General features: G+C 61.2%; 52 protein-coding genes, 2 tRNA genes and 5 pseudogenes (1 of these 59 only partly in view). 29 read left to right on the forward strand and 30 right to left on the reverse strand.

The genetic code is table 11. The features are described from left to right. Positions 1-109: 109 nt before the first annotated feature. A complete protein-coding gene (tyrS, locus tag NKI06_RS02275) occupies positions 110-1,363 on the forward strand; it encodes a tyrosine--tRNA ligase (protein ID WP_352983793.1) in 1,254 nt (417 codons plus the stop codon). A gap of 17 nt (positions 1,364-1,380) precedes the next feature. Here the strand turns inward: tyrS and NKI06_RS02280 are convergent, their stop codons facing one another. After that, positions 1,381-4,767, reverse strand: coding sequence for a hypothetical protein (locus NKI06_RS02280; RefSeq protein ID WP_352983796.1), 3,387 nt, complete (start codon positions 4,765-4,767; stop codon positions 1,381-1,383). 184 nt (positions 4,768-4,951) lie between these two features. Between NKI06_RS02280 and NKI06_RS02285 the strand changes: the two genes are divergently transcribed. From NKI06_RS02285 to NKI06_RS02295, 3 genes and pseudogenes are all read left to right on the forward strand, one after another. Continuing rightward, positions 4,952-5,419: a peroxiredoxin gene (locus NKI06_RS02285; protein ID WP_023822410.1), complete on the forward strand. Its 468-nt coding sequence runs from the start codon at positions 4,952-4,954 to the stop codon at positions 5,417-5,419. A gap of 164 nt (positions 5,420-5,583) precedes the next feature. Continuing rightward, a complete protein-coding gene (locus NKI06_RS02290; protein WP_352983799.1) occupies positions 5,584-6,861 on the forward strand; it encodes a M23 family metallopeptidase in 1,278 nt (425 codons plus the stop codon). 162 nt (positions 6,862-7,023) lie between these two features. Then, a pseudogene (locus NKI06_RS02295) lies at positions 7,024-7,283 on the forward strand (ABC transporter permease); the annotation flags it as partial. Positions 7,284-7,330: 47 nt separating this feature from the next. Here the strand turns inward: NKI06_RS02295 and NKI06_RS02300 are convergent. Then, a complete protein-coding gene (locus tag NKI06_RS02300) occupies positions 7,331-8,512 on the reverse strand; it encodes a M24 family metallopeptidase (RefSeq protein ID WP_352983801.1) in 1,182 nt (393 codons plus the stop codon). Between the two features lie 212 nt (positions 8,513-8,724). On the opposite strand from NKI06_RS02300, the gene NKI06_RS02305 reads away from it, so the two are divergent. The 5 genes from NKI06_RS02305 (at position 8,725) to NKI06_RS02325 (ending at position 13,672) form a co-directional block, all read left to right on the forward strand. Further along, on the forward strand, positions 8,725-9,891 hold the full coding sequence (locus NKI06_RS02305; RefSeq protein ID WP_023694099.1) for an ROK family transcriptional regulator: 1,167 nt from the start codon (positions 8,725-8,727) through the stop codon (positions 9,889-9,891). Continuing rightward, positions 9,888-10,652 (forward strand): ATP-binding cassette domain-containing protein, encoded by a 765-nt coding sequence (locus NKI06_RS02310; protein ID WP_023669142.1) that lies wholly within the window; start codon positions 9,888-9,890, stop codon positions 10,650-10,652. Before NKI06_RS02305 ends, NKI06_RS02310 begins: the two co-directional genes overlap by 4 nt. Positions 10,653-10,693: 41 nt before the next feature. After that, positions 10,694-11,734, forward strand: a complete 1,041-nt coding sequence (locus tag NKI06_RS02315) for a sugar ABC transporter substrate-binding protein (protein WP_352624530.1) — start codon at positions 10,694-10,696, stop codon at positions 11,732-11,734. A gap of 158 nt (positions 11,735-11,892) precedes the next feature. Further along, complete coding sequence (locus NKI06_RS02320) at positions 11,893-12,888, forward strand: ABC transporter permease (protein WP_352624528.1); 996 nt, start codon at positions 11,893-11,895, stop codon at positions 12,886-12,888. Positions 12,889-12,901: 13 nt separating this feature from the next. Continuing rightward, complete coding sequence (locus NKI06_RS02325; RefSeq protein ID WP_023690227.1) at positions 12,902-13,672, forward strand: SDR family oxidoreductase; 771 nt, start codon at positions 12,902-12,904, stop codon at positions 13,670-13,672. On the opposite strand, the gene NKI06_RS02330 is transcribed toward NKI06_RS02325, so the two are convergent. After that, entirely contained in the window at positions 13,673-14,494 is an 822-nt protein-coding gene (locus NKI06_RS02330; protein ID WP_352511300.1) for a M15 family metallopeptidase, read from the reverse strand. It lies immediately after the preceding gene. Between the two features lie 87 nt (positions 14,495-14,581). Between NKI06_RS02330 and NKI06_RS02335 the strand changes: the two genes are divergently transcribed. Together NKI06_RS02335 and NKI06_RS02340 are read left to right on the forward strand one after the other, a co-directional pair. Further along, positions 14,582-15,145: a hypothetical protein gene (locus NKI06_RS02335; protein WP_352983806.1), complete on the forward strand. Its 564-nt coding sequence runs from the start codon at positions 14,582-14,584 to the stop codon at positions 15,143-15,145. Between the two features lie 530 nt (positions 15,146-15,675). Further along, on the forward strand, positions 15,676-16,536 hold the full coding sequence (locus NKI06_RS02340) for a toll/interleukin-1 receptor domain-containing protein (RefSeq protein ID WP_023739412.1): 861 nt from the start codon (positions 15,676-15,678) through the stop codon (positions 16,534-16,536). A gap of 42 nt (positions 16,537-16,578) precedes the next feature. Here the strand turns inward: NKI06_RS02340 and NKI06_RS02345 are convergent. Next, positions 16,579-16,654: transfer RNA gene (locus NKI06_RS02345), tRNA-Val, on the reverse strand. A 217-nt stretch (positions 16,655-16,871) separates the two neighbouring features. On the opposite strand from NKI06_RS02345, the gene NKI06_RS02350 reads away from it, so the two are divergent. Next, a tRNA-Asp gene (locus NKI06_RS02350) sits at positions 16,872-16,948 on the forward strand. Positions 16,949-16,993: 45 nt separating this feature from the next. Here NKI06_RS02350 and NKI06_RS02355 read toward each other — a convergent pair. From NKI06_RS02355 to NKI06_RS02365, 3 genes and pseudogenes are all read right to left on the reverse strand, one after another. Next, positions 16,994-17,935 (reverse strand): site-specific integrase, encoded by a 942-nt coding sequence (locus tag NKI06_RS02355; RefSeq protein ID WP_023669149.1) that lies wholly within the window; start codon positions 17,933-17,935, stop codon positions 16,994-16,996. Positions 17,936-18,172: 237 nt separating this feature from the next. Further along, complete coding sequence (locus NKI06_RS02360; RefSeq protein ID WP_023690232.1) at positions 18,173-18,463, reverse strand: hypothetical protein; 291 nt, start codon at positions 18,461-18,463, stop codon at positions 18,173-18,175. Positions 18,464-18,724: 261 nt separating this feature from the next. Continuing rightward, positions 18,725-18,937, reverse strand: a pseudogene (locus NKI06_RS02365) (nucleotidyl cyclase domain-containing protein); the annotation flags it as partial. A gap of 611 nt (positions 18,938-19,548) precedes the next feature. Here NKI06_RS02365 and NKI06_RS02370 point away from each other — a divergent pair. The 4 genes and pseudogenes from NKI06_RS02370 to NKI06_RS02385 all read left to right on the forward strand — a co-directional run. Next, positions 19,549-19,746: pseudogene (locus tag NKI06_RS02370) on the forward strand (DoxX family protein); the annotation flags it as partial. Between the two features lie 341 nt (positions 19,747-20,087). Further along, positions 20,088-20,213: a hypothetical protein gene (locus tag NKI06_RS02375; RefSeq protein ID WP_023690236.1), complete on the forward strand. Its 126-nt coding sequence runs from the start codon at positions 20,088-20,090 to the stop codon at positions 20,211-20,213. Positions 20,214-21,514: 1,301 nt separating this feature from the next. Beyond that, a complete protein-coding gene (locus NKI06_RS02380; protein WP_352983810.1) occupies positions 21,515-21,814 on the forward strand; it encodes a DUF1236 domain-containing protein in 300 nt (99 codons plus the stop codon). Positions 21,815-22,137: 323 nt separating this feature from the next. Beyond that, positions 22,138-22,431, forward strand: coding sequence for a helix-turn-helix domain-containing protein (locus NKI06_RS02385; RefSeq protein WP_352983813.1), 294 nt, complete (start codon positions 22,138-22,140; stop codon positions 22,429-22,431). 1,018 nt (positions 22,432-23,449) lie between these two features. Here the strand turns inward: NKI06_RS02385 and NKI06_RS02390 are convergent. The 6 genes from NKI06_RS02390 to NKI06_RS02415 form a co-directional block, all read right to left on the reverse strand. After that, a complete protein-coding gene (locus NKI06_RS02390; protein WP_023723634.1) occupies positions 23,450-23,695 on the reverse strand; it encodes a hypothetical protein in 246 nt (81 codons plus the stop codon). A gap of 98 nt (positions 23,696-23,793) precedes the next feature. Then, on the reverse strand, positions 23,794-23,982 hold the full coding sequence (locus NKI06_RS02395) for a hypothetical protein (protein WP_023699951.1): 189 nt from the start codon (positions 23,980-23,982) through the stop codon (positions 23,794-23,796). Positions 23,983-24,116: 134 nt separating this feature from the next. Beyond that, complete coding sequence (locus tag NKI06_RS02400) at positions 24,117-24,830, reverse strand: HoxN/HupN/NixA family nickel/cobalt transporter (RefSeq protein WP_023690239.1); 714 nt, start codon at positions 24,828-24,830, stop codon at positions 24,117-24,119. Between the two features lie 39 nt (positions 24,831-24,869). Beyond that, on the reverse strand, positions 24,870-25,901 hold the full coding sequence (locus NKI06_RS02405) for a cation diffusion facilitator family transporter (protein ID WP_023694080.1): 1,032 nt from the start codon (positions 25,899-25,901) through the stop codon (positions 24,870-24,872). After that, entirely contained in the window at positions 25,898-26,158 is a 261-nt protein-coding gene (locus NKI06_RS02410) for a metal-sensing transcriptional repressor (RefSeq protein ID WP_023684828.1), read from the reverse strand. The genes NKI06_RS02405 and NKI06_RS02410 overlap by 4 nt, the downstream gene beginning before the upstream one ends. A gap of 973 nt (positions 26,159-27,131) precedes the next feature. After that, positions 27,132-28,070 carry a LysR family transcriptional regulator gene (locus tag NKI06_RS02415; protein WP_352983817.1) on the reverse strand — a complete coding sequence of 313 codons (939 nt, stop codon included), beginning with the start codon at positions 28,068-28,070 and terminating at the stop codon, positions 27,132-27,134. 269 nt (positions 28,071-28,339) lie between these two features. Here NKI06_RS02415 and NKI06_RS02420 point away from each other — a divergent pair, with 269 nt between their 5' ends. From NKI06_RS02420 to NKI06_RS02435, 4 genes are all read left to right on the forward strand, one after another. Next, the gene (locus tag NKI06_RS02420; protein WP_023683618.1) at positions 28,340-28,999 is read left to right on the forward strand and encodes an ABC transporter permease; all 660 of its coding nucleotides are present in this window, start codon (positions 28,340-28,342) and stop codon (positions 28,997-28,999) included. 12 nt (positions 29,000-29,011) lie between these two features. Beyond that, positions 29,012-29,761, forward strand: coding sequence for an ABC transporter permease (locus tag NKI06_RS02425; protein ID WP_023694078.1), 750 nt, complete (start codon positions 29,012-29,014; stop codon positions 29,759-29,761). A gap of 50 nt (positions 29,762-29,811) precedes the next feature. Next, positions 29,812-30,660: a transporter substrate-binding domain-containing protein gene (locus tag NKI06_RS02430; protein ID WP_023694077.1), complete on the forward strand. Its 849-nt coding sequence runs from the start codon at positions 29,812-29,814 to the stop codon at positions 30,658-30,660. A 79-nt stretch (positions 30,661-30,739) separates the two neighbouring features. Further along, positions 30,740-31,993 carry a CapA family protein gene (locus tag NKI06_RS02435; protein WP_023699947.1) on the forward strand — a complete coding sequence of 418 codons (1,254 nt, stop codon included), beginning with the start codon at positions 30,740-30,742 and terminating at the stop codon, positions 31,991-31,993. A 16-nt stretch (positions 31,994-32,009) separates the two neighbouring features. Here the strand turns inward: NKI06_RS02435 and NKI06_RS02440 are convergent, their stop codons facing one another. After that, the gene (locus NKI06_RS02440) at positions 32,010-32,522 is read right to left on the reverse strand and encodes a helix-turn-helix domain-containing protein (protein WP_245263170.1); all 513 of its coding nucleotides are present in this window, start codon (positions 32,520-32,522) and stop codon (positions 32,010-32,012) included. A gap of 142 nt (positions 32,523-32,664) precedes the next feature. Between NKI06_RS02440 and NKI06_RS02445 the strand changes: the two genes are divergently transcribed. The 4 genes from NKI06_RS02445 to NKI06_RS02460 all read left to right on the forward strand — a co-directional run bounded on the left by NKI06_RS02445 (position 32,665) and on the right by NKI06_RS02460 (position 37,350). Continuing rightward, positions 32,665-32,901: a helix-turn-helix domain-containing protein gene (locus tag NKI06_RS02445; RefSeq protein WP_023694075.1), complete on the forward strand. Its 237-nt coding sequence runs from the start codon at positions 32,665-32,667 to the stop codon at positions 32,899-32,901. A 998-nt stretch (positions 32,902-33,899) separates the two neighbouring features. Next, entirely contained in the window at positions 33,900-35,402 is a 1,503-nt protein-coding gene (locus NKI06_RS02450) for a winged helix-turn-helix domain-containing tetratricopeptide repeat protein (protein WP_352813191.1), read from the forward strand. Between the two features lie 187 nt (positions 35,403-35,589). Then, on the forward strand, positions 35,590-36,423 hold the full coding sequence (locus NKI06_RS02455) for a thermonuclease family protein (RefSeq protein WP_352983820.1): 834 nt from the start codon (positions 35,590-35,592) through the stop codon (positions 36,421-36,423). A 234-nt stretch (positions 36,424-36,657) separates the two neighbouring features. After that, positions 36,658-37,350: an SOS response-associated peptidase gene (locus NKI06_RS02460; RefSeq protein ID WP_352813192.1), complete on the forward strand. Its 693-nt coding sequence runs from the start codon at positions 36,658-36,660 to the stop codon at positions 37,348-37,350. Between the two features lie 202 nt (positions 37,351-37,552). Here the strand turns inward: NKI06_RS02460 and NKI06_RS02465 are convergent, their stop codons facing one another. Together NKI06_RS02465 and NKI06_RS02470 are read right to left on the reverse strand one after the other, a co-directional pair. Continuing rightward, positions 37,553-38,395: a plasmid partitioning protein RepB C-terminal domain-containing protein gene (locus tag NKI06_RS02465; RefSeq protein ID WP_031198691.1), complete on the reverse strand. Its 843-nt coding sequence runs from the start codon at positions 38,393-38,395 to the stop codon at positions 37,553-37,555. Then, complete coding sequence (locus NKI06_RS02470; RefSeq protein ID WP_502900568.1) at positions 38,389-39,993, reverse strand: recombinase family protein; 1,605 nt, start codon at positions 39,991-39,993, stop codon at positions 38,389-38,391. Before NKI06_RS02470 ends, NKI06_RS02465 begins: the two co-directional genes overlap by 7 nt. Before the next feature lie 114 nt (positions 39,994-40,107). On the opposite strand from NKI06_RS02470, the pseudogene NKI06_RS02475 reads away from it, so the two are divergent. The 3 genes and pseudogenes from NKI06_RS02475 to NKI06_RS02485 all read left to right on the forward strand — a co-directional run. Continuing rightward, positions 40,108-40,433: pseudogene (locus NKI06_RS02475) on the forward strand (type II toxin-antitoxin system HicB family antitoxin); the annotation flags it as partial. Positions 40,434-40,617: 184 nt separating this feature from the next. Next, positions 40,618-40,935 (forward strand): YMGG-like glycine zipper-containing protein, encoded by a 318-nt coding sequence (locus tag NKI06_RS02480; RefSeq protein WP_023690487.1) that lies wholly within the window; start codon positions 40,618-40,620, stop codon positions 40,933-40,935. A 260-nt stretch (positions 40,936-41,195) separates the two neighbouring features. Then, on the forward strand, positions 41,196-41,366 hold the full coding sequence (locus tag NKI06_RS02485; RefSeq protein WP_156936058.1) for a hypothetical protein: 171 nt from the start codon (positions 41,196-41,198) through the stop codon (positions 41,364-41,366). 487 nt (positions 41,367-41,853) lie between these two features. Here the strand turns inward: NKI06_RS02485 and NKI06_RS02490 are convergent, their stop codons facing one another. The 6 genes and pseudogenes from NKI06_RS02490 to NKI06_RS02515 all read right to left on the reverse strand — a co-directional run bounded on the left by NKI06_RS02490 (position 41,854) and on the right by NKI06_RS02515 (position 47,711). Then, entirely contained in the window at positions 41,854-42,732 is an 879-nt protein-coding gene (locus NKI06_RS02490) for a YihY/virulence factor BrkB family protein (RefSeq protein ID WP_286456777.1), read from the reverse strand. 125 nt (positions 42,733-42,857) lie between these two features. Beyond that, on the reverse strand, positions 42,858-43,964 hold the full coding sequence (locus tag NKI06_RS02495; protein WP_352983848.1) for an acyltransferase family protein: 1,107 nt from the start codon (positions 43,962-43,964) through the stop codon (positions 42,858-42,860). Continuing rightward, positions 43,892-44,056, reverse strand: a pseudogene (locus tag NKI06_RS02500) (hypothetical protein); the annotation flags it as partial. The pseudogene NKI06_RS02500 and the gene NKI06_RS02495, both read right to left, overlap by 73 nt. A 218-nt stretch (positions 44,057-44,274) precedes the next feature. Then, positions 44,275-45,711, reverse strand: coding sequence for a hypothetical protein (locus NKI06_RS02505; protein WP_352983823.1), 1,437 nt, complete (start codon positions 45,709-45,711; stop codon positions 44,275-44,277). Beyond that, positions 45,677-46,879, reverse strand: coding sequence for an MFS transporter (locus tag NKI06_RS02510; RefSeq protein ID WP_023806978.1), 1,203 nt, complete (start codon positions 46,877-46,879; stop codon positions 45,677-45,679). Before NKI06_RS02510 ends, NKI06_RS02505 begins: the two co-directional genes overlap by 35 nt. Before the next feature lie 106 nt (positions 46,880-46,985). Beyond that, complete coding sequence (locus NKI06_RS02515; RefSeq protein WP_352983826.1) at positions 46,986-47,711, reverse strand: helix-turn-helix transcriptional regulator; 726 nt, start codon at positions 47,709-47,711, stop codon at positions 46,986-46,988. A 440-nt stretch (positions 47,712-48,151) separates the two neighbouring features. On the opposite strand from NKI06_RS02515, the gene NKI06_RS02520 reads away from it, so the two are divergent. Together NKI06_RS02520 and NKI06_RS02525 are read left to right on the forward strand one after the other, a co-directional pair. Further along, a complete protein-coding gene (locus NKI06_RS02520) occupies positions 48,152-49,147 on the forward strand; it encodes a class I SAM-dependent methyltransferase (RefSeq protein WP_352498912.1) in 996 nt (331 codons plus the stop codon). A gap of 11 nt (positions 49,148-49,158) precedes the next feature. After that, on the forward strand, positions 49,159-50,118 hold the full coding sequence (locus NKI06_RS02525) for a LysR family transcriptional regulator (protein WP_084013102.1): 960 nt from the start codon (positions 49,159-49,161) through the stop codon (positions 50,116-50,118). Between the two features lie 44 nt (positions 50,119-50,162). On the opposite strand, the gene NKI06_RS02530 is transcribed toward NKI06_RS02525, so the two are convergent. The 8 genes in view from NKI06_RS02530 to trbE are tightly spaced (at most 10 nt apart) and all read right to left on the reverse strand, a layout consistent with a single transcriptional unit that may run on beyond the window. After that, positions 50,163-50,387 (reverse strand): DUF2274 domain-containing protein, encoded by a 225-nt coding sequence (locus NKI06_RS02530; RefSeq protein ID WP_023673788.1) that lies wholly within the window; start codon positions 50,385-50,387, stop codon positions 50,163-50,165. Further along, positions 50,375-51,643, reverse strand: coding sequence for a TraB/TrbI/VirB10 family type IV secretion system protein (locus NKI06_RS02535; RefSeq protein WP_352983830.1), 1,269 nt, complete (start codon positions 51,641-51,643; stop codon positions 50,375-50,377). The genes NKI06_RS02530 and NKI06_RS02535 overlap by 13 nt, the downstream gene beginning before the upstream one ends. Beyond that, the gene (gene trbG, locus NKI06_RS02540) at positions 51,640-52,779 is read right to left on the reverse strand and encodes a P-type conjugative transfer protein TrbG (protein ID WP_023697519.1); all 1,140 of its coding nucleotides are present in this window, start codon (positions 52,777-52,779) and stop codon (positions 51,640-51,642) included. The genes NKI06_RS02535 and trbG overlap by 4 nt, the downstream gene beginning before the upstream one ends. Continuing rightward, on the reverse strand, positions 52,776-53,459 hold the full coding sequence (trbF, locus tag NKI06_RS02545) for a conjugal transfer protein TrbF (protein ID WP_023673791.1): 684 nt from the start codon (positions 53,457-53,459) through the stop codon (positions 52,776-52,778). The genes trbG and trbF overlap by 4 nt, the downstream gene beginning before the upstream one ends. A gap of 2 nt (positions 53,460-53,461) precedes the next feature. Beyond that, positions 53,462-54,823 (reverse strand): P-type conjugative transfer protein TrbL, encoded by a 1,362-nt coding sequence (gene trbL / locus NKI06_RS02550; protein WP_023690476.1) that lies wholly within the window; start codon positions 54,821-54,823, stop codon positions 53,462-53,464. A 1-nt stretch (position 54,824) separates the two neighbouring features. Further along, positions 54,825-55,220 (reverse strand): putative entry exclusion protein TrbK-alt, encoded by a 396-nt coding sequence (gene trbK-alt, locus NKI06_RS02555; protein WP_031215562.1) that lies wholly within the window; start codon positions 55,218-55,220, stop codon positions 54,825-54,827. A 10-nt stretch (positions 55,221-55,230) separates the two neighbouring features. Beyond that, positions 55,231-55,989 (reverse strand): P-type conjugative transfer protein TrbJ, encoded by a 759-nt coding sequence (trbJ, locus tag NKI06_RS02560; RefSeq protein WP_352983833.1) that lies wholly within the window; start codon positions 55,987-55,989, stop codon positions 55,231-55,233. Next, positions 55,986-57,085: the 3' end of a conjugal transfer protein TrbE gene (gene trbE / locus NKI06_RS02565; protein ID WP_286456769.1), read on the reverse strand. It continues 1,354 nt past the right edge of the window; 1,100 of the gene's 2,454 nt are visible here — the last part of the coding sequence; its start codon lies off the right edge, out of view; the stop codon is at positions 55,986-55,988. Before trbE ends, trbJ begins: the two co-directional genes overlap by 4 nt.

A 57,085-nucleotide genomic window follows, 5' to 3' on the forward strand; every position in this document is an offset into this window, starting at 1 on the left:
CATGCCGGCGCAAAATCGGAAACCACTTTTGCTTGACGCGCTTGGATGCTAAACGCCCGCGTTCAGGCCATGCCGGGCCGTTCGGACCCGGCGCTTTCAGGAAGAAACAATGCCCGCCTTCAAGTCCGATTTCCTGCGCGTCATGAGCGAGCGCGGCTTCATCCACCAGATTTCGGATGAGACCGGGCTGGATCAACTTTTCGCGAAGGAAACCGTGACCGCCTATGTCGGCTACGACGCCACGGCGACCAGCCTGCACATCGGCAATCTGATATCGGCGACCATGCTCTACTGGATGCAGGAGACCGGCCACCGGCCGATCGCACTGATGGGCGGCGGCACCTCGATGATCGGCGACCCGTCCTTCCGTGACGACCAGCGCAGCCTTTTGACGCCCGGGGCGATCGCCACCAACATCGAGGGCATCAAGCGAATTTTTGGCCGCATCCTGCGCTTCGGCGACACTGGCAACGACGCCATCATGGTCAACAATGCCGACTGGCTGATGAAGCTCAACTATGTCGAGTTCCTGCGCGATGTCGGCCGCCACTTTTCGGTCAACCGGATGCTGACCTTCGACAGCGTCAGGCTGCGGCTCGAGCGCGAACAGTCGCTGTCCTTCCTCGAATTCAACTACATGATCCTGCAAGGCTATGATTTCGTCGAGCTCAGCCGCCGCCACGACTGCCGGCTGCAGATGGGCGGTTCGGACCAGTGGGGCAACATCATCAACGGCGTCGATCTCGGCCATCGCATGGGCAGGCCGCAGCTTTATGCGCTGACCACGCCGCTGCTGACGACATCGTCGGGCGCCAAGATGGGCAAATCGGCCAAGGGCGCGGTGTGGCTGAACGGCGACCTCTTCTCGCCCTATGATTTCTGGCAATACTGGCGCAACACCGAGGATGCCGACGTCGAGCGCTTCCTGAAGATCTTCACCCGGCTGCCGCTTTCGGAGATCGCGCGGTTGGCCGCCCTTGGCGGCTCGGAGATCAACGAGGCCAAGAAGGTGCTGGCCACCGAAACCACGGCCATCGTGCACGGCCGCGAGGCGGCGCAACAAGCCGAGGAGACCGCGCGCAAGACCTTCGAGGAAGGCGTGACAGCCGAAACGCTGCCGACCGTGGAAGTGGACGGCGCCGCGCTGGAAGCCGGCATCGGCATCCTGTCGCTGCTGGTCAGCGGGGGCCTTGCCGGGTCCAACGGCGAGGCAAGGCGTCACATACAGGGTGGCGCCGTGCGCCTCAACGACCAGCCGGTGGCGGACGACCGGCGGATGGTGACGCCTCAGGATTTGAGTCCGGAACAGGTCGTAAAGCTTTCAGTGGGCAAGAAAAAGCACGTGCTTGTGCGGCCTGCCTGAGCCGTCTTCTGGGATCCTCAGCGATACTCGAAGATCGACCGGAAAATGCCCGGCGCGATTACCGATAGCGGGTTGATGTCCAGCACCGGCTTGTTGGCGTTGCCCTTAAGCCGGTAGGTGACGCCGATCAGCCCGCGGTCGCGGCCATTGCCGAGCAGCGCGCCGACCAGCGGCAACTCGCCAAAGATGCGGTTGAGGCCATAGGCCGGCATGAAGGTTCCGGTCATGTCCATATTGTTGTTCTGGTCGTAGAGCGTGCCTTGGAAGGTGGTGCCGATGCGCGGGCCGCGCAGCACGCCATTCGCCAATTTCAAATAGCCCGACCCCTTGTCGATCTCGGTAAAGCCGCGCTCGAACTTTACCCGCGAAGTGTCGATCTTGCCCTTGACCGCTTCGTTCAGGCTGCGGCTGTCGCCGGCTGGCGTAGTCGATACTATGGACGCAAGCTTCGGTTCATTGACGATGAAGAAGTTGCTCGAATCGACCTGTCCCCGCATCGGGCCGTCGGCTGCGCCGCTGAGCGCCAGCGTGATCGATCCGCCTTCCATATGCTCGTAGATGTTGAGGAAGCGCAATATGGCGCCTGCGTCGGCCGACTTCATGGTGAGCGCGCGAGCACCATTGCCTGCCGTATTGCTGATGGTGATGGCGGCGCCGGAACTTGCCGCGGCGCTGACCTTGAGCCTGTTCACCCTGGAGCCGGCGGCACTGTAGTCGAGCTTCAAATTGGACAGGACCTCGTCATGGAACCCGCTTAGCGAATTGACGTCGGCGCTAACCGAAACCGCGTCCGTGCCGGTGGTTTTGGTGGCGGTATCGACATCGGAGGTGAACTGCTTGATCAGCGAGCGGGCATCGAGCGCGTTGCCGCTGACATCGACTGCGAAGCCCTTGCCCGACCGCTTCACCGTCACGGCGACATCGTCGCCCCGGTTCAAGGCGACTTTGCTGAAGCGGGCCGAAGACAGCGCGCCCTTGACCAGGACGACATCGCCTTCGACCGAAAAGCTCTTTCCGTCGAGGTCGAAGTCGGACAGCGTCGTGGTATCGCCGGACTTGCTCATGGTAAAAGTGGCATTGGCGGGAATGCCCGGCCCCTTGCTCCAGCCTGCCCAGGGAATGTCCAGCCTGGCGCTCGTCAGGTCAACGTCGACGTTCTGGCTGCCGCCTTCGCCGCTCTTGTCGATTGCCACCTTGATGGTGCCGGAAATCAGCGGCGACAGGCCAGGCATGGCGATGGCGCGCGTCTTGTCGTCGAGCACAAGCGCCACCTTGCGGCTGCGCGGCGGGCCGCCATCCCTGAGCGGCTCGACCAGATCGAGCTGGGCTGGAATGCCGTTCAGCCGCGCCTTGGCAGAGATCACCGCCTTGTCAGGCCCGACTTCGATCGAACCGTCAGCATCGGTCACTATCTGGCCTTCGAACGGCTTGGCGAGCGACAGGTCCTTGTAGTCGAGCGATACCAGCCAATCGAGCTTCGACGTGTCGACGCCGGATTGCAACGGAATGTCGGCCTTGACGTGGCCGGTCACCGTGCCCGACAGGTCGTCCGGCAAGATGCCGACATGGCGCATGGCGTTGATCGGTTCGTAGGAGGCAAGTTCGGCGATGGCCGGCGCCTCGCCGGCGACGTCGATGTCGAGCGCGCCGATCACCGGCGGGTGGTTTGCCGCCTTTACCGACAGTGTGCCATTGCTTGCCGCCACGGTGCGGCCGCTCGGCATATAGACGCTGCCCGACGACAGCGCGACGTCGACATCGTTGCCGTGGAAGGAAACGACGCCGACGGCATCGCGTATCGGCGGGATGCGGCCGGCGGTGTCGAAACGCGAGCCCTCGACCTGGAAGCGGCCGAACACCTCGTCGGCCGAAAGCGGCACGCCGTTGCCGAGACGCCCCGGCACGACCTGGAACTGCAGGCTGGCATCGACGACGCGGCCGCCAAACAGGTTCTGCAGCACCCACAGCCGCGCGTTCTTGGCCGAGAACCAGGGCCACAATTGCTTGACGTGCGAGACCGCCATGTCGTGGACGTTGAGCGACACCGAGATACCCGGCGGTCCGTTGTCGATGAAGGAAACCGCAGCGGTTCCCAGCACTTCGCTCCCCGATCCCGACCTGATGCCGATCTGGTCGGCGACAAGCTTGCGGCTCTTGATCTGATAGACGCCGGCGATGCGGGCGAAGAAATTCAGCGCCGGCTCGGGCGATTCCGAAGGCGCCAGCGTCGAGCCGTCGCTGGTCAGGTCGTAACGATAGGAAGGCTCCTCGCCGGCCGCGCCGGTCGACGGCTTTGGCCCGATCGAGCCGGCGAAATTGAACGCCGAGCGCCCGGTCTTTAGAACCAGCCTGCCGACATCGATCTTGTTGGAGCCGGAGACAAGGGCGGCGTCGACATCGACATCGGCCGGCAACAGCCCGCGTGTGCCGAGGTCGAGCACCGAGCCGGTTAGCGATAGCGAGCCCGTCAGCCGCGAATCGGTCTCGCCCGAGCCTTCGGATCCCGTGAGCTTCAAAGCCATCGCGCCGGTTCGCCCGCCGGCCGCCGGCGTTGTCTCCGCGACGTCCGCCATGTCGATGGCGGCGTTCAAGGCGGTGACGCGCATCGAGCTCGTATCGCGGGTGGCGGTGGCCGTGACGGTGAGCGCGCGGCCATCGACATCCGCCTCGGACGAGAACTCCACGCTGCCGGGGCCCGACTGCAGCACCGTCGCGTTGGCGATCATGACCAGCTTGACCGATCCGGCCTCGGGCAGCTCGAATGCGACATTTTTGAGATCGATGCGGCGCATCGAATCCTCGCGCACGGCATCGAGTGCACGATTGACGTCACTGAAGACGGCGGCGGCCAGTTTTTCCGGATCGATGAGACCGTCTTGATTGCGCAGGCGCGCTGTCCAGTCACCACCCGACGGCATTGCCGCGGTGACGATATGGGCGTCGGAAATCCTGGCGCTGGTCAGCCGAACCTCGCCCGAAAGCAGCGGGATCAGCCGGATGCCGAAGCGGACGCGCCCGGCATCGGCCATCGGCTTGCCGTCCGCCGTCTCGACGCTGACATCCTTGACCTGCAGCGCAATGAAGCTCGATCCGTCAAGTGTCAGGCTGGCAGGACCGACGGCGACTTTGACGTCGAAACCGGCCAGTTTCTCGATCGCCGTTTCGGCTTCCAACCGCAGCCGTTCGTTGCCGATGCCGGTGGCGCCGATGACGTAGACGGCGGCCGCTGCCAGCAGCACAAGGGCTCCAATGCCGGCAAACAGCCGGGCAAGGATGCGAAAGCCGCGGCCGATCCGTGCCTTGCCGAGCGGCGGCACGCGGCAAGCGGACGGGAAAGCCCCCAGGTCGGTGATCTCGTCACGCCTGAACCGGATTTTCTCGTGCTGCGGTTCTTCCTGATCCACGCAATTTTCCGTTGTGCGAATTCGATCGTGGACGAATCCCCGCCCGACACTATAACGACGCAGGCTAGAGCATGATGCCGAAAAGTGTGAGGCGGTTTTCTCGGACAAACGGTTTCCGTTTGTCCAGACATCATGCTCTATCTCTTTGATTTAGGGCCGCGTAACCTCAAACAAGGGCATCGATATGGCTGATCTCGACGTTGGCGACGTTGCGCCGCAATTCGATCTTCCGCGCGACGGCGGCGGCTCGATCAGCCTTGCCTCGATGCGGGGGAAGCCCATTGTACTTTATTTCTATCCGCAGGACGACACCACAAGTTGTACCAATGAGGCGATCAGCTTTTCGCAGCTGAAGCCGGAGTTCGAAAAGGCCGGCGCCGTGGTGATCGGCCTGTCGCCGGACAGCGTGAAGAAGCACGACAAGTTCAAAACCAAATACGATCTCACCGTCGACCTGGTTGCCGACGAGGAGCGCAAGGTGATCGAGGCCTACAATCTGTGGGTCGAGAAGACGATGTATGGCCGCAACTATATGGGCGTCGAGCGGGCGACGTTCCTGATCGGCAAGGACGGGCGGATCGCCGGGATCTGGCGCAAGGTCCGGGTGAAAGGCCATGCCGAAGCAGTGCTGGAGGCGGTCCGCGCGCTCTGAGGCGCCACCGATCTGGCCAACGCCGCGCAGTGCATTAGGGGCATAAGACATATATGCGGTTGGCTGACACCGTTGGTCACTAGCGCGCCCGCGACGGCAAAACTTTGTTAACCCTAATAATGTGTAATCGGGCTTCGTTGGTGTCGTAACGAAAGCTTGGTCCCGTGAACCTAACCGGTCAGTCAGCGGTCTTCGGCAGGCGCAAGGAGCCGCATACGGTCATCATTGCGCGGGGCAATGAAATACGGCATTTCACCATCCGGCCGTGGCTCGTCGCCTTTCTCGGCTCGGCACTGGCGGCGATCGCCATCGGCTATCTCTTGGCGACCTCCTATCTCGTACTGCGCGACGATCTGATCGGCGCCACCACGGCCCGGCAGGCGCGCATGCAGCAGGCCTATGAAGATCGCATTTCCGCATTGCGCGCGCAGGTCGACCGCATCACCAGCCGCCAGCTTCTCGACCAAAAACTGATGGAAACCAAGGTCAGCGAATTGATCGAGCGGCAGAGCCAGCTCAGCCAGCGCCATGGCCGCCTCGGCCCGATTCTCGAGCGGGCCGAAAACGAAGTCGGCACGCCGGCCGCCGCGGATGTGGCGGCAAAACCCGACGAGCATGCCGAATTGACCGGCGGCGAGCCACTCGCCTATTCGGTCGCCAGCCTTGGTTCGGGCGACACGAGGCCATTCTCGCTGTGGTCGACACGTTCCGATCCGCTGCCCAGCGAAACGGCTGCCGACCGTGCCGACAAACTGTTCGTCACAATCAACGAATCGCTGAAGAACATCGAGAGCCAGCAGCTCACCCGCATCGAAACCTTGGCCGACAACGCCTACAAGAACGCCGATGCCATCACCCAGGCGCTGGAAGCCGCCGGTCTGCCGGTCGACAGTGATTTCGGCAAGAACGAAAGCGATGTCGGCGGACCGCTGATCCCGCTTGACAGCTCGATGATGTTCGACAGCAAGGTCAAGGAACTGGACGAGGCGCTGGATACGCTCGACCAGTTGAAGAAAGAGGCGCGGCGGCTGCCGCTCGCCAACCCGGCGCCGGGCCACTCCGTCACCAGCCCGTTCGGCGTGCGCACCGACCCCATCCTCGGCACCGCTGCCCTGCACTCGGGCATGGATTTCCGCGCGCCGGTCGGCATGGCGGCCAAGGTCACCGCGGCCGGAATCGTCACCAAGGCCGGCTGGAACGGCGGATATGGCCGCATGGTCGAGGTCGATCACGGCAACGGCTTTGCCACGCGCTACGGCCATCTGAGCGAGATCGACGTTGCCGTCGGCCAAAAACTCGCGGCCGGCGACATCATCGGCAAGACCGGCAGCAGCGGCCGCTCGACCGGCCCGCACCTGCACTACGAGGTCCGCCACAATGGCGAAGCCATCGACCCGCTGCGCTTCCTGACCGTGGGCAAGAAGGTCGAGCAGTATCTGTAGGGTCAAGCCAGGCGGCTGGTTGCACGCCCCCGCCTCCTTCACCCGTTGTACCATCCTGTTGTTTGGCAATCCGACATCGCGTGCTCCGGCGTCGTGATCGTTGACTCACGCCCTGCGGCGTGAAGTTTCTGCAAGCTGGAAACCCTCTGAGGCACGCGCCCAGAAGTGTTTTGGAGCCTGCGGCTGCCGCGCGCTTTGCCGATGCTGTTCTCATCGCTGAGGATTGCCTCGGCCACCGCCGTGATCGGCGCCGTTGTCGGCGAATGGATCGGCTCCGACCAAGGACTTGGCGCGCTGATCATCCAGGCGTCCTTCAACTACCAGTCGGACCGCCTCTACGCGGCGATGTGCTGTCATCGGGCCTGTCGATCGTCCTGTTTTGTCTTGTGGTGCTGATCGAGCGCCGGACGATCCAATATTGAGCAGATGCGTCAGGCGGGTCGCGGTGGCGTCCGTCGTGGCTGACCGGTCACGATTTGACGTGGATGTCTCGCGGGAATTTGGTCAGCGTCTCATGGCCGGTCTCGGTCACCAGAATGGTCTCGCTGATCTCGATGCCCCAGCCATCCATCCACATGCCAAGAATGGAGTGCACGACATTGCCGGGTTGCAGCGCGGTCTTGTCGCCGGGCCGCAGGCTGATCGTGTGCTCGCCCCAATCCGGGGGATAGGCGACGCCGATGGAATAGCCGATGCGCGATTCCTTCTTCAGTCCGTAGCGTTGGATAACCTTGCGCCAAGCGGCCTCGACCGCTTCGGCTGTGGTCCCCGGTCTGACCGCGTCGAGCACCGCATCCATGCCGTCGATCACCGCCTTTGCGGTGTCGGCGACACGGGCCGGCGTCTTGCCGAGCTGCATCGTTCGGGCGAGCCCGGCGGCATAGCGGCGGCAGACGCCGGCAAGTTCGAGCGCAATCGTCTCGTCCTTTCCGAACCGCCGGTCACTCCACATGATGTGCGGAGCCGATGCATTCTCGCCGCCGAGGATGGTCGGCGGAAGCGCCGTGATGTCGCCGGCGAAGTCCGGACTGCCGGCAATCTGCGCCGCCTGGATCGCGGCAATCGCATCGCATTCGCGCACGCCTGGCGCGATGACTTCGAAGGCCCGCGAAACCGCCGATTCGGCAAGTGTCGACGCCTTGCGCAGATAAGCAATTTCGGGCGCGGATTTGACGGCGCGGATCCAGTTCACCAGCAGATCGGCGTCGTGCCATTTCGCATTGGGCAGGCCGGCGACGAGCCGGGCATGCGCCTTCGGCGAGAAATAATAGGCTTCGAGCTCGATGCCGATATGTCTCGCGCCCCAGCCCTTGGCGACGATCCAGGCCGCTATCCAGTCCATCGGATGGCGATCGGCGCGCTGCACGTGGTCCTCGGGGAAGCCGACCACATTCTCCGGCTTCATCCAGGCCGTCAGCAAGCCGCCTGCCGCATCCATAATGCGGCCGATCCAGACCGGCTCGGCCTCGTTTTCGATCGGGACAAGCACGACCTGCGGCGTGTAGAACGACCAGCCGTCATAGCCGGTGATGTAATGCTGGTTGGCGACATCGTTGACGACCAGCAGTTCCAGCCCACGCGCCGCCATCTCGGCGCGGATCTTCTTGAGCCGCCGCTGGTACTCATCGCGCGCAAAAGGCAATTCGATCATCGGTTTTCCTGCTGGATCACTGGTCGGGCGAGCCCCGCGCCCGCCTGACGTCATTCACCATTGCGGTGGTTTCAGCCCGGCTGCAATCGGCCAGCGCGGCGCATGGGACAGGTCCTGCACCGCGTCTGGGAACCATTCCGAATTATTTTTGAATTCCATTTGACTGAATAAATTGCCTGTGCAAGTCTTAGCCTTCCTAAAGGGCGCGGGACATGGCACTGCGGGGAACCAATCAGGAGTTCGGGCGGCCTTACAACCGGCGCATCGTGCTGGAGTCCATCCGCCTTCACGGTCCCATAGCTCGCGGCGACATTGCCGGCCGCGTTGGCCTCACCGTCCAGACCGTATCGACCATCGTTCGCGAACTCGAAGAGCATGGCTATGTGCTGTCGCTGCGCGAAGAGCCGCGCGGACGCGGGTTGCCGCCGGCGACGCTCAGGATCAACCCCGAGGGCGGCTATGCCGTCGGCGTCCACCTCACCCCGCTGGGGATCGACGCGGCGCTCATCAATCTCAGCGGCGATGTCATCGAGAGCATGCATCGCGAGGCGCCGCATGCGACGCCCGACCATGCCTTCGAGCTGATCGGCGCGATGGTGCCCGAGCTGACCGCGCTGCGGCCCGGCGGACGCGTGCTCGGCATCGGCATGGCGCTGCCTGGACCGTTCGGCGTGGAGTCGATGAGCTTCGTCGGCCCGACGACCATGGCCGGCTGGAAGGATGTCGCGCTGCCGGAACGGCTGGCGGCGTCGACCGGGCTGCCGGCCTTCTTCGAAACCGACATGGCGGCGGCGGCCATGGGCGAACGGCTTTACGGTCTCGGCTCCGGTTATTCCGAATACTACTACCTCTATTTCGGCGTCGGCCTCGGCGGCGTCATCGTGCATGACGGCGCGGTGATGCGCGGCGCCTGGGGCAATGCCGGCGAAATCGGACACATCCCTGCCGTTCCCGGCGGCGAGCCTTGCCCATGCGGCAACAGCGGCTGCCTCGAACGGTATCTCTCGCTCGAAGCACGTCGCCGCCGCAACATCAGCGACGCCGCCTGGGTGGCCGAGATCGCGCCGATCTTCCGCAACGCCATCGTCACCATCGAGAATGTGTTCGACCCGGAAACCGTCATCCTCGGCGGGCTTGCGCCCACCGACCTGCTCGAAAAGCTGGTCGGCGCGGCGGGACAGCTTCCCAATTCGGTCTCGGCGCGGCGCGACCGCAAGACACCGCGCGTGACGGTGGCGACCGGCGGCAAGCATTCGGTGCTGCGCGGCGCTGCCGCATTGGCCGTTTCGGGCGTGCTGTCGCCGCGCTTCGGCCAGATGTTCATTGCCGAGCGCGAGCGCCGGTCCGACCTCATGCACAGCAAGGGAGTGGCGGCATGACCGAACCGCTGCTGGTACTCGAAAACGTCACCAAGAATTACGGCGCCATCCATGCGCTGAGGGGCATCAGCTTCTCGATCGGCAAGGGCGAAGTCGTGGCGCTGCTCGGTGACAACGGCGCCGGCAAGTCGACGCTGGTCAAGATCATTGCCGGCGGCCTCGAGCCGAGCTCCGGCCGCATGCTGTTCGAGGGCAAGGAGTTTCTGGCGAAGACGCCGGCCGAGGCCAAGGCTGCCGGCATAGAGACCGTCTACCAGGACCTGTCGCTCTGCACCAATGTCGACGTCGTCGCCAATTTCTTCATGGGCCGCGAAATCACCCGCAAGGTTCTCGGTGTCCCCATCCTCGACGAGCGCGCCATGGAGGCCGTCGTCGGCAAGGCGCTGGCAAGTGCCGGCACCCGCATCCCGTCGCTGCGCACCAATGTCGAGCATCTCTCGGGCGGCCAACGCCAGGCCATCGAGCTCAACCGCTTCGTGCACTGGGGCGGCAAGCTGGTGCTGCTTGACGAGCCGTTCGCCGCCCTCGGCGTCGAGCAGACCAGGCGCGGCCTCGAGATGATCCGCCAGGTGGCCAACCAGGGCATCGGCGTCGTCATCATCACCCACATCATGCAACAGGCTTTTCAGGTAGCCGACCGGATCGTGGTGATCCGGCAAGGCGTCGTGGCCGGCGATGTCGCGCGCAACAAAACAAGTCCCGATGCGGTGATCAACATGATCACCGGTGAGACGCTTGCCGGTGCCGGACCGGCAGGTTGAGGGACAAAAGAGGGGTCCGGTATAAAAGAGGAGCGAACGACATGAAGCGAATACTGGTTCTTGTCTTCGGTATCCTGGCACTGGCTCTTGCCTCGCTCACGCCGGCAATGTCCCAGACCAAGGGCACCGTCTATTATATGGTCCCGACCCTGCTCGATGAATTCCAGACCGGCTCGGTGAGCGCGCTGGAGCTGTTCCTCAAGCAGGTCGGCTATGAGGTGAAAACACTCAACGCCGACAACAAGACCGACGCGCAGCAATCGCAGATGAACGACGTCATTGCGCTGAAGCCGGCGGCGATCATCCTGGCCGCCGTCGATTTCAACGCGCTGAAGCCGTCCATCGAAGCGGCGCGTGCAGCCGGCATCCCGGTGGTCGAGTTCGACCGCCAGATCACCTCGACCCCGTCCGATTTCACCTCGGTGGCGGGCACGGTCGAGATCGGCTACGTCGCCGCCGAGCAGGCGCAAAAGCTTCTGACCGCCAAGAACGGTTCGGTGAAGGGCAAGATCCTGCAGGTGCTCGGCGATCCCGGCGATCCCTACACGCTCGACATCCAGAAGGGTTTCGAGGAGAAGTTGAAGGCGTTTCCTGACGTCAAGATCATCTCGCTGCCGGCCATGCAATGGGAAGCCAGCAACGCCGGCACGATCGTTGCCGACCAGATGCTCGCCAACCCCGACATCGACCTGATCTTCAGCCATGCCGCGCACCTGTCGGTCGCAGCCGTCGCCTCGCTCGAGGCCGCCGGCAAGAAGCCGGGCGACGTTCTGCTGATGAGCTCGAACGGCGCTCCGGTCGGTCTCGACCTGATCCGCAAGGGCTGGCTCAATGTCGAAGTCGAGCAGCCGCTCTATGCGCAGGCCGCGGCCGTGGCGATGTTCATGGACAAGATCGCCGGCAAGCAGGAAATCAAGCCTGGCGAGTATGACGTGCTCGGCTTGAAGTCGACCGTGACCAAGGAGAGCTGGGGCCCCAACATCAAGATCCCGGGCGCCGCCATCACCAAGGAAAACGTCGACAATCCGGCCTTCTGGGGCAACCAGAAGCCGCCGACGGACACGATCAAGTCTGTCGAATAGTCGCCTAGCGAAGCGCTCCGGGCCATTGCGGCCCGGAGCCTGCCCATTCACGACGCCGCGTCCCAGGACACCGTGGCGAACCTAAACCCGCGCCTGAACCCGACGAAATCGAGTTGATTTCAGCCTGATTTTCTCGGGGGCGCCAACCGGATCAGCCCATGAACCCGCGCAGCCGCAAAGCCCTGGAGTTCGTCCTCGACAACCTCGTCTGGTTCATGCTGATCTTTGTGCTGGTTGTCTTTTCCATCTTCGTCCCGAACTACTTCCAGCTCGGCATCTTCGCCAACATCATCGAGGCCTCGAGCGTTCTCGGCGTGATGTCGATCGGCCTGTCGCTGGTCATCATTGCCGGCCATATGGACCTGTCGGTGGAATCGGTGGCCGCGCTCAGCGCCATGGCGGTCGGCATCCTGTTCTGCTCATCGGGCATCGGCATGGGCATACAGCTCAATCCGCAATGGCTGATGGTTCCCGTTTCGCTGCTCGTTGCGCTGGCCGTCGGTGGCCTCATCGGCGTCTTCAACGGCTATCTCGTGGTCAAGGTGAAGATGAGCGCCTTCATCATCACGCTGGCGTCCTACATCTGGGTGCGCGGCCTGGTTCTGGTGATTTCCGGCGGCCGCTCGGCACAGGATCTGGCGCCGGCCATCCGCTGGTTCGGCATCCAGCGGCTGGCGGGCCTGCCGCTGACCGCCTGGATCGCCGTCGCCTGTTTCGTCCTGTTCTCGCTGATCATGGCCAAGACGCCGTTCGGCCGCCACCTCGTGATGATCGGCGGCAACGAGACCGCGACCTTCCGCGCCGGCATCCGCGTCAACCGCAATCTGATCATCGCCTTCGTACTTGCCGGCGCCATTGCCGGCCTCGCCGGCTGGCTGCTCGCCATCCGCACCTCGGGCGCCACCGCCAATCTCGGCACCGGGCTGTTGTTCAACGCCTTTGCCGCGGTCGTCATCGGCGGCGTCAGCCTGAAAGGCGGTGTCGGCACCTTGCCCGGCGTCTATGCCGGCGTGCTGCTGCTCTCCTCCATCAACACGGCAATCAACCTGATGGGCCTGCCGGCCAATTTCACCCAGGTGATCCATGGCCTGCTGGTGCTCGCCGCCGTGCTGCTCGACGCCTTCAAGCAAACCATTCGCCAAAGACTCGCATGACAGGACAGCTCACATGACCGGACGGCTGCAAGACAAGGTCGCGCTTATCGTCGGCAGCGCGCGCGGCATCGGCAAGGGCATTGCGCTGCGCTTTGCCGAGGAAGGCGCAAGGCTGGTCCTGGCCGACAGCGAGGCCGAAGCCGGCCAGGCGACCGCGGACGAGCTCGGCGCGGATTTCATTCGCACCGACATCTCGCAAATGGCCGATGCAGAAGCTGCGGTGGCGCTGGCGCTGAGCCGCCATGGCCGCCTCGACATCGTCGTGCAGAATGCCGGCATCTATCCCTGGCAGCTGATCGAAAACACCAGCCCGGACGACTGGGACCGGGTGATGGCGGTCAATCTGCGCGGCACGTTCAACGCCACGCTGGCGGCGCTGGCGCCGATGAAGGTGCAAGGTTACGGGCGCATGCTCTACACCTCGTCGATCACCGGTCCGCACGTCACCAGCCCCGGCCACGGCCACTATGCCGCCAGCAAGGCCGGCATCAACGGCTTCATCCGCTCGGCGGCGCTGGAATTTTCGGGCTACGGCATCACCGTCAACGGCGTCGAGCCCGGCAACATCCTGACCGAAGCGATCGAGCTGCATCGCGGCGCCGCCTACATCAAGAACATGGAGGATTCGATCCCGCTCGGACGCCTCGGCAGTCCGCGCGACGTCGCCAACGCCTTCCTGTTCCTCGCCTCCGACGATGCCAGCTACATCACCGGCACCACCATCGTCGTCGACGGCGGCCAGTTGCTGCCCGAAGGCAAGGATTTCCGGCTGCTGCCGCCGTGATCAGCCGGATTTCTTGTACAGCAGCAACTCAGGCCGGTACTCGAAGTGCATGGTGTCGTAGTGATACCAGCGCCCGCCCCAGATGAAGCCGTTTTTCTCGAACAATTCCACGATTTCCAGCGGAATCCGGTTCTTGAAGGGAATGTGGGCCTTCGGGTTGGTTTTGTTCCTGTTGTTGTACCAATAGTCGGAGAAGCCGACATTGATATCGAAGGCCGCTCCGAACGAGTGAACGCTCAACCGGTCGGTGCCGGCGATCGGCCGCCAGACAAAGCCGCCGCCGGGCTTGAGCCCGTAACGGCTCAGCTCCGCGGGCATCGCCTCAAGCGCAGCGGAGACCTTGCCCAGCCGGTCGTTGATGCCGAAAATCCTGGTGACCTGCACGGTCTTCTTGCCGAGCTTCGGCAACCATTTGACGTTGGCGATGTGCTTGCCCACCTCGGCGGCACTTGCCCCGTAGAGCTTCTCGAAGAAAGGTTCATTGCGGATACGGCCGGGATCGAAATCCTCCGCCGGGACCAGCGCGCCCTCGGCTGCTCCGGGATAGACATAGCGAAACATGTCTTCGATGTCAGGGCTCTCCAGCAGCGCGTCGGCTTCGCGCGCCTTGCCGTCGTCCCACACCATCGTGGTGCCGTCGGTCCAGGTCAGTACATTGCCCGAAATGGTGAACAATCCGGGATAGACCTTGAGCAAGGCGGCCTTGGCCGCCGGCTGGTCGACGCCGTCGCCCGCATTCCCTGCATAGGCGAAGCGCCCAATACCAGAGATTGCCAATGCCAATAGCAGTTGTAACATCAGCCGCCGTGGATGGTCGATCATTGTGCTGCCTCCGCGAGGGCTTTCATTCATCGTGCATTTAACAAGGCAGCTGTACCATGCTGGTCGAATCGAACGGGAGACAAAATCATGTCAAAAACCTTCACTGCTTTGATCCGGATGACGTTTACATTCATTTGCCTGGTCGGCCTGGCCTCGTTCGTTTCTATCCTTTTCCCCGCCACCGCGTCGGCCCAGCGCATGCAGAAATGCGCCGATGAAGGCGGCACGTGCCGCCTGCCCTACCCCTCGGAAGTGGTCTACGGCGCGCGCGGCCAGACCACCTCCCGCTTCTTCGATCGTCGTTCCGTGCCTTGCTCGAATCGCGTCTTCGGCGACCCGGCGCCCGGCCGCGACAAGGCCTGCTATATTGCGAGGCGCGATAGCGGTAATGATTATGGTGACAACGACGACGACAATTACGGCAATGATGACAATTACGGCGATAATGATTACGGCCAGGGCCGCGGCAGATGGGTGGCTTGCGCCTCGGAGGGGCGGTTCTGCGAGTTCCGTGGCCGCAAAGTGGTGAGATACGGGGCGCGTGGCCAGTACGTCCAGGGTGTATTCAGGAACGGCGTCACATGCAGCGTCGACGCCTTTGGCGAGGATCCCATCCGCCGCGTGAAGAAGAACTGCTACGTCAAGCGATAGGCTAGCGCGCCGGGAAAGAACGGCGGGTGCGGCTCATTGCGGCCGCGCCCGGCATTCGGGATATGCGGGCCGGGATACGGTGGGCGATGACGGGCTCGAACGCCGACATCTTCGCTGAGAACGCTATCGTCAACTCGACCGCTGTGAACCCTTATCGCGGCACGGTGACACGGCACCTACGCCGATATCGAAGCCGTATGCGAACAACGTCGACAAGTACACGCTTGCCCGCATCGGCGAGCCGAAACAGGAAGAAGTGGCGGAGCCGATCGTCGCGGGCGTGGGTCGAACTTGCTCTGCAGCTGCCGTCCAGACGGAAGACATTTGTGTATATTCCGCTTTGGCGACGCGCCGTAATGGCCTCTTGTACTTAGTCCACCGTGCGACGCGAAGGGCCGGTGCATTTGTCCTCTGGCGAGACATGAAACGGACTGCACCCGCAGTAATGGCCAGTCTATCGCCAGACTAGCTGCGAGGTCACCGCTCATGCTATTTTGGGGCCTTCTCGTTCATGTGGGAAGAGGCAGGCCTTGCTTGGCGACGTATTCATCAACTACCGACGGCAGACCGATTCCGGCGTGGCGGGCCGCGTCTACGATAATCTGAACCGCGCGCTTCCTGATGCATCCATCTTCATGGACGTCGACAAGCTCAACCCCGGCGATGACTTTGAGGTGGCGCTTGCCCGCAGTTTGGCCAGCTGCAAAATCATGCTGGCGATCGTGGGGCCGCAGTGGGCCGCGCTTACCGATGAGCAGGGCCAGGTTCGGCTGGAGTCCCCCGACGACTTCGTGCGCAAGGAGATCCGTACGGCACTCCAGGCTGGGGTGCGCGTCATCCCCGTGCTCGTCAACGGCGCCAGCATGCCAAAGAAAAGCGCCTTGCCACCCGATCTGCAGGACCTGGCCAAGCGTCAAGCCATGGAGGTCCGCCACGAGCGCTTCAACGACGATATGGCGGCGATTGCGTCGGCGATAGCGAAGCCAGCCGCGCGGCGGCCGAGGCTCTGGCTGCTGTACGGGCTGGCCGCGATGATCGCGCTCGGCATCGGCGGGACAACGGTGGCGTTGTGGCCGAGGCCCTCCCCTTTGCCGTCGCCTATCGAGCCCGCAGCGATCGAGGCCAAAGGATGCAAGGAAGGATTCGTCTGGCGATCGGCGATCTTCGGCGACAGCGTGTGCGTGAGTCCTGCCGACTACGGCGAGGTGCAGGCCCAGAATGCAAATGCCCGCAACAACCGTTCGCCGACCGGCGGACCTTACGGCGACAGCACCTGCCGCGACGGCTACGTCTGGCGTGAAGCGTTCGAGAGCGACTTGGTCTGCGTCACCCCTTTCGAACGCGACAAGGCCAGGAAGCAGAATGCCGACAACGCGTACAACCGGATATGAGACCGTAACTCCGGGCAAGCACCGATTTATCAAGAGCTTGAGTGGTGGGCGATGACGGGCTCGAACCGCCGACATCTTCGGTGTAAACGAAGCGCTCTACCAACTGAGCTAATCGCCCGCTCCGGCCGGACCTTTAAGCGGTCGCAACCGGCTTCGCAAGGCCAAATGAACAGCTGCGAGCTTAGCCGCACAGTGGTTTTCGCGGGCAAAGTGCGCCCGTCAAAAAACCTTCTCCTGTTTGCGTTTATGCTGTCCAGCTGCGCTTGACACCCGGTGGCGAACCCCTTATCCACCGCCCCAACGACGAACACGGCTGACACGTGCTCGTCCAATGCGCGGGTGTAGCTCAGTTGGTTAGAGTGCCGGCCTGTCACGCCGGAGGTCGCGGGTTCGAGCCCCGTCACTCGCGCCATTAATTTCAAGGGGTTAGCTACCGCCCCTTGAAAAGTTTCAACTCTCATTCTGCGGAGAGTTTCAACTTTCTGTATTCGTTCCGTTCCAGGCCAAGCAGCTTTCTGCCCTTGCGGCGGCTGGCGTCAGCTGAGCGGACGGCGGCCAGATTGACCGGCATATAGGTCTTCTGCAGCGCCTTGTTCCCGTCGATCGAATTGCCCATCTTGGCCGAGATTGCCTCGACCGACGCGCCTCCGGCATTTGCCTCGACCGCGCCGGAACGCCGCATGTCCATCAGCCGCCGCTTCTCCGATGTCCCGAACACCAGCGTGCGCAGATCGGCAAAGTCGTCGACCAGAGAATCCTTGGTGTAAGGCACGCCGGCGCGCGGCCGGCCGCCCTTCGGGCCCGGCGCGAAACCGCGCGAGCGAAAGATCGGCGCATCGTCAAGCAGGGTGACGCCTAGTGATTCGACATAGGCCAGCACCAGGCGCTGCGTGCGTGACGACAGCGTGCCGAAAGCCGCCTCGCCACTCTTGCTGCGTGCAATCAGAAAACCCCATTCCTGTGCTGTCTGCATTGCCTGCGCCGGTGTGAGCGTGCGCACGTCGACGGGTGAGAAGCTCGTGTCCCACGCAACGGCGATGACGCAGGCCAGTCCGCGGTAGCCGGCGCGCCAGGCGCCCTTGACCATGCGCACCGCCTCGCCTGCCGTCCAGGTCTGGTGGCGCGGTGGTGGCGTCTGGCGGCGGATCGCCTGCGATGGGTCGGAGCCGGGCGGGCATAGCTTCATGCCGGCCATGACATTATAGAGCGAACGCCACGTCTTTACGGCACGGTAGGCGATGTCGACACCTTTGACCCGGAGCAGACGGCCATACCAGTCGTCGAGCAGCTCGAGGGTGATGTCGGCTGGCGGCAGGTCGGCGAAGTACGGCTCGATGAAGGTCCAGCCGCGTTCCCAATCCTCGCGGGTGCGCGGTGGCTTGCGCTTCCATGCATCCATGCGGCGATAGCGTGCAAAGGCGTCTCCGATGGAATCCTTTGGCCATACATGCAGGCGCGACGGCTCCCTGCCCTTGCGGAGTTCCTGCCAGCGGTCTTCCCACTCCCTGGCTATCGTCCAGCCTCAGGCCCGTCGATTCCACAGGAAATGCATCTGAAGCCAGCTTCGACCATCTTCGGCGTCGGCAGCCAGTAGCCGTACCTGCCCTTACGGATGACGTAGTGCTTCAACTTGATCTTACCCAAGGGTCGCCAGCCTCGCTCTTGCAATGTCAATGCTAGACTGCCCGCCGGATCCCGATCCTGCAAGACCCGAGCGTCGATCGAGCCAGGAGTCGATCGCAACCATGTCGTAGTTGCCGGTGATTGGGCAGGCCTTGGGAAAGCCTTGATCCTGCAACGCGGGCAGCAATTCCATGAATTCCCGCAGCGTCAGGTGGAGATAACGCGCCGCCTTGACCGCCGGCACGAGCCGCGGCTGTACCGGGAAGCGGATAGATGACGGTTGTAATGTGTGGGTTTGGCTCATGGCACCAAAACTCTATCCACCGTCCATCGGGACAGCGGATGGGCGCTTGTCGTTGAGCGGGTGTGAATTTCGCCCGTGTCAGCACCTCCGCCGCACAGCATGCGATTTTCCTACTCCGTGATCTCGTTATTCCTGCATCGAGGGTGAATGAGGCTTAGAATAACGGCCTTTTTCCCCCATGCCTATTCGTCCAATCCTTAATTCGCAGAATCGGCGGCCACAGGGCGAGAATACTTATAATCGGCGGCTTCAAAGCCGCTACGCCCGGGCAACCCGGATACCCTCGGCGATGTTGACGCCACTACCTATCAGGTCGCCATCGTGCTCCTGCACGACGTCACCCAGGTGAATGCCAATCCGGAACTCAATGCGACGATCATCGGGCACCCCGGCATTGTGCTTAGCAATAGCGTTTTGACGCGCGCAGCGGACTGCTTCCACAACGCTGCTGAACTCGACGAGGCTCCCATCGCCGCGATAGACAGACGCGAGTGTTGCCTGCCGGTCGCCTGGACTGCCCCCCGCGCTCCCGCCCCACACAGGATGCCGGCAAGCAGACGCTGAGCCAGGCGCCTCCTCTCGGCTCGGGTGGAAATTGGCTACAGTGACAGGACACAAGCCTGCTCCGCCACTTACTCGACGCTGCTGAGGAAGGCAGCTTTGCCGCTGTCGCACGAGACTGCGAAGTTGTTTCCCCCTTCGTCGCCCGACGCGTCGCTGCTCTCATAATATCCTCTTGAAAGGCCCCGATATTCCCGAACTGGACGGCCGATGTTGCGGGCCAAAGAGCGTTAAAAAAACGAGGCGCCCGGACCAATCACATTGCCGAGACAGAAATTGCGCTGTCCGGGAATAAAACGCCGCTTGCCGTGGTCCTCCATGCATAAGCTGCTGATTGACCTTGAAGGAACACCACACTGCAAACCTACACATTGACGAGCACGACGGGGTCGGTCGGCGCATTCCAGGACCTCTGGAAGGCGAGCGGTCGGCCGCCTGCGGCCGGCTGACTCACCTGTCTACCGCAAGGTGCTGCCGCGGTCGGGATCGAGAAACTCATGCGCTGCGGATGCGATATGGTCGTGAAATTGCTGCATTTCGAAAAGGATCTCGCCAAAGCGGGCGACATGTTCGTCCTGGCCCTAGCCGGCGCCGGCGCGATATCTCTCGACAGGGTGCTGAACGGCCTCGTGAAGCGCCGGCAACAGGACAGAGAGACGGTTGCGGCGCTCATAGCGGCCGGTAGGCCTCTCTCGGTCGGCGAAATCAAGCTTCCATTCTAAACCGGCCAATACGCCGGGCATCATACAACCCGCCCGCCCAATCGGCACCCAGCACACTGCCTTGTGACCTCACCTCAGGGCATACCTTGATGTTATCAGCGATTACCCGTCGGCCAAGGCACCGGTTTTGAAATTCGCTTGATGGCGTCCCTGCCCTTGCCGTTCGACTCCGTCGAGTCCTTGTGTGTCAATTTGTTGCGACGAGAGCTAGTCCCTGTCGTGCTGGTCCGTCTCGTCTCATCCCGTGGCTCTGCAAAAACCGTAGCAGCATGTTCGCAACCTGTTCACCCATGTTGATTTCACGAGTTTCCGACTGTCGGCATATAAGAGGGAGAGGTCCGATGGATTTCATGTTGATGGTGAACATTGCCGGCGGCATCCTTCTGGCCATCGCAATCCTCTCGGTGTGTCTCGTCGGATGGCTGTTTTACCGTTCGGGATCGACAATTGAGAGGCGAAAGCTGTGACAATGAAAAGTCCGCCACCGTGAGCCAGACCAGAAAACTCATATTTTAGCACCTGCGAAACAAAGCTCGCTATTCCACGTTGAGGCTCGTCGAACAACGGAGCTTCACGAATGGATCCGGCAACTGCAGCTGTGATGATTTTGCTTTCTTGCAGTCCCGCCCAGGGAGTCTGCAAGCCACTCGATACATCACCGTCCATGTTCGGATCCCTTGAGACATGCCAGTTAGCGTTAGCCGTGAGGCTCGAGGGCGCTCCCAACGGGGAGATCGTGGGGCGATGCAGTTCGATTGATCCCTCCGCTACAGGTTCCCTTCCAGCCGGGTATAGCACGATTGTCGTCACGCGGGGCACAGGGGCGGGTGCGGTGAGCAGTCGCTACATCGTGCCACACAAAAACTGAAGCCAGCCACCGTGAGGCAGCACCGGCCCGTTCTCAGCACGTCAGCCGGAACGGGCCATGAGCAGAAGCAGCCGACTAGCTAAAATCGCAAGACGACCGAAGGACCACGTCGGCGATAGCACCGGACCCGACGGCGCCCGTGTCGCCAGTAACTACGGCAGACTCTTCTCCAGCCGCGCCGGCGGCGGCGGCGCCGGTGGTAGTAATCTGGGTCGTAGTCTGGGTCGTAATCTTGGTCGTAGTAGCGCCGATGGTTGACCGGCTCCACTTCCGCGTGAGTACCTTCGTTGTCGAAGGCGTCTGGCGCGTCGAGTTCTTCGAGAATGCCGCTTTTTGCCGCTGGAACACCGGCCAATGCGTTGATAGGCCGGACCGCGCTTGCAAAGGCTGCTGCCCCTGCAACGCCAAATATCGCTGTCAAAAAGGATCGCCGATCCATAGTAAACCTCCCAAGTTACATGAGCTGAACGAAGCGCCCCGCCTGCTGAAGGAGCAGGCCCAGCGCACGGTAAAATAGAGGATTTGCCAGCCGCTCAAGCAACTCGCGAATCCTATCAGCGCAGGAAGGGACCTGGCTGCGCCGATCCAAGACATGTCAGCTAAGGACGACCGCCATTACCAGAAAGGTAACGGCTGTTGCAAAAATCGGTGCGAGCAACCATCGCGCCTGGCCAACACTTTGATCCATTTGTTCTCTCCCGTTGTGGAGAAACAACAAGCTGAAGCCCTAATCCGTTCCGCCTAGTCCAAAGGTAAGACCATTGCGTTGTACGGTCGGACTTTAGACCAATCGGATTAGACAAAGGTGCGTAGGCGGGAACGTTTACCCCGGTTCAAAGTTGGTTGCCGGGCAGTGCGGGACGATGGTCGTCGTGTGCCGGTCCTTGCAGGAGAGAAGATATGAAGATGCACTTTGTGAACACCGCCGCAGCCACGTTGCTCTTGGCGGGGATCGGCTCCGCCGCCGCTGACGACATTATCATCCAGCCGGAACAGGACACGGTCATCCGTGAGTATGTTAAGAAGCAGCCCATGGCTTCGGTGAACCTTCCCGGCGTGGAATTGAACGTCGGGACAGCTCTGCCGGAAACTGTGGAGATCCACGAGGTCCCGAACGTCAAATACCGTTACGTGGTGGTCGACAACCGCACGGTCCTGGTCGATCCGGGTACCCGCAAGATCGTGAAAGTTTACGACTGAGATTTCGAACGAACCCACGCTCGCCACCCTTGGGTGGCGAGTGTGTGCATTCAAACGATACTCAGCCGGACAAATCGAATTGCCACTCAGCTGGACAATGAACATGACGAACCCTGAACTCGAGAGGATGCAAGCCCTGGTTGCCCGCTTGGCTGATCTCCAAGCAAGAATGCAGGCAGCACGTCTTGTTGGTGCCGAGGTAACAACCGTCCGAAAGGTTGCAGCCACAATCGATGACGGCTTGCGACAGGCCGGCCTCACACCGTTAGAAATCGCAGAAGGTCAAGGGGAACAGTTTAGCGATACTAAATGTTCGACTGGCTATGGACAGCCGAACCGTACTCTCAGCAGATCAAGTCAGAGCAGCACGAGCCCTACTGAACTGGCCGCGTGTGCGACTTGCCGCCAAGGCCAATCTTAGAGAGATGGTGATCAGCGCTTTTGAGAACGGATACAGGAAACCGCGTCCCCACAACATCGCCGCCATCCGCAAAGCGTTTGAGGATGCCGGAATCGTTTTCACCGTCCAAGGCACTCCATCGCTAGCCCGCTCAGAAGGTGATAGCGGCCTAGCCGCCGATAATAGACGGTGGCGGGGCCGGGAGAAAAAAGGATAGCGGGGAAAAGCCCGTGTACCCACTGCACCCGATCTCTAAAGCGGTCGCTAACAAGGGCGGTTGTTCACTGACTTTGTGCTGGCGCTCACCTTTCTAAGGTGCCGCTCGAATATGGCCAGCTTCTCTTCGTAGCCGATCCGCACTCTGGACCTGCAACTATCGCATTTGAAACCGGCAATCGTTTTCAGCCAGGATCCCCTTCTCACCATACGGCGTGAACAGGAGGGGCATTGGAATTCTAAAGGTACGTCGCGCAGTTCATCCAGTGGAATGGGACAGGACCGGCAAAGCCTCGCGACCGAACTTCTCGAGATTAGACGGATCCGTTGGCCTTCCGCAGAGGCCATGGCATAAGATTCGAGCTCGATCAGCTGTCTTCCTTGCCCTTCTCTATAACGCGGACCAGCCGTTCTCAGCAGGCTTCGGCCACTCCACACTGTCTGAGTTTGTGTTCTGAACTGTGCCGCCCATCGCAGTTCCCTCCACCTCCAACAGGCTAATTACGGATTATAAGACCTGGGGAATCGATCTTTCAAGGTGGAATCCGCATTAGCGCTGGATGTTGCATCGCGGCGCGGAGGGGTTTTATTAGCTCCCCCTCATCTTGACGCTGGCGCCGGCTGCTCCAAAGTCTTGGGCATGGCTCGGGGAACTATCAAAGTTGGCGACGAGGTCGCAGTCACGGCGATTGTGCGCGGCCGCGTGACGCCCGATCGCATAAGCGTGACGATCCCCTCCTACGACTTCCCGCATTCTGTTGTCGATTCGACTTCGAAGGCTGTAATTGGCCAGCATATGGAATTGATCGGCCCTGTCACACGCATCGACGGGGACAAGGTAACCGTCAGCCTCCGGCCATTGGTGACTGTCGACGCCGAGCACGTGCGCCTGGTCGAAAGCCACGTGGCGCTTCCGCGAGCGCGAAAAAGGCCGCTCGTTGACAAAGTTTAACTTGCCTGCCCACCCAAGGAACGGCCAGTGAAACTTTACCCATCACATCGGCTCTGGTCGCCTCCCGCTAGCTGCCGGCGCGTTGCGATATCGGCGCAGTAGACGGGTTGGCATTTTCCGAACTTTCCGCCATGTCGTCGCGATGACGTTGGCGAAGGCGCTTCAGCAGATCGCGTGAGGCTTGTATCGCCCTGCGCGATTGATCCATGTTCTGGCGAAACGTGGCGCGTTCCTCCATGGACTTCTGCCACTTCAGCAAGGTGGCCGTAGTCGCAGTAGCGGCTTGAGCGATTTCTATGGGCGTTGCAACCATCGCATCCTCCCAAAAAGGCAATGGTAAACGCAATCTCTATAGGCCCAACGAAGCCCTTTCTTCAATCAAAAACGACCATACAGCATACGGCAAAATGGCTATTCGGCGGGCCGCTCGACGGCGGCTTCGTCGACCTCGGCTTCCATCTCGTCTTTGACGGTCTTGGTCTTACCAAAACCAGCCATCGCCACACCGTCAAAGCCCTGCAGCCACGCATCGGCATGTTCCTGCCAGTAAGCTGGCGCCTCACGCTCCTTGCCATCCTTGCGCGCTTGGGCGCCGTACATCCAGGCGTAGGTGGCGCGCTATTTCTTAGGCACGGCCATTTCCATCATCCTCCCAGAATTCCAGCAGCCTTGCGTGCCGCAGCTTCTCATCGCCTTTTCCTAAGAAAGGAGAGGGTCTGTGGACAGCTGTGGCTCTATCCGGCTGTAAGTTGCCAGACCGCTACGCTGGCGAGGGCAAGGCCCGCTGCGCCTTCGATTGCTCGCGATATGGTATCGAACAGCCGTGGCCTGCTGTCGAAAAAATGCACCAGGTGCTCCCGAAACAAGATCGACAGTACCGCCACGCTGGACAGCGTTAGGGCCACGCCCACCATCATGGTGATTGCGAACAGAATTCCAGCTCCCGGCACCCCTCTGGAAATCGCGAAGGTCATGACAAAAAGGGTCAGCGGGCACGGAATCAAACCGGCCATGACTCCAACGGCCTCGCCCTCATGCTTGTGATGGTGGCCGTGGCTCACCGAACGCCAAAGCATCCAGACGCCGATCAGCCCGAGCAGACCGCGACTCACACCCTCAAGCAGTGGTGCGCGTCCAACGCTGCCCAATGCAATCGAGACGAGCGGCAGGGAGAATACGGCGATCAGCACCGCTGTCGCCACGTGAGTGAAGGACAGCGTAATCGACACCAGGAGGCCGCGCGAAACCTTCGCATCCGAACCTGCAAGGTAAGTCGCCAAGACAGCCTTACTGTGGCCGGGCGTCAGAGCATGTGCCGCACCGAACAGGAGGCCCATCGGCAGAAAGGCAAGGAACGCAAGCCAATCACCGCCAACTGACAGCAGCTTTATCTGATCTGCGAGCGCCAGGTATATGGAGCGCTGAAATTCGACAAGCGCCTGGAACATCAGCCGAGACCGGCAAAAGCGAGTGGTTTCCGGCAGTTGTCAGTGCTGGTGGCCGTGATGTTCGCCCTGATCATGAGAGTGCGGATGCTCGTGCTCACCTTGGTCGGTCGAAAACCGGATGTTGGCAGCTGCGAGCGCCGGCATGTGTTCGAACAGTTCGTTCTCCAGCGCCGCCGTGATCTTGTTTGCCTCTGAGAGAGGCAAGGTTCCGTCGGCTGCAATAGCGATGTCGGCATGCAACTTGTGGCCAATCCAGCGGGCCTTGGCGTCGACAACGCGAGCACCCTGCACATGCGCAGCGGCATGCTGAATTTCGGCCATCACGCCCGGCTCGACGCCGTCGAGCATGCGGGTGAGCACTGAGCGCGCCGATTGCCAGACGATACCGAATATAGCGACCGTGATGAGAAGCCCGATGATCGGATCGGCCAGTGGAAATCCGAGCCAGACGCCCATGGCGCCGATGACCACTGCAAGGCTGGTAAGCCCGTCGGTGCGGGCATGGTAGCCGTCGGCGACGAGCGCCGCACTGTTGATTTCCCTGCCGATACGGATGCGAAACACCGCGACGGCCTCATTCCCGAGGAAGCCGACAATGCCCGCCGCGGTCAGCCAACCGAGATGAGTCACTGCCTGCGGACTGACCAGGCGCTCGATAGCCTGGTACCCGGCGACGATGGCGCTGAACAGAATGATCAGCACGATAATGATACCGGCCAGATCCTCTACCCTGCCAAGGCCGTAGCTGAAGGTCCGTGACGGCTTGCGTCGTGCCAGCATGAATGCGATCCAGAGCGGAATGGCGGTTGTGGCGTCGCCTATGTTGTGGATCGTATCGGCCAACAGCGCCACGCTGCGTGACACCAACACCACGGCCATCTGCAATGCCGCCGTCATGGCCAAGATGACGAACGACCATTTGATGGCCCAGATGCCGCGGTCAGTGGTTGCAATCGTTGCGTCGATGACCCCGTGCGTATGGCCGTGCGAGCCATCGTCATGAGCATGCGCGTCATGATCATGTGACCCGAAGCCGAACCAATCCAAGACGCGTGCGCCGATACTGGTCATAGGTATTTCGCCAGTTGCTTGAGCTCTGCCAGCGAGTTGCCTCCCGCTTCCGTGTCGATCAGACAATGTTCGATATGATCGTGGATCAGTTCTCGCTTTGCGCTGCTGATGGCGCTCTCCACTGCATGGAGTTGCTGCGCCAGGTCCAGGCAGGATCGCTGCGCCTCGAACATGCCAAGCACGGATGCAAGATGCCCCTGTGCGCGCTTTAAGCGCTTCACGATAGCCGGATGAGAACTATGGATGCCTTCGGACATGCCCACCGGTATCCCCCCGGGGAGGATGCGTCAAGTATGATGTGAGCGCAGATCGGCTCTTGATCAGCCACCCCGCAGAGCGTGTATCCATGGCGCTGAATGGTTCCGGAAATTGGAATCTAGGCTTGAAAGGGCTGGCCCCTGTGCAATACAGGAACCAGCCATTAAACCTACCAACTCAATGAACCGTCCAACTTTATGGGGTCAGTTCACGACCGGGCCTTTCTTTGCGTGGTGAAACTGAAGAAGCCCGTCGGTCGGATCAGCGGGCTTTGTGATGGATGGCCCGCGCCTGCTTCCGAGGCTGCGCGGGCCGACCATGACGAGTGAGGGACGCATCTTGGTCACCGGCCGGACCGCTGAAGAACGAGCCGGGTGTGACCGAACTGCCTTGGAGCGGGAATGTTCCCGGCTGACGCAAAAAGCCCGCCACCATGAGCCGGCGGGCAATCGATCTGGAGTAGCTGGACTCATCCAGCATAGTTCAACGACGGCGGAAGGTTCGGTAGCAACCCGCGCTCGTCGCTCCCCAAGGATCCAGGGAGCGGCGAGTTGTTGCCCAGCGAGCGCGACACAGAAACTTCGCCGCGCCATGAAAGGACGGCGTGGAGCGCGCAAGCTCTGCAACAAGCTGCCGGCGCTCTGGGAGGTCTGTCCGCTTTTCGGATTGCCAGTGCCAGTCCAGACGAGCACCCTGCCTGGTGAGAGTAATCCCGCAATTGCCTGCGCTTAAGGCGGCGTAGGGCCGCCCATTGGGCGAGACTGGACTTCTAGACTGGAAGCCACCAATTCCTGCACCGCTTCGGGAACGGCCAACGGCACCATCTGCGCCGGATAGGGGCCGTCGATCCAGCCGTTCGCGGAGCGCTCGCTATCAGTTTGGCCGTTCAGGCTAGCCATTCGCGCCACTTCGCAGAAAGCCTCCCGGTTGGGCCTTATGCGGCACGTCCCAACCGAAATAAACCATGGCCGGCTAGGACGACGTCTGGAGAAACTGTTGCTCTCTCGTCGGCGTCTTCGAAAACGCTGTGATTATCGCCTCGAGCGATACATTCAAGGCGTTGGAAAAGGTCCTGCCCCTCTGCCAAATCGCCACGTAGTGATAGAGCGCGGACGGTTCCACTGGCCTTACTCCCAACTGAAACGCCGCGTACTCACGTGCGATGATCTCGTTTGTGATCGAAATGCCCAGGCCAGCCGAAACGTATCCGGCTTCGTGACCGTTGCAATCGAATTCCACCAGTATGTCCGGCTCAACGCCGGCGAAGCGCAAGGCATTGAAGTTCATCTGGTGGGCGGCAAACTGGGGATCGATATCGACGATCGTTTCGCCTGCCAGGTCTTGCGCCTCGATGCAGGTCTGTTTTGAAAAGCGGTGGTAGGGATGAAAAATGCATACGTTTCGTGCCGACCCAAGCGGCGCCCATTCAAACAAGCCTGGATCCAGAGGCAGTCTCGAAATTCCAAGATCGGCGCGGCCGGCCAGGATGTGTTCGCCGATCTGCTCGTAGCTTCCAGAAATCGACCGGACATTCGAAGCGGTCTGTGAGCGGATAATCGCCACGACCTTGGGCAAGGTCACGAAACCGAAAACAGAAGGCGCGGCAATCGCGATCCGCTGCTTTTCCTCGTTCTTCATCGCGAAGATCGACGCTTCCAGCCGATCCAGGGACGTCAGGGCAAGTTCTACGTTTCGCAGAAGCTCCCAAGCTTCCTGCAAGGGGACGATGCGGTTGGCTGATCGCTTGAACAGTGTGACGCCGAGCGTGGTCTCGAGTTGCTTCACATGTTGACTGACGGCCGGCTGGCTTATCCCGAGCGCTGCCGCCGCCCGCCTTGTCGAACCGGCCCGCAACACTTCCCGGAAGACCTTCAGTTGACGGAGCTTGAGGTCGCTCTGCAACAACTCCATTCCCTGCGCGCCTTTCCCTGATAACCACCCGGCGGCAGACAACGCCAACCTGGGGAGCAACGAACTGCCTCAGTATATAACGACGCGTTATAGATAAAATAATAAAAGTTATAGATTGAGTGTGTAATTTCAAGCGTTAGAATTGGCCAGTATCTCAAGTTAACTCCACATTAGAAATATAACAACTCGCAACCTTGGGTTATATGGTTTGGTCTCGGCAATAAAGACCGACATATCCTGCGGCAATTGCGAGCCGAGGAAAGCGCCCCATGGGTGGTTTTACTACTCAGTTTGTTGTCGCACTTACCGTGACCATAAGCCTGGCTCTTGTCAGCGGCTGCCTGGGTACGGCATTCGGGCTGTTTTTGGCGATTTCGAAGGGCACGGCAAAGCCGCGCCTCAACGCGGTCGTGGCCGCCTACACCACAGTCGTCCGTGGTGTACCAGAACTTCTCGTTATCCTGCTCATCTACTTCGGCGGAACCACGCTCGCCAGCAAGATCGCCGGCCGGTATGTCGAGGTGAACGCATTCACCGCAGGGGTTATCGCGCTCTCGGTCATTTTCAGCGGTTATGCGACCGAAGTGTTTCGCGGCGCGATTGCGGCAGTGCCAGCGGGCCAAACCGAAGCGGCAAAGTCGCTTGGGCTGAACGCCTGGCAGCGCTGGATGTTCGTCATCGGTCCGCAGATGCTGCGGCTGGCGCTGCCTGCCTATGGCAATCTCTGGATTTCGCTCTTCAAGGATACCGCACTGGTCTCGATCGTCGGCCTGACCGACATCATGCGCGTTGCGTATGTGGGGGCCGGATCCTTGCGCGCACCATTGACTTTCTACCTTGCGGCCTCCGCTCTCTATCTCTCGCTGACCACCGTCACGTTGCTGTCGATCCGGCTGACTGAGCGGCGCTATCCGGCTCTCGGCCGGTAGGAGGGAAGGCCCATGAACCTCGGCTTGATATTTGACGCACTGGTTGTCTTGCCTTCGGGCGTTGGTCTCACTTTGACCCTGACGGTCTTGTCGCTGACGGCCGGATTTCTTCTTTCCGTGCCGCTGGCCTTCATCCGCGCGTTCGGACGTCCCGGCTTCTCGCTCGCGGTGCTCGCATACACCTATGTGATCCGCGGAACGCCGATGCTGGTTCAGCTCTTTCTGCTCTACTACGGCCTCGCTCAGATCGAGGCGGTGCGAACAAGCATCTTCTGGGTGATCCTGCGCGACCCCTTCTGGTGTGCCCTTCTGACATTTTCGCTGAACAGCGCGGCACACACCACCGAGATCCTGTGCCGCGGTCTCCAGTCCGTGCCGAAGGGTGTCACCGAGGCGGCCACATCTCTCGGCTTGAAACGCTTCCAGATCGCTCGCCTGGTCACCTTCCCGATCGCTTTCAGGATATCGCTCCCGGCCTACGGCAACGAGATCGTCGGGATGATCAAGGGCTCGTCGCTCGCGAGCACCGTGACGCTGCTTGAGATCACCGGCATGGCGAGACAGATGGTGTCGACCACGTTCGCGCCGTACGAAATCTTCATCGTCGCCGGAGCGATCTACCTATCACTCACCTCGATCGCGGTGAAAGCGATCCAGTTGCTGGAGCGATGGCTGTCGACCGACGGCCATCCGGTTCGCCGACGAAAGGCGCGATTGCGCCCCGCCCTACCTGACCCAGAGATCACGACGCCCCTGCCCTGACGCCTAGGTTCTGGGCTCCCCTTTCCATCCAACCAACGAAGAGGTGCATCATGCGCATACCCCTGGCTATTGCTGTTTCTATCGTATCCCTGATGTCGGCAGTCCCGGCGAGCGCGCAAAGCGAGCGCGTCATATCGATTGCCGCTGAAGGCGCCTCGCCGCCCTGGGACGGCACCGACGCGAACGGTCAACTCTATGGCTACGATATCGATGTTGGGCAGGAGCTGTGCCGTCGGATCGAGATCAAATGTACCTTCGTCCCGCAGGATTGGGACGGGATCATCCCGGCACTGCTTGTCGGCAAGTTCGACGTGATCATGTCTGGCATGGCGATCACGGAAAAACGCAAGCAGTCGATCGCGTTCTCGATCCCCTACGCCACCGGCTTCAACCAGTTCGTGGTGCGCAAGGACCTGGGTCTCGACGCCGGCGACACCAAGGAAAAGGTCAACCTTTCGACCATCGGCGACAAAGAGAAGGCAACCATCGAGCGCCTCAGATCGACACTCGCCGGCAAGGCGATCGGAGCCTTGCGCTCGTCCAATTCGGAAGCAGTCGTGAAGGAAATGCTGGGCGATGTCGTGACCATTCGCAGTTATGACAGCCAGGACAACATGAAGCTCGATCTTGCCGCGGGTCGCATCGACGGCGGCCTCGCCGACTATTTCACCTGGCGCGATTTTCTGGAGACGCCTTCCGGCTCGGATGTGGTGTTTTTCGGCCCTGAACTGAATGGCGGGCTCTGGGGGCCGGGCGTCGGCGCAGGTCTGCGCAAAGACGATACGGAGTTGCTCGCCAGGTTCAACGCGGCCATCGACGCGGCCACCAAGGATGGGACGATCAAGGCGCTGAGCCTGAAATGGTTCAAGAGCGATATCTCGCCAGCCATCTCGCAATAGAGGCAACCGACTTCGACATTGACGTGGCGCTGGCCGGAACGCCGGCGCCTGCGCCCTACCCTCCTTCAAGGCGAGTTCCATGAAAGACCAGTTCTGCGCGGTCGTCACCGGCCAATCCCTGATCAAGCACGACATACGTGACGTCAAAAACGAACGCTTCATCGCGGTTACGGATTTCCTGCGCCAAGGCGACGTCGTCTTCACCAACTTCGAGTCGACGATCCTGGGTAAGCACGGCGGGTGGCCGACCAAGGGCAAATACTTCGGATATTCCAGGGCTGAAGTGCTCGACGCATTGCAGGCCATCGGTTTCAACGCGCTTGCTCTGGCAAACAACCACGCCTTCGATCTCGGCGCTGGCGGCATCCTCTCGACCCTGGAGGAAGTGGAAGCGCGCGGTCTCCTGCATGCCGGCATCGGGGCCGACGAGACTGACGCGAGGAAACCGGGCCGCCGCCGGCTGGGCGCGCGCGAGGTCGCGCTTCTTGCGATGGATGCAGGCCCCGGCCCGACCAACATGTATGCCGAAGACCGCACGGCCTTCCGGCCGGCTCGGCCCGGCGTCAATCGTCTGAACACCTGTCGCAAGATCGGGGTACCGGACGGACATTTCAGCAGACTGGCAAGGCTGGGCGCTCATTTGCAAAGCTCCCCCTTTGAACTGGCCAACTATGCGCAACCGGAGGACCCGGTAGAGGTGTCGGCCGGCACGGAGATCAATTTCTACGGCACCGTGTTCACGCAAGCCGCAGACTTCGGCCGTATGATCGAAGTCGATCAGCAGAGTGCAAGTGTCCATCTGGCCGCCATCCGGCACGCGGCGGCACAGGGCGATTTCGTCATTGCCTATCTGCATCACCATCATTGGGAACCAGGCTGGCAGGACGTGCCGCGCTGGGTGCAGACCTTTGCTAGGATGTGTATTGACGCCGGCGCCAACCTCTTCGTCAGCCACGGCGCTCCGGTGCTGCAGGCGGTGGAAATCTACAATGGCGCGCCGATCTTCTATGGCCTCGGAAATTTTCTCTTCCACGTCCACGCCGACGAAACCGAATGGGATCCACCGGAAGTCTGGCAAAGCATCGTCGCCGCTTGCCGCTATGACGCCGGCGGAAGCCTCACAGAAATAGACCTCCTGCCCGTCGCGATCGGGGCGGAAACTCAGTCTCCCGGATCCGCAACGGGCAGACTGGTGCCCGTCGCCATCACTGGAAGCGAGGCGCGAGACATGCTTGAGGAATTCGCGACGCGCTCTCGGGCGTTCGGCGTCGAGATCAAAGTATCCTCGGCTTGCGGCCGCATCACCGTGCCCGCTGCCCGAAAATTCGGCTGACTACCGCGATCGACCGTCAGACGGTCTTGCATTCGGCCGGCGCGGACTCGCCGGCCGTCTCGCTCTCTGCCTTCGTGTCTAGCAGGACCAGTTCTTCCCCTAGCGCTGAGACCAGGGACGAGATGCGACCACGCAGACGCGGTGGAAGGTTCACTAGCCCCTCAATCAGGCGCCGACCCTCCGCGCTGGCGATGAAATCCAGGCGCTCATCGACCGGCAGGGGCCGCGCCTCGACGCGGGTCTCATCGTTTCCCGGCAGACCTTCGAAGAAGCGGCTGACAGGAACGCCGAGCGACCTGGCGATTTCGTAGAGCATCGAAGCGCTCACGCGATTCCGCGCGTTCTCGTATTTCTGGAGCTGCTGGAAGCTGATGCCTATGGATCGGGCAAGTTGGGCCTGCGATACGTCCGACTGGACGCGGACGGTCGCAATCTGCCTGCCGACATGCTGATCGGCGGGATGAGGGTCACTGTCGATCTTTGGCTTCGGCTCCGTCCGAAGGAGGACGAAGCGCTGCGGTTTCAACAAGGCTTTTCGATGCTCCATTAGCCAGCCGACAGAGAGTCTGTCGGTACGTTATCTGAAAGCCGAATCGCCATTTCGTATACCTTATAGGGTGTAAAAGAACCCTATCGGTAGCAAAGAAAATCTGCCTGCCAATTGTGGACCCATGGTCAGTCCACGACAGATTCGAGCCGCACGAGCTTTGCTGGGTTGGTCTCAGCAGGAACTCGCTGACAAGGCTATTGTTTCGCTTAACGCGCTGGTCCGGTTGGAAAACGGCAAGGTGGATTCCCGGATTAGCACTTTGCAGGCCATTGAAGCGGCCCTGACAAAAGCGGGGGTCGAATTCTTGTCTGTAGGGCAGAGAGGTGAAGGTGTCCGGCTCTTAAATCCTCGGGCTTGATAGTGAGTTTGGCGGTCTGGTTTCTGTTCAGGTCCTGCTGCTGAAGGCACACCCATTCAGTCTGTTCATGAGCCTGCCGACATCCGCACCGCGCGCTACTGCAGGACTAATTGATCGGCTCGCGCCCGGATCGCTGTAAGCAAATGCGCTTAGGCTGAGTCTCGCAGCTGCATTTGTCGTTCCCACAATTGCTCTCCTGCGGGTGACGAGAGACAAAGTCGTGGTATTGTCGGAGTCAGCCACGATCCGAACTCCACACAGCTTGGGTTGTGGCTAGGCCGAACGACGTGTTGTTGCACGACGTTCGGTCACGAAGAGTGAACCACATTACGTACATACCGTACATTACGGACACCGCTATTGTCAAACGTTCCTGATCCTGTCGACAACAAAACTGAACGCTTCGAGTTGCGGCTCTCGACCGACCTACTTGCTCGCGTAGACGAATGGCGTCGCACTCAGCCAGATCTTCCCACCAGATCGGAAGCGTTCCGGCGATTGGTGGAGGCTGGTCTAGCTTTGAAATAGGTTGCGGCTTGGTAGAAATCATCTCGAGTGCGCTTGGCGAGCAGAATATAACTCGCCTGGCCATTTTGCTAAGCTAGTACCCGTTGAACGCGGGTGCGGTGGCCAAACGGCACCTGCGACGAGTGAAACTACCGAAAACGGGGCGGAGTCATGACCGAACCAGGTCGCGATATTTCGTCGTCCAGTCGCTTCGCCGCCCGCTGTCCTGGCCGTCTCGCGTACTGGCGCCTGGCACCCAGCCGCATGCATAGCTCGGCCATGCTGCTGAAAAGGCACCCTTGCTTCTCCACCCATGGCCCGAAATGGCCGCGCGGCAATGCCGCCTTGTTGCGCAGCGGCCAGCGCCCGATCGCTATCTTCTGATCGATGGACAGGTGGCCGCGTTCTGGGCATAGGCCTCGAAAGCGCCCCGGGGATTAAAGCGGTGCCGACACTGTTCCGAAATCCGCCGGAACGTCTAATATGCCCAGATGCAGGGGACACGCATCGCTTTTGGTCCGTTCGTACTCGATCCCGACATCGGGACGCTCCTGAAAGAGCAGATCCCGATCGTTGTTGGGCATCGTGGGCTGACGCTGCTTGCTGCGCTCACGGCCCGGCCCGGCGAGATCCTGACCAAGGCCGAACTGATGGACGCTGCCTGGCCGGGAACCGCCGTTGAGGAAGGCAACCTTACGGTCCAAATAGCGACACTGAGAAAGGCACTCGGTCCGGCTGACAACGGCGGCGAGTGGATCGCCACGGTGCCTCGCGTCGGCTACCGCTTCACCGGGACTGTCGAGCCGGTGGCGAGCGCATCCCGCAGAGCGATACCAGAGTCCGGCAAGCCGTCGATTGCGGTCCTGCCTTTTGCCAATTTGAGCGGCGATCAGGACCAGCAGTATCTCAGCGATGGCATAACCGAGGACATAATTACGGAGCTGGCCAGGTTCCGCTCCCTCCTTGTCATCGCGCGCAATTCATCTTTTCAGTTTCGCCATCCGGCATTGGACATTGCCGAAGCCCATCGCAAACTCGGAGTTCGCTACCTCGTCGAAGGCAGCATGCGAAAGCTCGGTGATCGCATTCGGATCACCACACAATTGATTGACGCCGCCACCGGCACCCACCTGTGGGCCCAACGGTACGACAGGGCCCTCGACGACATCTTCGCATTGCAAGACGAGGTTGCGGCTCTCATCGCCTCGATGGTCGAAGGCCGGGCGGAGGCCGATTCGACGAGCCGGACAAGACGCAAGCCTCCCGCCGATTGGGATGCATACGACTATTACCTGCAGGGGCGCGCGCAGTTCTACCGGTATGAACTGGACATGGCCGAGCCCCTATTCGTCCGGTGTGTCGAGCTCGATTCGACGTTCGCTCAAGGCCACGGCTTCCTCGCGCAGGCCCTCGTCGGCAGATTTTGGTACGACAACGATCCGCGGACGCTACAGAAGGCCTGGGAGTCGGCACGAACGGCGCTCGCTCTCGACAGGAGCGATGGCGTCTGTCACCAGAGCATGGGGCTGGTGCTTACGCACATGCGCCAGCACAGCGATGCGGGAGTGCATTTCGAGCAAGCGCGCTCGTTGAACCCGCTAGACATGAACATAGCGGGGGACTATGCAAGCTGGCTCAACTACGGCGGACGGGCCGAGATGGCGCTGAACGTGCTCGAAACTGCGCTCCTGCGCGACCCGTTACCTCCAATTTGGTTCTGGGAGGTGAAGGGCAGCTCCCTCTTCCTGCTTGGAAGGTACGTGGAGGCCATCAGTTCGTACCAGAAGGCCGGCGACCAATTCTTCATTCATGCGTTCCTCGCAGCGGCGTACGCACATTTGGGCGAGACGCAGAAGGCGCGCGTTGAAGTCGAGGAAGCACTGACGAGGAAACACGACCTGACTGTCCGGTTGTTTTCAGGTTTCCCGTTCGCCGACCAGGTTGCCCTCGAGCTTTTTATGTCAGGCTTCAGAAAGGCGGGTTTTCCCGCGTGAATGCACCTTCGGGAGCGCGCCGGTCAGGCCCGACAGCCGAATGCACCCCAACAGGCCATCGAACCCGCTTAACCGAGATCGAAGTCGAGGGCGTCGGCACGCATCGGCTTCCGCGCTAGCATTCCGCGCGTCTCGTCTTCTGGACTCTTTGTTGAAACAGTCGCATCCTCCCTGCGGGGAAGAGGGCGTGGACAAATACCGATACGACAATCGATCTGATCGCTGGCGAAAGCGAGCCGGTGCCAAGCATAGCCGTGCGCACCGATGGGCGAATGTGCCGCGGCGCCTGATTTTGGTGACTGCGGTAGCGGCTGGCGCTCTGGTCGCGCAAACCGCCATCCAGCACAGCGAAAGTTTGCCAGAGATCAATGCATCGAACTGGTTCGGCTCGAAGCCGGCGCCGATCGCCGGTGTCGCGTCTGTGATCGACGGCGACACGATCGAGATCCACGGACAGCGCATCCGCTTGAACGGCATCGATGCGCCCGAGAGTAAGCAATATTGCGACGACGGTAAGGGCTTCGAATACGCCTGCGGGCGCCATGCTGCCCAAGCCTTGCACGAGTTCCTGGCTGCATCGCGTCCGTTGCACTGCAGCTTTGTTAACCGAGACCGGTACGGCCGGCTTGTTGGGGATTGCGATCGCGCCGACGGTCGCAACGTCCAGAGCTGGCTTGTCGAGCGGGGCTTGGCACTAGATTGGCCGCGCTACAGCCACGGAGCCTACGCAGGACAGCAGGCGAAGGCCCAGGCAGCGAAGGTCGGTCTGTGGGCTGGGGCGTTTCAGGCGCCATGGGATTGGCGCGTAGAGCATGCGAACGGCACCACCAAGCCGTCTGCAAAACAACCACTCGGCATGATGAGCAATGGGCAGGTGGCGCAGAGCTATTCTTGTCAGCCGCGGCGAACTTGTCCCCAGATCAGTTCGTGCGATGAGGCTAATTGGTACTTGGCCAACTGCTCTTGGGGCGGCAAGCTCGACCGCGACAAGGACGGCGTTCCTTGCGAGAGCCTTTGCTAAGTCGGCAGTGAGAGGGACATGGCATGATCGTTGTCGGCTTTGCCTTTTTGCCTCCACAGCGCACACCAAGGCGAACTCTGCGGTCGCCCAGAGCCTTCCGCAAGGCTACTAAGGCAATCAATCGGCCACCGCCGCCGAGAAACGCAGCGTCTGGCGCCGCAGCGACGAGTATAGGAGAATTCCGACCTTGGCCCGCTCAGCGTGCCTGAACTCCTGCGCAACTGAGGCAGAGCGATGTGCGGACGTTACACCAAATATCTGTCGTGGTCGGAAATCCACCGGCTCTACCGCCTGACTGCGCCGGCGGAGACGGGCCGCAACGACGAGCCCCGGTACAACATCGCGCCGACTCAGGATGTCCCATTCGTCACTGCCGGTGAGGGTGGCAACCACCGGCTGCGTGAAGGGCGCTGGTGGCTGGTCCCTTTCTGGGCAAAGGAAATGCCCAAGGCGGCTATGTTCAATGCCAGGATTGAGGGCATCGATACAGCGCCCGCCTTCCGCGACGCCTACAAGTCCAAGCGCTGCCTGATCCCTGCCGATGGCTTCTACGAGTGGACGATATCGCCTGCCGACGGCAAGAAAGACCCTTGGCACATCTACCAGCCAGGCCACGCGCCTTTCTCGTTCGCCGGGCTTTGGGCTTACAATTCCAATCTCGACATAACCAGCTGCACCATCATCACCGAGCCTGCCGCAGAACCGATGAAGCAGTTGCACGATCGGCAGCCTCTCATTCTCGACCCGGCCTACTATGACGCCTGGCTGGACCCGGCGACGCCCAAGGACAGCCTCAAGGACATTCTCAGCCACGACATCGACGGTCAGCTGCAGTTCAACCGCGTTGGACGTGAGGTGAACACGAGCGCCGTCAACAAGTTGCCCAACGACCATCCCGGCCTGGTCGGGCCGATCAACCCGTTATGAGCGACGAACCGAGCCGGCTTGCCGAAGGGATGACAGCGATTCCGCGCGGCCGAGAGCCGATCGAAAATCGCTTTGCGAGCATTCTGGCTGCGGCAAGCTCGGCGGGTTTGGGTTTTCGAGGCCTGGACAGAAGTCACATTGGTTCTGTTGTTTGCATCCCGGCGACGGCGATCGGTTTGTATAGGAGTTGACGTCCGACCATCTAGCGCCCCTGTTCGAGGCATGGCATCGAGAAGCTGTGAAACTCTTCAAAATGCCCCGGAAAGGTCCGGGCGAGATACCGCACCACTCTGGAATTATCCATCAACCGGTCGAAAAAGCGGTTGGCTGCGACAAGCTCCAGGCCCACCTGGCCATGACGTTCCGCGGCGCTGAGAACCGCAAGGCTTAGCGCGCCGACATCGAGCACCATCGCGCCGCGCTGGTCTTCCGCCTGTGTGGTGATCGTTGAGAGATTAAAACCCTCGACCAGCAGGGCTTGCGGTGTCAGAGCGACGAGTAGTCTCGCGTAGGTGATCCTGACCCGGTCCATCGCCACCATCAGCCGGGCAATCTCCAATTGCCTGGCTGGCAGCACCTTCTGGAGCAACCCGAAGATTTTTGTTTTCACCGGCGCGTCCCGAAGCAGGTCGAGGACATCAGGGCAAATTCCGTTAACGGCTTTCCGGTTCTCGCCTGTCTCGGAAGCGGGTTTTCCGGGAGAGCAGAACATTTGCGGCTCGCGGGTCGCGCCACGCAACCTATGTGCCAGTAGGCTTGGCATTGTCCTGAAGCCCTCGGACACCAGCGTGGCGCAGAATTGCTTGTCGCGCATCATCAGGTGGAGCGCCGCTACTATCCGGTCTAGGCTCTGTTCAGACTTAGCCGCTTGCGTGACGAAATCGCGCATGCGTTTGCATTCCGTATCGTAGGTCGCCAAAAATTCGTGTGAACGAAGCCTCTTCTTGGACCCTAATGCGCCAGCAACAATATTGCTCGCATGTCTGTCGCCACCCTTTTCCAACGCACGGTAGGCGGCGTCCTTGGGTAAGCGCTTGACTACCAAGCCACGCCCCCCACAGGCTCTCGCTCTGCCAGCCTGACAATGGGATTGAGCGTGGGAAAAATATAGCTGTCCAGCGGTATCCCATTGATGGCATGCAGTTCCGATTTGCCAGCGATCTCATGCGCAGGCGCAATCAAATAGTCCCGGACGGTCAGGTCGCCGGGATTCATACGGATCAGGACGAAAATGTCGGGTAGTGGCCGTTTATCGGCCTTGGAAAACCAGCGTGGATAGCCGAAGCCGGAAACCCTGCATCGGCCCATTGTAATCGCCACCGTGATCTCCTCGTTTATCCGCAGGAGGTCCATCGCCATGTCATGGGCAGCAACCCCGCCCTGCTTATCAATCGCGCCCACAAGATCCCGGATAATCTGCAGCCTCATTGATTCCAGGTGCCGGTTCACGCCGATGAAGCGGTAGTTTTTGGATGGCTCGTATCCGATCAGTTCATAGGCTTTGACAATGGTTCCAAAACGCCACTGGTAGCGTTGGGCCGGCGGGCACCCCGGATCGGCGTCGATCATGGCCAACGACAAGGCGCCACGGCGAGCCAGAAGTGCCCTAAGAGCAGCCAGCATCTCGTCGTTGGTCATGTGGCGATAGATGGTCTTGAGCACGATCTGCGCCCGGTCGAACAGTTTGCGGTCGACGATCGGCTCCAGGACGTTTTCCACCCGCACCCACTGTTCGGGGGGATTACGGACTTGATGGCTTCTCAGCCGGGCCGAATGCTTGTTCCAGACGCTGTTGCCAATGTAATTTTCGTTGGTCAGCACCGAGTGGACGGATTCCCGCGTCCATGGTCGCCGCAAATCGCTGAGCACGCCGCGCTTGTTCAGCAGTCTTGCCATCTCCAGCTCTGTCTTGCGTGTTCTGACAAAGTGACTGAAGATCCACTTCACTGTCGCAATCTCGTCAGGTGGGCCGAGCACCAGAACTATTCGATCCGTCTGCTGGCTCTTGTATTCGTGGGATGAAAGGATGCCTTTTGAACGGCCGTGTTGATCGACAAGCAGGCGCCGCAGGCCAAAGGCGGCCTTCCCGCCCTGCCGGAAGCCCAGCCGGATCAACCTCGCCTGGCCGATGAAGACTTTTTGCGAGAGCATTCTGCTCTGCTCGGCAGCCATGCTCCGTTTGATTGCTTTGAGGACGTCTGACCCGATGCTGCCGTCGTTTGCGAATTGCTCGGCGCAAAATTCGATACGGACGCCGGCCATCTGGCATCGGTATTCGTAGGCTGCGCTTTCATCAATGTTCTGAAAACGCCCCCACCGGCTTACATCATAGACCACAACCGTCTCAAAATCGGCTCGCCCACTTTCGACATCGGCCAACAGCTTCTGAAGACCGGGGCGCCCTCCAAGGTTTAAACCGCTGCGACCGAGGTCCTCGTAAGTGGCGACAATGTCGTAAGCCATGATATCGGCATAGTCGCGAATGGCATCCGCTTGGTTGTCGATCGAGTAGGTCTGGTGTTCCGTCGACATGCGCACGTACTGCGCGGCGCGAACTCTAGGCACAGTCTGGTGCCCGCCATCTAACTTTGGCACTTTCCCCACACTCTCGACCGTTGCCCAGGCAATGTCTGCCTGGGGCATGCCCAACCTACTAGGCAGCTTCCTACGGTCCCATTAGGAATACCTCGACAGTTTGTGTCGAATGGCTCGATAGTCTGATCGAGCCTCGAAGCCGCTCCTTGGGGGAACCGACCCGTGCGTCACTATATCGGATTGATCCACAAGCAAGCGGACAGCGACTTCGGCGTATCCTTTCCCGATTTTCCGGGCGTGGTCACCGCCGGCACCAGCCTCGACGACGCCCGCGCCATGGCCGAAGAGGCCCTGGCCTTCCATCTCGAAGGCCTTGTCGAGGATGGCGAAGCCATTCCCGAGCCATCATCCCTGGAAGATGTCATGTCGAACAATGACAATCTCAGCCGGGTCGCCGTCCTGGTAGCGCTCAAAGCCGAACCACAAAGGTGGTGCGCGTCAACGTCACCATTCCCGAAGATGTCCTCGACCAGATAGATCGATATGCGATTCAAACCGAGGCGCTACCGACCTGTTCGCGAAAGCCGTTTCCGCTTTGGCAACCATTGTCTTCAAGGCCCGAGAAACCACGTCTCATTTCGTGAGCGGGCGTGCCGCCGTTTGGCCGCAATGCGCCAGCAACTGGCAACCATTCGCCCCGATCCGCGTTTGGGGCTCCAAAGGAGTTCCAAGATGATCATCAGACAAACCATTGCCGCCGTGCTCATGACTGCAGCACTTGCAGGCTGCGCGACCCAGACCGAACAGCAGCAGAGGGCAACCACAGGCGCACTCATTGGCGGCGGTGTCGGCGCCCTCGCCGGCCAGGCACTGGGCGGCAACACCGAAAGCACGGTCGTGGGTGCCGCCGGCGGCGCCTTGCTCGGCGCCGTCATCGGCCAGTCGACCACGCCGCAGCGCCGCGGCGAACAGCTTTGCCGTTACCAGGACCGCCGCGGCCGGATCTACACGGCGCCTTGCGATGATCGCTATTACAACAACGACTATTGATCCAGCCTCCCTGGAAGTGCGGCTCTCTGACGTTTGCTGCCGCTCTTCCAGGGACCCGGGATCCGTTCGGCGTTTCACAATATGAGAACGCCCGCTCAGTCCATTACACCCTCTGGCTGATGAGCTTGCGCTTGGTGCTTGCAAGGATCCCATTTCGCGGAAGCGACGTGAAGCGCTGGTTTCATGGCGCCAACAATGACATCGCATTGCCGCAGCTGAAAGTGCCGACAGCGACCATCGGCTGCGGCTGAAGAGCGGGGGTGACGGTCACGGTGCCAAACATCAAGGTCGCCAAGCGCGCCTTGGCCAAGCCGAATGGCTTGCGCTGCATGCATAAAATGTGGGATAATTTGTTTGGTGGAGATTCTCGCTCACACCATCCAAAGGCCTCCTTCGGAGGCCTTTTTCATGTCATGGTGGCTGGCAACTGAGTGCCACAACGATTAGGTGGCACTCCCTGCCTAGGCGAAGAGTTGCACTGCCGCCAAGGTCCTTCGACCGCTTTCACGTCGTAAGCTTGGAGAACAATCCCGATGCTCAACAGCATTGCGGGCTGGCTCGATGCTGCAACTGCAATTGCCATTGTTCGGCTCCTGATTGACCTCATGAACCTATACCGCTCCGCTGCCGCCAAGAAGGCGCCGGACGGCAGGCGCGCGAGATCAAAGCCGATACGCAAGCGCCGTCCGCGTCGCCGCTGAACCGCGTCTTCCCAACCAACTCAAACTGTGACCGCGATGGTTTGACCCACCAGCGACCCGTGCACTCATCATATGGCGTCGACCGTATCCAGCTCGCGTGCCCTGCTCGGTGATGCGGTCGGCGCCGACGGGTGATGATGCGGGTGGCGTCGCGAAGGCAGCCAGCCGGCGCGCCGCGCGCCTAGTCGATTTCATCGTTAGTGGCGTATGTTGCAAGTCAAGCACTGTGAAGCACAGCGTCCAGATCGGACCTGCTGCCGTGTCGAATGGAATAGGCGCGAGTGATTTCCGCACCAAAAAGAAAAATTTCCGCCGAGTAGTAAGCCCACAGCAGGATGACAAGCAGCCCACCGGCGGCCCCATATGAGGCCGCGACCGCGCTGGAGCCTATATACCAACCGATAAGCGATTTCCCGAGCGTGAACAGGGCAGCGGTTACAACCGCGCCAATCCAGACATCCCGCCATTCCAGGGTTCGATCAGGCAAGATCTTGAAGATAGCGGCGAAAATAGCTGCTAGGAGGACAAAAGAAACGACCGCGTTGATAACGGCCAGGACAAGTGTCCCGAACGGCAGCTGTGCGTTGATGAGGTTGCCTAGGGCCGAAATCGCCGCGCTCGCGACTAGAGAGACGAGCAACATGAAGCCAAGTGCGGTGACCAGTCCCAGACTTACCGCACGTGCGCGCACCAGGCGCGACAACGAACTGCCCTGCGCTTCGACCTTCCATATCATGTTCAAGGACTGCTGTATTTCGCCGAAGACCCCGGAAGCGCTCACAAGCAAGGTGATGATGCCAATCACCGCCGCCCAGGTGCCGCCGGATGGCTTTTCGGATGCGCTCTTCAGTGCGGTTTGCAGGATATTTGCGCTTTCTGTACCCATCATCCCTGTGATTTGGGCGGACAATGCCGCTTGGGCTGCCTCGTGACCGAATGCGAGACCCGCAATTGCAACCACGATGAGCAGAATTGGCGCCAACGATGTTGTGGCATAAAAAGCGATTGCCGCGCCATGGCTGAGAGCATTGTCGTTGACGAACCCAACGACGGCTTCTCGCACCATTGCCCATGCATTTGTGATCCCGCGATGCATTTTTCGCCCCAGTCGAATTGGCGTTCACTAGCAATGCACCAGCACATGTGATGTTCCGGTTGCGGGCTACTAACGCCCTCAGGGGGAGCAGGCAACGTCAGTGGTTATGCGCCGCGCTTGGCGCCCTACTCCGCCGGGGTCTTCTCGAGCACCGGCGCAATTTTCCGGCCAAAGCGCTGGACAACGAAGCGGCCCGCCTTCTGGCCGGGGACCTCGATCAGAGTGTAGGTGATCCAGGACAGCAACGTCACGGTCGGCAGCACAACGGCAACGACGATGGCGAAGCGCAGCGGCGCCGACAGTTCGTGGCCGAACTCACTGATGACGAACGCCGCGACGGGCTGCAGCACCAGCAGATGGCTCAGGTAGATGCTGAAGGAAAGCTCGCCCATCAGGTGGAAGAACCGGTTGCTGAGCGTCACGGCGATCGCTCGCGCCAACATTCCCGCCCTTCCAGGCAGCATGCGGTAGAGAACCAGCGCAAAGAAGCCCGCCACAAGCGCTTCACGCACCAGAAGCTTGCCCAGCCCCTGGTCGCCGCCAAAGGGCAGCGCCGCCAAAAGCATGGCCAATGCCAGATAGAGGAACGGCCTCGGTCGGCTCTGATGCACGACTCCGGCCAGCAGCATCCCGCACAGGAATATCTGTATCTTCAGCGGCAGAAAGGACGGCATCGGAAAATGGATCGACAACAGCCGCATCGCAAACACGATGACGCAGCCGGCCGCCGCGACCACAAGGGCGCTCCTGATCCAGTCCAGCCTGCGCACCAGCAGCATGACGGCCGGGAACACGGCATAGAACTGCATCTCCAGCCCCAGGCTCCAGTCAGGCAGCGGCGTGCGATAGGCGAGGTCCGGCACCAGCCCAAACAGGAACGTGAGATGGGCAACGATGTTTTTCAGGCTGCCGTCGAGGTAGCGTTCCGGCGCCTGGTGCGATCTGGAGAGGAAATCGTCGATGATGATCCTGCAATCGTAGAGATAGGGGCCAAGCGCCAGCGCCAGGAAAAGCATGACATAGAACAGCGGCGCGATCCTGAAATAGCGGCGCGTCCAGAATTTGAGCCAGGTTGCCGATCTTTGCCAAGGCTCCTTTCCTGGCGCAGCTGATAGTGGAACACCATCAGGAAGCCGGACAGCATGATGAACAGGTCGACGCCGAGATCCGGCTCGCCGACGATCGGAATTTGCCAGCCGGTCAAAAGCAGGCAGTGCCCGACCAGCACCCAGATCGCCGCAAGCGCGCGAAGCCCGTCCAGGCATACGATGCGCGACGACTTGATGATGCTGGTTTCGTAGCTAGCCATGTTGCACTGCAGCATGGCGCCTGAGGAGCGATTGTCAACCCGGTGAGAGATGACGAATTACGGCTACGATGGCGGATGCCGAATTGTGCCGATCTCCTCGCCAGACAATAGGCTGAACGGACAGGCACCTTTTCAGGAAACCGTCAGCGCGTCCCGAACGACCGAAATCAGGCGCGAAGCAACCGTTCGCAAACCGGCACACGCATGCCAGTTGCGGAAGCGCATAAAACATTTCAGGAAAAGGCCCATTCCGCATCGGACGGCGTGACGAACCCCTGCCGCAGTCGGCTGTGAAGTTCATTCCACGACGGGTCTGTCACGAAGCCTTTCATGCTTCCACAAGCCTCGGCGAAGGAAATGTCGCCCAAACGGCCGATGAGATCACTCATCGCGCCGTTCCTGCCCTTCAGGAATACCTCGAGCGGATCATCATCACACTCAATTACCCGATGTCCCCAAGCACCCGGTACGTCGTCGCTTGCGAGAGCCTGCTGAAGATCTTCATCCACGCCTGTGGCCTCGAGCGCCCGGGAGACGACATAGCGCATCAGGGGGTAATAGATCGGCTGATAGCTGCCTCCAAGCGCGCGCACGCCGGGCAGGATCGACAAAACCAGAAACATCAGCAGGAGATTCGGGACAAGGCTGCGATTTGCCAGCCGCTCAAGGATATCGGGGGCTGTGAAGCACGCCACCTTCATACCGGTCGCGGGATCGATGAGTTCTCCGGCGACCAGACGCAGCGGAAGGCGTTTGCCATTTTCATAGAACCAGAAGAAATCGGTACCGCGCGCGAGCCAGCCACTCCAGGGGCCGGACGCGATCGCGTCGAGGCCGGCAAGGATATTGGAGGCGAACTTCGGGTCTTCCAGCAGTCTCATGTGTAGCCAGGAATTTTCGTCCGACAGATGGTCGGCCACCAGGTCGGCGATGTCCTCGTCGTCGATCTGCAGGAAGGAAAAGTGGCCTCCGAACATTTTTGGCCAAAGCGTAAGATTGGCTGCCTTGATGGCATGCGCGGGCCGCTCGAATTGCGTCTTCGGCAGAAGGGCACGAAGCAGCGTGAGCGCGTCGCCCCCAGTGTTTGGTTCCGTCGGTAACAACTCGAACTTATAGGGTCCCCGCCCGGCTAGCAGGCTGTACCCGATCATCCGGCTTCGGCTCAGGCCAAAGACGTTGACCGGCTTCCCGTCAACGGTGAGCCAGCCTGGCCCCTTGCGTGGCTTTTCGACGAGATTCACCGTCGAAACGGCGTAGGAAACGTAGGTCGAACACCCGTGCGCCGAGAGACCAAGGAGGCTGAAGATATGCGTGTAATAGGCTTCTGGCTCCATGAGGAGAAACAAATGAGGGCCTGTCTGCAACACGCGGCGCCTTTCGAAATCCCTGCAGATTTCTGAGGCGGTATCGGCAGACAACCCGTTTCGTGTCGCTGCCTTCCTGATGATGTCGAGTAGTTTGGTGAAGGCTCGGAGCCGGATTTCTGGCATGGGAACCGAAGCCGGCGCCGTAAACAGGCGAAACGCATAATCGCGGATCGGCCGGGAATGGTATGGGCTCATCCAGGGGTAGAGTGCCGTCAGCGACCCCAGGACTGCCTGTTTCGCATCTACGCCTGCTGTTAGCTCTTCCACCTCACGATTCACCTTTTTCTTGCGTCTGAACGACACTGACGCTCAAACACGAAACACTGATGAGGAGCGCTACGCCAAAGCTGAAGAAAATCGTCGAAGGAAATGCTCGATTTCCTACTGCGGCGGCGATGCCGAACACGAGTAATCCGAGCACCACGGCCACACTATGCATGATGCCTTTTGCCCGGCCCAACAGATAATCCGACACACGCGTCTGCAATGTGACTTCAACGCTGACGCGTCCAAGATTGTATATAAATCCGAGCGCGGCAAAAAGGATCACTGTCCAGGGCGTGGGCAGAAATGCCAGCGCCATGAGTACCAGCGCCGTTAAGCCCAAAAGCATGAGATGGAGCGCATGAGTGCTCATCGATCTTTCAATCCGGAATAGAGAGACCGCACCGATCAGTGAGCCCGCCGACCATGCAGCCTCGAGGTAGCCGAAATCCACGGCAGTACCCTTCTGCTCCTGGACGAAGCTAGATCCCACGACGCTGACAAGCACCGCGCTTGTATAGAGAAGCGCGTAGACGACAATGAGACGACGCAGGCTCAGATCGATTTGGGCTGCCGAGATTTTGGCGGTGCGGACATCGAGCGAAACCGGTTGCAGCCGCATCAAGGCTAGGCAACCCGCTGAAAACAGGAAGAAAGCAGCAAGAACGGTGAATGGTAGGGCTGGGGAGCGCTCATGCAGCAAAGCCCCTGCAAGCAGAGCTGCGCCGAGATTGCCGACCTGCATGACGAAGAAGACGGCGGAATTCGAGGCTACAAGATCGCGGCCGTCAGCTATCACGGGGATCATTGATTGAGAGCTCGTAAGGGCGACACGGTCGCAAAACGAAAAGAGGGCCGCTGACAGACAGATGATCAGAAACACGTCCATGTAGAGGAGCGCGCAAGCGGTAGCCAGCATAACGAGAAAGCGGCTGAGGTCTGCCGCAACGTTCAAGCACCGCCTGTCAAATCGATCCGCCGCTACGCCGGCCAAAGGGCTCGCGATGAATTCGACAACGCTGACGATCGCAAGGAACGTCGCGACGCCGGCGGTTCCGTATCCGCGCTCGACGACAATCCAGGCGGAGGCGATGTAGAAGCCGTTTCGGGCAACGGCCGCCGATAGCGTGCTGGCCAGGAATCCGAGGCACGGATTGGACCGGCCGGCCCGCCCTTTGGCATGATGATTTCGAACCAGGTTTGACATGAGCGGCGTATCCGAGCTGACCGCCGATGGATACCTTCTTCCGCCAAGCCTGCTTTACTGTGATGTTGGGGTTTTCCGATACTTGCTGAGAACAACAAGCGGCGACCTAGATTCGCCACTTACGACGAAATTCCGTCGGGCCCGCACCGAAAGCCCGCTTAAAGGCGGTCGCGAAATGGCTGGAGCTGCCGAAACCACATTCCATCGCGATTTCCGTCGCCGACAGATTGGTCGATCGCAGCATGTCCGCGGACTGCTCCAACCGTCGCTGCGCAATGAATGCGTGCGGCGTCATGCCTGTCGACTGCTTGAAGGCCCTCCAGAAATGGAACCGGCTAACCCCAATTTCTTTTGCCAGATCGGCCAGCGTAGGTCTGCCGTCCGACAACGTCTCGATCATGTCCACTGCCCGCTTGAGATCGAACGATGACAAACCGCCTTTTGCCGGCTCCTGATGGACGCCGTTCAACCTTAACATTTGGCCGAGCAATTGCGTGGCCTGGCACTCCACCATGGTTGCGCTGATGGGGTCAGGCTGCTTGAGCTCCAAAGCAATCCTCTGCAACGCCAACTCTGCAGTGCCGTCCCGAAACCCGATCGAAGGCGGCAGCACTGCCGGGCGATGGCGAGCCATTCCCGCAAACACCTCGTTGGCGAACCCTTTTTCAATCGAGACCAGGAGATAGGAAGCGGTCGCTTCCCCCTCGTCCCATCCATTCCAATCACTGCCGGCCGGCATGAAGATTATCGAACCGGCCCGGCGCGGCAAAAAGGCAATCCGGCGCCCATCCACAATGTCTTCTCCGCGGGACGCCGTGCCCTTCAGGTTCATCAAGAACACATGGTTTGGCTGGAGGAGCCTTGTCTCCTGACGCTCAAGCCCGGTTCTTTTGACTACGTCCGCCCGCACGCTCCCCCAACTCTCATACTTGTGGGCAAGGGATTGGTGCCGTGAGCGGCGATTCTCGGTCGGGTCGAGGGCAAGAGTATTCACGTATCCACAGCCTCCTTACTGGCGAGTGGCCAGTCGTCGCATGATGTGGCGAACCATGGGTTGCTGAACAACGCGCAAATAACTCTGGATTGGTAGAAGATGTGACTTTAGCGAAAAAATGGCAAACGAGCGAAAGCCGTCTGTATCCGGCAGGCCTACGAGTTGGCTCAGCCAATACTTGAGCCAGGCGAAATATTAGACCCCACTTATCTTAGTGGCATTTCCCCTATCGACGTATCGGCATCTCACCAACGGAACGGTGCTGGAGGCATACTGCGATGCGTGGACTCGACGACTTTCTGGCTGAGTGCGACGCTGGCCCACGGATCAACCGACTAGCCGGCTTTTTCGCCGCGACCGCCGCTGGCAAGAGCGGGATGCCAATCCGCAAGCCCGTCGCGGACGCCCGCCTTCTGCCGAGCGATGAACTGCTGCACGGCTTGGTCAGCCTGCATGCGGCACGACAAGGTTTTTTCGACCAGCACTACCACGGCAGCATTCCCTACAGATTAGAGGAAGAGTGCCGGATGGCCTACGCAGTGCTGAAATACGCACGGCATCGTGGTGGTCCGCTTTCGCTATATAGCCTTGGAACAGCGGAAGGCACGATGGCGAGGACACTGTCGGAACTGTCCGATGGGCAGGTACGCTCACTGTCGTGCAGCCCGAACGCGGAGAATTACAAATGCTTCATGGCTTATGGCCAACCACCGCACGCCGACTTTTTCATTGGTCCCTTCCATCATTTGACAAAGGACGTCCTGGGCTCGGATCCGCGACTGGCAAATTTCGCCCACGGTTTCGATATCATTCTGGAAGATACGACCTTTCAGATGTACTCGCCGAACAGAGTGGGACAGATCGAGTTCGTGACACAGCACCTCAAGCCGGACGGAATCTTCGTCTTCGTCGAGAAGTTCCGGGCAACCGAGGAGCCGGACTACAGGCGTCGCGAATACCAGAAGGATTTCGGCTTCAAGGCGCGCTATTTTCCCCCAGACGAAATCGAGAAAAAGCAAACCCTCGTTCTGAATACGATGTTCGGCAATGAGGTGACTTTGGCAAAGATGGCTGACGCCATACGCGCGCATTTCAGCTACTGCGCCCTGACCTGGAACAGCGGAAATTTCTGTAGTCTCGCGGCGAGCAATAGCGAGGAAAACCTGAACCGATACCTTTCCCAGATGGCCGCTCCGGCCATTCCGCACGAGTACGTCTACGAAACCAGCTTGTATCCGACCCTGCCGGTTAGCGTCGCCGCCGCGCAGGAATAGGCTCCTGTGCCTTGAGACAGGTCAACAACACGTTGCGTCGTTTGGACCATGTCTTCGCGGCTGTCGACCATGGCAGCCTCAGGCAGGCCGCAAGAGTTCTCAGGGTGAGGGAATCCTGTGTCAGCCGCAACATCGTTGCTCTCGAACAATTGCTGGACATGCAGTTGTTTGACCGCGACGTCCATGGCGTTCGGCTGACCGAAGCAGGCCGGGCCTGGACTAACCTCGTCCGGGCTCATTATGAAGGGTTGCAAGATGCCATGGCCGGAGGTGGTCCTGGCGACCAGGATGCCAAAACAGTCAAGATAGGGTTGTGCGGTCAGATAGGACGGGCGTTCGTGGCGCGGCTTGTCGATCGATTTCGCGGCTTGCATCCGGACGTGAGCATCGCCATCGAGGACGTTCCCCATGATCAGTGTCTGGCGGCAATACGTCGCCGGCGCCTTGACATCGTGTTCACGCACGGGCTCGAGAACGGCGCCTTATGCCGCAGCGAGCTATTTGGACACGAGCGCTTGTTCATTCTCCTGCCCTGTTACCATCCGCTTGCTGAAAGGTCTGCGGTCACATGGGCAGATCTTGCAGATACCTGCCTGCTGGTTTCGGTCGGATCGCCGCTGGATCCGGTTTTGTTGGAAAAGATTGCCGCAGGTGGTGGCCCCGCTATTCAAATATGTCGCGCGAGCGAAGCGACGGTCATCCTCAAGGTGCAACTCGGTCAAGGCGTTACTCTGGCGGGCGAAGGTTTTGCCAGGACAGTCGCCATCGACGCTACAGTATGGAAACCCATCGACGGTCAGCACAGCATCAGTTCGATTAAGGCGGTGTGGCTGGAATCGAACCCAAAGCGTGCGCTTCTGCGCCTGGTTGGGACCGCAAGAAACCTGGTGGCCGCAACGCGACCCGGGCCTACCCCTGTCAATGGAGGAAGTTCGGGACGCCGCGGCGCGATTTCTGAAGTCACGCCATGACTGGGAGGTGCGACTGACCCGGTTTGACTTCAGTCGTCCAGCCTCTAACCACCCTCCGAACGCTTTGCCCTGGCAAAGCCTCGATCCGTCGCAATGAACCGCTCCAGCATCGCAACGATGAGGCGCGGCGCATCGGCGGGCCGTTGCCCCGCTTCGCGGCCGAGGATCTCGGCATAAGCCGTCAGATCACGGTGCAGTGCCGCAGGGAGTTCCACCATGACCTTGACAGGCTTGTCGTCAGCGATTGGCCCCAGTTTCAGCTTGGCCATTTCAGCCCCCCATAAGGTTCGAGCACGAGATCGCGTGTGACGATCACCCGCACCGGGAATCCCGGTCGGATGGTGAGCGTCGGCGCTATGTTGAGCTGCCGCTGGACGATCTGCTGGCCTGTCTGGCTGATGCTGTCGGAAGCACCCTGGCGAAGAGCGCGCATGATGTCGCTCTCCTGGCCCGATGAGCCTGCTTGCGCGCCGATGCTCAGAACCGTGGAAAGTGCTGCAGCCTTGAACAACTCGCCCCAGTGATAGTCGACGCCGTCCTCGAGACCGGCATAGCCCTCAGCGTCCGCGCCAGGCTCACGTTCCAGAACGATGGAGCGGCCGTCAGGAAAAATCAGCCTGGTCCATACCAGCAACACGCGACGCTGGCCGAAGCCGACCCCATTGTCATACTGGCCGATGAGGCGCGTCCCCTGCGGAATGAGACGGATATGTCCGGTGGGGCTGTCATAGACATTCTCCGTCACCTGCGCGGTAATCTGACCGGGCAGGTCTGAGCGAATGCCAGTGATGAGGGCAGCTGCGATGACGGCGCCCGCCTGCAGGACGTTTTTCGACGCCGGCGCCGCAACACGATCCGACGAGACGGTGCGCTTGTCAGGCGGCTGGTCGAGGAACGCAAGTTGGCGGTCTTGCGCCGAGGGCGTCGCTGACTGCGAAGCGAGGCCAAGGTTGGCGAGATCGGTTTGTGGCATGGTGTCTGTCGTGGCTCGAGCGACAGTCGCGTCACTAGCGGGCCGCGTTTGCGTGGACGCGAACAGACGCGCGGTCCTCGCCGCCTCCAGTTCCTGCTCCCGGCGCTGTTCCTCTGGATCCGGTCCGACCGAGCCCGACGACGGCGCTCCGTTCGCCGGGCCGCCATTCTGCGCGTTGAGGATCGGGCGGCCGAGATCGCCGGGAAGCGGTGGGCCAAGCTTTGGAACGCCCGTATAGTCCTTTGGCAGACCGGCGAGCCCATCGGGCGTCGAACGATTATCGGTTGAATAGAGCTCCTGACCCTGGCCTTGCTGACGGTTCTGAAGCGCGTAAATCAGCGCACCGCCGACAGCGAGGCTAGCGGCGAGCCCCAATCCGGCCAACGCCTTGCGGGACAGACGCGTCACGCGCGACGGCTCGGCGCGCAGCCGCATGGCCGCGGCCGGCTCACCTGTCAACGGCCGGGCGTCATCCTCGACCGGTGCCTCCGGCCGGGCGTCATTCGCCGGCCCCCGGCCTTCTTTCTTCCCGGGATCCATTTTGTCGCTCATGATGACGACCCTCCCCGGCCTGTTCGGAGGTTCGTCGCTGGCGGGGTCTCACCAGGGCCATGCATCCATGAAAATCGACTGCTCCTTACCCCATCGGTGCGGGAGACGCGGACGCGCCTCTGGTTCTTGCCGGCGCCGAGGCGCAACTCGGCGGCGGCAAACATCCGGTCGACGATCATGTAGTTGCCGCGCACGCGATAGTTGACCAGCTCGGACGTGTCGCCTTCCGGCCCTACCACGAAGAGTGGCGGCATCTCACCCTGGCCGATGCCCCGCGGGAACTCGATGAACACCTGCTTGCCATCGTCGAAGGCGCGCAGCGGCCGCCACGGTGCGCGATCGCCCGTCACCTCGTAGCGGAAATTGACGCGAGAAAGATCGATGCCTGTCGAGACCGGCTGTGCAGCCTCAGCTTGCTGGTTCTGCCTGCGCAAGGCGATGAGTTGGTCCTGCGGGTATTGCCAGGAAACCGACGCCATATAGGTCGACGGCGTCGAGCGCAGTTCCATGTGATAGGTACGCCGATCGGTATTGATGACGAGATTGGTGAGAAGGTCGGCGCGCGTCGGCTTGACGAGTATGTGGACCTGCTTGGCCGCGCCCGTACCGCTCTCGGTATCGCCGATGATCCAGCGCACGGTGTCGCCGGCGGCGACGGGACCGGAACCGACGAGCTGCTCGCCGGGCTGGAGCGCGATGTCGGTGATCTGCCCCGGCGAGGCATAGACCTGATAGAGCGCGCCATCGACGAATGGATAGACCTGCATCGAGTTGATGAAGCCGTTGCGGACAGGCTGGACGCGCGCGGCCGCATTGGCCAAGTTCACGCGCGCGGTCGGATCGGTCGGTTCCGGGTCGGGCTTTGCGGCCTTGCCGACCGGCTTCAACTGGCCTGGAAGCGGCAGCGGCTTCGACAGCTCCACCACCTTGACGGGCGGTGGCGGATCGACGGCATGCACGGCCGGGACCGGATCGTCATAGGAAATCTCCGGCGGCTTCTGCCTGGTGGCGCAGCCCGCAAGCGCCGAAGTGCAAAGCAAAAGCGCTGGAAGGGCCATTTTGCGGAAGGCCGGCATTGCGTGGATGAGGAAAACCGGACGCCCCCAAGGGGCGGCTTTGCAGAGTACGGGCATCATTGTCCAAGCTCCTTCGACCAGTTGATGGCGTTGATGTAGATTCCAAGCGGGTTCTTCCTCAGCGCATCAGCGTCGCGCGGGGGCTGGACGACAATGGTGAGGATGGCGGACCAGCGCTCCGTGGAAGCCAGTGAGCCGTCCTGATAGCGGCGTTCGACCCAGGCGATTCGGAAGCTCACCGGCGATGCGCGGATGACCGACGACACATCGACGGCGACCTGCTGCTTGCCGACCTTGGTGAACGGGTCATTGGCGCGCGCATAGTCGTTGAGAGCCAGCGCCCCGCCCTGCGTCGCGAAGTCGTAGGCGCGCAGCCAGTTCTGCCGCACGATGACCGGATCGGCGGGGATCGACCTCACCTGTTCGATGAAGTGCGCCAGGTAGAAGGCAATCTGCGGATCGTTCGGCTGATAGTCGCCGACCGCAGGTCCCACAGCCTGCGCCTGGCCGAGACGATCGACCTGCACCACCCAAGGCATGATCGAGCCTTTGGCGGATTGCCAGATGAGCGCGGCCGAGAACCCCGCGGCGAGCGCCAGGCAACCGAAGGCCATGGTGCGCCAGTTGCGCGCCTGCACGCGAGCCGAACCGATGCGCTCGTCCCAGAGCTGAGCAGCGCGTTGGTAGGGGGTCTCGGGTTGTGGGGACTTGCCGTAGTGCGTGGACGGTCGTTTGAACATGCTCAGTCACTTTCAGAGAGGTTGATCGAGGAGCCGCCGCCATGGCTGTCGCCACTGCGAACGGCGTGGGCGGCGGCCTGGACGCCATGGGTCATCTGTTGCGAGCGCTTCATGCGCTTCGCCCAGGCTGGCTGACTTTCGGTTGCGGAGGACGCGACGGGTGCGGAGCCGGCTTCGGGCGCGTTCGCGCCGATTGTGCCAGCCGTGGATGACCCGCCCGTCGTCTCGAAGGCAGCGCGAGCGCCCGACTGGTAGCTGTGCTTCATGCTGCCTGCCGCATTATTGGCCGCACGCTTGAGCGGTGAGATGGCACCTTGGGCGCCGGCTCTGATGACACCGCCGAGCCCGGATGCGACGCCAGAAAAGCCAGACTCTCCGGCCGCGCTGAGGCCGTAGGCTGTGGACGCCCTGCCCGCCATGGCGGCACCGCCACGGGCCGCCGCTGCAGCACCGCCACTGACAGCCGCGCCTCCAGACACGACTGCGCCGCCGGCCGCAGTGCCGACTGCTGCCATGCCTCCGACGGCGAGCCCAGCGCCGACCGCAGCACCCGCGCCGAGTTGCGGGCCGCCGGAGACGAGGCCGTTGGCAATGCCAGGTCCAAATATGCCAAGGCCGAGCAGCGACAACGCGGCCAGCACGATCGCCATGGCATCGTCGATCGACGGCGTGTTGCCGCTGAACCCCGCGGTGAACTCGGAAAAGAGCGTTGAGCCGATGCCGATGATGACGGCGAGCACCAGCACCTTGATGCCGGACGAGATGACGTTGCCAAGCACCCGCTCGGCCATGAAGGCGGATTTGCCGAACAGACCGAAGGGAATGAGCACGAAACCGGCGAGCGTGGTCAGCTTGAATTCGATCAGCGTGACGAAAAGCTGGATTGCCAGGATGAAGAAGGCCAGCAGCACCAGCGCCCAGGCGAAGAACATGCAGGCGATCTGGATGAAGTTCTCGAAGAAGGACCAATAGCCCATCAGGTTCGAGATCGAGTCCAGCAACGGCCGGCCGGCATCGAGCCCGGTCTGCGCCACCTTGCCCGGGCGCATGAGATCGTTGACGGTAAAACCCGTACCCGAGGCCTTCAGGCCAAGCCCGGCGAAGCTTTCAAAGACGATGCGGGCGAGATTGTTCCAGTTGGAGATGAGATAGGCGAAGACGCCGACGAATAGGGTCTTCTTGACGAGGCGCGCCATGATGTCGTCGTCCGCACCCCAGGACCAGAAGAGCGCAGCCAACGTCACGTCGATGACGATCAGGGTTGTGGCGATAAAGCCGACCTCCCCGCCGAGCAGGCCGAAGCCGCTGTCGATGTAGCGCGTGAAGACTTCGAGGAAATGGTCGATGACGCCCATGCCGCCCATGTCAGCGAGCCTCCGGCCGAGGAGGCTCGACCTGCATCGCGGGAGTGGTCACATCCATCCGCGTCCCTCCTTTCCGGTCGGCTGACGCCGGCACATCAGGGAATAACGTTTTCGGGGCAACGGCAGCAGGCGCCGTTGCCGAGTCACCTGGAGCGAGAAACCGGCGCCGGCTCTCTCCCCACGCTTTCAGACAACCGGGATCGCGAGGACCGGCCTCGCCGATCCCGGAACAGCGGCGCAATTCGAACGCGAGCGGGTCTTGTGACGCGGTGGAACGGTCCCGTGTCCCAAGGGCGTCAGGCTCATCGTCCTTGCTGCTCATCTCGATCGCGGTCACTGTCAAAGCGACCGCGATGAAGATGACCGCGCCGATGCGAGCGAGGAGCTTGCCTTCCATCGCGCCGACCTCAGTTCTTGCCATAGAACATCTGCGCACTGCCGGGCTGGTAGCCCGAGCCCTGCGTCAGGAAGCGCCGGCGCTGCTCTCGGCCCTGGTCGACGGCGGTGGGCTGTTCGGCCGATTGCAACGCCTGCGCCCGACCGTTCGCGGCGACGACAGCGGTGAGATCGGCGAGCTGCTGCACTTGGAGCGCGAGGAGCTGGTTGCCGGCCTGTGTTGCCTGAAGCGCGCCGGTCGCACCCTGGCTCTGGCCGACCAACGCCGACATCTCACTGCGATTGGTGTCGATGTTGCCGACGACGCCCGCCTGCACACGCATAGCGTCCTGAAGGCCACCAACCGTGTTGCCCCAGCGCGAGCGCGCGTCGGCGACGAGTTGCTGATCCGAAGCCGACAGCGAGACGTTGCCGTATTTCTGCTGGAAAGCCTGATCGATCTGCTGGACGTCATAGGCAACGTTCTGCGCCTGACCGAGCAGTTGCTGCGTACGCTGCACGGACTGCTGGAGTTGTTGCAGAGAGGAGAACGGCAGGCTCGCGAGATTGCGGGCCTGGTTGATGAGCATCTGCGCTTCGTTCTGAAGCGAGGTGATCTGGTTGGTGATCTGTTCGAGCGAGCGCGCTGCCGTCAGGACGTTTTGCGAATAGTTCGAGGGATCGAAAACGATCAAGGCCTGTGCCGGCGTCGCCAGCATCGGCGAGAGCGCGGCAGGAGCGACAAGCAGTGCGGCGGCGAACCGCATGCCAAGGGAACGGCGTTGTTTCATGGGGACTTCTCCTTGTTGGTGAGGGCGGGGCTGGTTAGGGCGGGAACGAGTTCAGCGGCCCAGCCGACGCCACGGTGGGTGAGCCAGGCAGCGAGGAACCCGTCGCGGCCATGCTCGGCGACGATGCTGGCGATCGCGGCCTGGTCGGTCTTCGCGGATACAGCGCAGAGCGCGAGTGCCACATCCGACAGACCGAGCTCGAACAGCCGGTTGCCGCGTCGGGACTGGCAGTAATAGTCGCGCTTTGGCATCGCCCGCGCGATGATCTCGATCTGCCGATCGTTGAGGCCGAATCGACGATAGATCGCCGTGATCTGCGGCTCGATGGCGCGCTCGTTCGGCAGGAGAAGCCGGGTCTGGCAGCTCTCGATGATCGCGGGCGCGATTGCCGAGCCGTCAATGTCGCTGAGCGACTGCGTGGCGAAGATGACGCTGGCGTTCTTCTTGCGCAGCGTCTTTAGCCATTCGCGGAGCTGGCCGGCAAAGCCCTCATCGTCCAGCACAAGCCAGCCTTCGTCGATGATGAGAAGGGTTGGCGAGCCATCGAGCCGGTCCTCGATGCGATGGAAGAGATAGGACAGGACGGCGGGCGCGGCACCTGTTCCGATCAGCCCCTCGGTTTCGAATGCCTGGACCGACGCCGATCCGATATGCTCGTGCTCGGCATCGAGCAGGCGGCCATAGGGACCTCCGACGCAATAGGGGCGCAATGCCTGCTTGAGATCGTTTGATTGCAGCAGCACGACCAGGCCGGTGATGGTGCGCTCCTCGACAGGCGCGGACGCCAGAGAACTCAACGCCGTCCAGATATGCTCCTTGATCTCAGGCGTGATCGTCACATTCTCACGCGTCAGGATCGCCACGATCCAGTCGGCGGCCCAGGCGCGCTCGGGGACATCGTGAATGCGCGCGAACGGCTGGAGACTGACGCTATCGGACGCTCCATCGCTGAGATCGCCGCCGAGATCATGCCAGTCGCCGCCCATGGCGAGTGCCGCCGCGCGGATCGAGCCGCCGAAATCGAAGGCAAATACCTGTGACCCCGCATAGCGGCGGAACTGCAGCGCCATCAGCGCCAAGAGCACGGACTTGCCCG

This window comes from Mesorhizobium sp. M0772 (genome assembly GCF_040320135.1).
Lineage (GTDB): Bacteria > Pseudomonadota > Alphaproteobacteria > Rhizobiales > Rhizobiaceae > Mesorhizobium.

Bases quoted from the DNA above. Each gene is read 5' to 3' on its own strand.
- tyrS (WP_352983793.1), top strand. From the start codon at position 110: ATGCCCGCCTTCAAGTCCGATTTCCTGCGCGTCATGAGCGAGCGCGGC.
- NKI06_RS02285 (WP_023822410.1), top strand. From the start codon at position 4,952: ATGGCTGATCTCGACGTTGGCGACGTTGCGCCGCAATTCGATCTTCCG.
- NKI06_RS02300 (WP_352983801.1), bottom strand. From the start codon at position 8,512: ATGATCGAATTGCCTTTTGCGCGCGATGAGTACCAGCGGCGGCTCAAG.
- NKI06_RS02305 (WP_023694099.1), top strand. From the start codon at position 8,725: ATGGCACTGCGGGGAACCAATCAGGAGTTCGGGCGGCCTTACAACCGG.
- NKI06_RS02310 (WP_023669142.1), top strand. From the start codon at position 9,888: ATGACCGAACCGCTGCTGGTACTCGAAAACGTCACCAAGAATTACGGC.
- NKI06_RS02315 (WP_352624530.1), top strand. From the start codon at position 10,694: ATGAAGCGAATACTGGTTCTTGTCTTCGGTATCCTGGCACTGGCTCTT.
- NKI06_RS02320 (WP_352624528.1), top strand. From the start codon at position 11,893: ATGAACCCGCGCAGCCGCAAAGCCCTGGAGTTCGTCCTCGACAACCTC.
- NKI06_RS02325 (WP_023690227.1), top strand. From the start codon at position 12,902: ATGACCGGACGGCTGCAAGACAAGGTCGCGCTTATCGTCGGCAGCGCG.
- NKI06_RS02330 (WP_352511300.1), bottom strand. From the start codon at position 14,494: ATGATCGACCATCCACGGCGGCTGATGTTACAACTGCTATTGGCATTG.
- NKI06_RS02335 (WP_352983806.1), top strand. From the start codon at position 14,582: ATGTCAAAAACCTTCACTGCTTTGATCCGGATGACGTTTACATTCATT.
- NKI06_RS02355 (WP_023669149.1), bottom strand. From the start codon at position 17,935: ATGGATGCATGGAAGCGCAAGCCACCGCGCACCCGCGAGGATTGGGAA.
- NKI06_RS02360 (WP_023690232.1), bottom strand. From the start codon at position 18,463: ATGAGCCAAACCCACACATTACAACCGTCATCTATCCGCTTCCCGGTA.
- NKI06_RS02375 (WP_023690236.1), top strand. From the start codon at position 20,088: ATGGATTTCATGTTGATGGTGAACATTGCCGGCGGCATCCTTCTGGCC.
- NKI06_RS02380 (WP_352983810.1), top strand. From the start codon at position 21,515: ATGAAGATGCACTTTGTGAACACCGCCGCAGCCACGTTGCTCTTGGCG.
- NKI06_RS02385 (WP_352983813.1), top strand. From the start codon at position 22,138: ATGGACAGCCGAACCGTACTCTCAGCAGATCAAGTCAGAGCAGCACGA.
- NKI06_RS02390 (WP_023723634.1), bottom strand. From the start codon at position 23,695: ATGGTTGCAACGCCCATAGAAATCGCTCAAGCCGCTACTGCGACTACG.
- NKI06_RS02395 (WP_023699951.1), bottom strand. From the start codon at position 23,982: ATGTACGGCGCCCAAGCGCGCAAGGATGGCAAGGAGCGTGAGGCGCCA.
- NKI06_RS02400 (WP_023690239.1), bottom strand. From the start codon at position 24,830: ATGTTCCAGGCGCTTGTCGAATTTCAGCGCTCCATATACCTGGCGCTC.
- NKI06_RS02405 (WP_023694080.1), bottom strand. From the start codon at position 25,901: ATGACCAGTATCGGCGCACGCGTCTTGGATTGGTTCGGCTTCGGGTCA.
- NKI06_RS02410 (WP_023684828.1), bottom strand. From the start codon at position 26,158: ATGTCCGAAGGCATCCATAGTTCTCATCCGGCTATCGTGAAGCGCTTA.
- NKI06_RS02415 (WP_352983817.1), bottom strand. From the start codon at position 28,070: ATGGAGTTGTTGCAGAGCGACCTCAAGCTCCGTCAACTGAAGGTCTTC.
- NKI06_RS02420 (WP_023683618.1), top strand. From the start codon at position 28,340: ATGGGTGGTTTTACTACTCAGTTTGTTGTCGCACTTACCGTGACCATA.
- NKI06_RS02425 (WP_023694078.1), top strand. From the start codon at position 29,012: ATGAACCTCGGCTTGATATTTGACGCACTGGTTGTCTTGCCTTCGGGC.
- NKI06_RS02430 (WP_023694077.1), top strand. From the start codon at position 29,812: ATGCGCATACCCCTGGCTATTGCTGTTTCTATCGTATCCCTGATGTCG.
- NKI06_RS02435 (WP_023699947.1), top strand. From the start codon at position 30,740: ATGAAAGACCAGTTCTGCGCGGTCGTCACCGGCCAATCCCTGATCAAG.
- NKI06_RS02445 (WP_023694075.1), top strand. From the start codon at position 32,665: ATGGTCAGTCCACGACAGATTCGAGCCGCACGAGCTTTGCTGGGTTGG.
- NKI06_RS02450 (WP_352813191.1), top strand. From the start codon at position 33,900: ATGCAGGGGACACGCATCGCTTTTGGTCCGTTCGTACTCGATCCCGAC.
- NKI06_RS02460 (WP_352813192.1), top strand. From the start codon at position 36,658: ATGTGCGGACGTTACACCAAATATCTGTCGTGGTCGGAAATCCACCGG.
- NKI06_RS02470 (WP_502900568.1), bottom strand. From the start codon at position 39,993: ATGCCCCAGGCAGACATTGCCTGGGCAACGGTCGAGAGTGTGGGGAAA.
- NKI06_RS02480 (WP_023690487.1), top strand. From the start codon at position 40,618: ATGATCATCAGACAAACCATTGCCGCCGTGCTCATGACTGCAGCACTT.
- NKI06_RS02490 (WP_286456777.1), bottom strand. From the start codon at position 42,732: ATGCATCGCGGGATCACAAATGCATGGGCAATGGTGCGAGAAGCCGTC.
- NKI06_RS02510 (WP_023806978.1), bottom strand. From the start codon at position 46,879: ATGTCAAACCTGGTTCGAAATCATCATGCCAAAGGGCGGGCCGGCCGG.
- NKI06_RS02515 (WP_352983826.1), bottom strand. From the start codon at position 47,711: ATGAACCTGAAGGGCACGGCGTCCCGCGGAGAAGACATTGTGGATGGG.
- NKI06_RS02520 (WP_352498912.1), top strand. From the start codon at position 48,152: ATGCGTGGACTCGACGACTTTCTGGCTGAGTGCGACGCTGGCCCACGG.
- NKI06_RS02530 (WP_023673788.1), bottom strand. From the start codon at position 50,387: ATGGCCAAGCTGAAACTGGGGCCAATCGCTGACGACAAGCCTGTCAAG.
- NKI06_RS02535 (WP_352983830.1), bottom strand. From the start codon at position 51,643: ATGAGCGACAAAATGGATCCCGGGAAGAAAGAAGGCCGGGGGCCGGCG.
- trbG (WP_023697519.1), bottom strand. From the start codon at position 52,779: ATGATGCCCGTACTCTGCAAAGCCGCCCCTTGGGGGCGTCCGGTTTTC.
- trbF (WP_023673791.1), bottom strand. From the start codon at position 53,459: ATGTTCAAACGACCGTCCACGCACTACGGCAAGTCCCCACAACCCGAG.
- trbL (WP_023690476.1), bottom strand. From the start codon at position 54,823: ATGGGCGGCATGGGCGTCATCGACCATTTCCTCGAAGTCTTCACGCGC.
- trbK-alt (WP_031215562.1), bottom strand. From the start codon at position 55,220: ATGGAAGGCAAGCTCCTCGCTCGCATCGGCGCGGTCATCTTCATCGCG.
- trbJ (WP_352983833.1), bottom strand. From the start codon at position 55,989: ATGAAACAACGCCGTTCCCTTGGCATGCGGTTCGCCGCCGCACTGCTT.